This window comes from Amycolatopsis pittospori (assembly GCF_013870525.1).
GTDB lineage: Bacteria > Actinomycetota > Actinomycetes > Mycobacteriales > Pseudonocardiaceae > Amycolatopsis > Amycolatopsis pittospori.
The window spans coordinates 113,003-169,331 of sequence record NZ_JACBXD010000005.1 but is presented as its reverse complement, the minus strand read 5'-3'; the positions used below and the strand labels follow the sequence as shown (position 1 = coordinate 169,331).

56 protein-coding genes (2 of these 56 cut by a window edge) are annotated in these 56,329 nt (G+C 69.2%); 20 read left to right on the top strand and 36 right to left on the bottom strand.

Features of this window, described 5'->3' with window-relative positions; translation table 11 throughout:
• Positions 1-1,422: the start of a fused isobutyryl-CoA mutase/GTPase IcmF gene (gene icmF / locus H5J31_RS04700; RefSeq protein ID WP_181771190.1), read on the bottom strand. The gene continues 1,812 nt to the left of window position 1, outside the view; 1,422 of the gene's 3,234 nt are visible here — the first part of the coding sequence; its start codon is at positions 1,420-1,422; its stop codon lies off the left edge, out of view.
• A 135-nt stretch (positions 1,423-1,557) separates the two neighbouring features.
• On the opposite strand from icmF, the gene H5J31_RS04695 reads away from it, so the two are divergent.
• The 3 genes from H5J31_RS04695 to H5J31_RS04685 all read left to right on the top strand — a co-directional run bounded on the left by H5J31_RS04695 (position 1,558) and on the right by H5J31_RS04685 (position 3,217).
• A complete protein-coding gene (locus H5J31_RS04695) occupies positions 1,558-1,896 on the top strand; it encodes an ArsR/SmtB family transcription factor (protein WP_181771189.1) in 339 nt (112 codons plus the stop codon).
• Entirely contained in the window at positions 1,889-2,545 is a 657-nt protein-coding gene (locus H5J31_RS04690) for a DUF899 domain-containing protein (protein ID WP_181771188.1), read from the top strand. The genes H5J31_RS04695 and H5J31_RS04690 overlap by 8 nt, the downstream gene beginning before the upstream one ends.
• 114 nt (positions 2,546-2,659) lie before the next feature.
• On the top strand, positions 2,660-3,217 hold the full coding sequence (locus H5J31_RS04685; RefSeq protein WP_181771187.1) for a dihydrofolate reductase family protein: 558 nt from the start codon (positions 2,660-2,662) through the stop codon (positions 3,215-3,217).
• Between the two features lie 37 nt (positions 3,218-3,254).
• On the opposite strand, the gene H5J31_RS04680 is transcribed toward H5J31_RS04685, so the two are convergent.
• Genes H5J31_RS04680 through H5J31_RS04665 form a run of 4 tightly spaced genes read right to left on the bottom strand, consistent with a single transcriptional unit; the run spans position 3,255 to position 8,556 of the window.
• Positions 3,255-3,818: a GTP-binding protein gene (locus H5J31_RS04680; RefSeq protein WP_007033694.1), complete on the bottom strand. Its 564-nt coding sequence runs from the start codon at positions 3,816-3,818 to the stop codon at positions 3,255-3,257.
• A gap of 28 nt (positions 3,819-3,846) precedes the next feature.
• The gene (locus tag H5J31_RS04675) at positions 3,847-4,593 is read right to left on the bottom strand and encodes a DUF742 domain-containing protein (protein ID WP_181771186.1); all 747 of its coding nucleotides are present in this window, start codon (positions 4,591-4,593) and stop codon (positions 3,847-3,849) included.
• A 7-nt stretch (positions 4,594-4,600) separates the two neighbouring features.
• Positions 4,601-5,056, bottom strand: coding sequence for a roadblock/LC7 domain-containing protein (locus H5J31_RS04670; RefSeq protein WP_181771185.1), 456 nt, complete (start codon positions 5,054-5,056; stop codon positions 4,601-4,603).
• Positions 5,053-8,556 (bottom strand): sensor histidine kinase, encoded by a 3,504-nt coding sequence (locus H5J31_RS04665; protein ID WP_181771184.1) that lies wholly within the window; start codon positions 8,554-8,556, stop codon positions 5,053-5,055. Before H5J31_RS04665 ends, H5J31_RS04670 begins: the two co-directional genes overlap by 4 nt.
• Before the next feature lie 971 nt (positions 8,557-9,527).
• On the opposite strand from H5J31_RS04665, the gene H5J31_RS04660 reads away from it, so the two are divergent.
• Positions 9,528-9,950, top strand: coding sequence for a DUF485 domain-containing protein (locus H5J31_RS04660; protein ID WP_181771183.1), 423 nt, complete (start codon positions 9,528-9,530; stop codon positions 9,948-9,950).
• On the top strand, positions 9,947-11,521 hold the full coding sequence (locus H5J31_RS04655; protein ID WP_181771182.1) for a solute symporter family protein: 1,575 nt from the start codon (positions 9,947-9,949) through the stop codon (positions 11,519-11,521). Before H5J31_RS04660 ends, H5J31_RS04655 begins: the two co-directional genes overlap by 4 nt.
• A 63-nt stretch (positions 11,522-11,584) precedes the next feature.
• Here H5J31_RS04655 and H5J31_RS04650 read toward each other — a convergent pair whose 3' ends face one another.
• Entirely contained in the window at positions 11,585-12,154 is a 570-nt protein-coding gene (locus tag H5J31_RS04650) for a TetR/AcrR family transcriptional regulator (RefSeq protein ID WP_181771181.1), read from the bottom strand.
• 137 nt (positions 12,155-12,291) lie between these two features.
• Here H5J31_RS04650 and H5J31_RS04645 point away from each other — a divergent pair, with 137 nt between their 5' ends.
• A complete protein-coding gene (locus tag H5J31_RS04645) occupies positions 12,292-13,713 on the top strand; it encodes an MFS transporter (protein ID WP_236004684.1) in 1,422 nt (473 codons plus the stop codon).
• Here the strand turns inward: H5J31_RS04645 and H5J31_RS04640 are convergent.
• From H5J31_RS04640 to H5J31_RS04620, 5 genes are all read right to left on the bottom strand, one after another.
• Positions 13,710-14,063 carry a DUF3817 domain-containing protein gene (locus H5J31_RS04640; protein WP_181771180.1) on the bottom strand — a complete coding sequence of 118 codons (354 nt, stop codon included), beginning with the start codon at positions 14,061-14,063 and terminating at the stop codon, positions 13,710-13,712. The genes H5J31_RS04645 and H5J31_RS04640 overlap by 4 nt on opposite strands.
• Before the next feature lie 25 nt (positions 14,064-14,088).
• Positions 14,089-14,463 (bottom strand): hypothetical protein, encoded by a 375-nt coding sequence (locus tag H5J31_RS04635; protein ID WP_181771179.1) that lies wholly within the window; start codon positions 14,461-14,463, stop codon positions 14,089-14,091.
• 529 nt (positions 14,464-14,992) lie between these two features.
• Positions 14,993-15,874: a lytic transglycosylase domain-containing protein gene (locus H5J31_RS04630; RefSeq protein ID WP_181771178.1), complete on the bottom strand. Its 882-nt coding sequence runs from the start codon at positions 15,872-15,874 to the stop codon at positions 14,993-14,995.
• Positions 15,875-16,005: 131 nt separating this feature from the next.
• On the bottom strand, positions 16,006-16,488 hold the full coding sequence (locus H5J31_RS04625) for a helix-turn-helix transcriptional regulator (RefSeq protein WP_181771177.1): 483 nt from the start codon (positions 16,486-16,488) through the stop codon (positions 16,006-16,008).
• A gap of 355 nt (positions 16,489-16,843) precedes the next feature.
• A complete protein-coding gene (locus tag H5J31_RS04620; RefSeq protein WP_207897453.1) occupies positions 16,844-16,984 on the bottom strand; it encodes a hypothetical protein in 141 nt (46 codons plus the stop codon).
• Positions 16,985-17,131: 147 nt separating this feature from the next.
• Here H5J31_RS04620 and H5J31_RS04615 point away from each other — a divergent pair, with 147 nt between their 5' ends.
• Both H5J31_RS04615 and H5J31_RS04610 read left to right on the top strand, forming a co-directional pair.
• Positions 17,132-17,917, top strand: a complete 786-nt coding sequence (locus H5J31_RS04615; RefSeq protein ID WP_181771176.1) for a crotonase/enoyl-CoA hydratase family protein — start codon at positions 17,132-17,134, stop codon at positions 17,915-17,917.
• A gap of 10 nt (positions 17,918-17,927) precedes the next feature.
• Positions 17,928-18,464, top strand: coding sequence for a GNAT family N-acetyltransferase (locus H5J31_RS04610; protein WP_181771175.1), 537 nt, complete (start codon positions 17,928-17,930; stop codon positions 18,462-18,464).
• Here H5J31_RS04610 and H5J31_RS04605 read toward each other — a convergent pair.
• A complete protein-coding gene (locus tag H5J31_RS04605; protein WP_181771200.1) occupies positions 18,461-19,603 on the bottom strand; it encodes a CaiB/BaiF CoA transferase family protein in 1,143 nt (380 codons plus the stop codon). The two genes, H5J31_RS04610 and H5J31_RS04605, sit on opposite strands and share 4 nt — an antisense overlap.
• 34 nt (positions 19,604-19,637) lie before the next feature.
• Positions 19,638-20,789 (bottom strand): acyl-CoA dehydrogenase family protein, encoded by a 1,152-nt coding sequence (locus H5J31_RS04600; RefSeq protein WP_181771174.1) that lies wholly within the window; start codon positions 20,787-20,789, stop codon positions 19,638-19,640.
• A 101-nt stretch (positions 20,790-20,890) separates the two neighbouring features.
• Here H5J31_RS04600 and H5J31_RS04595 point away from each other — a divergent pair, with 101 nt between their 5' ends.
• From H5J31_RS04595 to H5J31_RS04585, 3 genes are all read left to right on the top strand, one after another.
• Complete coding sequence (locus tag H5J31_RS04595; protein ID WP_181771173.1) at positions 20,891-21,505, top strand: TetR/AcrR family transcriptional regulator; 615 nt, start codon at positions 20,891-20,893, stop codon at positions 21,503-21,505.
• Positions 21,506-21,703: 198 nt separating this feature from the next.
• Entirely contained in the window at positions 21,704-22,528 is an 825-nt protein-coding gene (locus tag H5J31_RS04590; RefSeq protein WP_181771172.1) for a hypothetical protein, read from the top strand.
• Positions 22,529-22,644: 116 nt separating this feature from the next.
• Complete coding sequence (locus H5J31_RS04585) at positions 22,645-24,255, top strand: succinic semialdehyde dehydrogenase (RefSeq protein ID WP_181771171.1); 1,611 nt, start codon at positions 22,645-22,647, stop codon at positions 24,253-24,255.
• A gap of 73 nt (positions 24,256-24,328) precedes the next feature.
• Here H5J31_RS04585 and H5J31_RS04580 read toward each other — a convergent pair whose 3' ends face one another.
• The 8 genes from H5J31_RS04580 to H5J31_RS04545 all read right to left on the bottom strand — a co-directional run bounded on the left by H5J31_RS04580 (position 24,329) and on the right by H5J31_RS04545 (position 34,042).
• Positions 24,329-27,355, bottom strand: a complete 3,027-nt coding sequence (locus H5J31_RS04580) for a helix-turn-helix transcriptional regulator (RefSeq protein WP_181771170.1) — start codon at positions 27,353-27,355, stop codon at positions 24,329-24,331.
• Between the two features lie 63 nt (positions 27,356-27,418).
• Positions 27,419-27,631 (bottom strand): hypothetical protein, encoded by a 213-nt coding sequence (locus tag H5J31_RS04575; RefSeq protein ID WP_181771169.1) that lies wholly within the window; start codon positions 27,629-27,631, stop codon positions 27,419-27,421.
• Positions 27,632-27,795: 164 nt separating this feature from the next.
• Positions 27,796-28,005: a DUF397 domain-containing protein gene (locus tag H5J31_RS04570; protein WP_181771168.1), complete on the bottom strand. Its 210-nt coding sequence runs from the start codon at positions 28,003-28,005 to the stop codon at positions 27,796-27,798.
• A gap of 12 nt (positions 28,006-28,017) precedes the next feature.
• On the bottom strand, positions 28,018-28,944 hold the full coding sequence (locus H5J31_RS04565) for a helix-turn-helix domain-containing protein (protein WP_181771167.1): 927 nt from the start codon (positions 28,942-28,944) through the stop codon (positions 28,018-28,020).
• A gap of 460 nt (positions 28,945-29,404) precedes the next feature.
• On the bottom strand, positions 29,405-30,304 hold the full coding sequence (locus tag H5J31_RS04560) for an acyl-CoA thioesterase (RefSeq protein WP_181771166.1): 900 nt from the start codon (positions 30,302-30,304) through the stop codon (positions 29,405-29,407).
• Between the two features lie 210 nt (positions 30,305-30,514).
• Positions 30,515-31,939 carry a pyruvate kinase gene (gene pyk / locus H5J31_RS04555; protein WP_181771165.1) on the bottom strand — a complete coding sequence of 475 codons (1,425 nt, stop codon included), beginning with the start codon at positions 31,937-31,939 and terminating at the stop codon, positions 30,515-30,517.
• 110 nt (positions 31,940-32,049) lie between these two features.
• Entirely contained in the window at positions 32,050-32,715 is a 666-nt protein-coding gene (locus tag H5J31_RS04550) for a DUF2461 domain-containing protein (RefSeq protein WP_181771164.1), read from the bottom strand.
• Between the two features lie 106 nt (positions 32,716-32,821).
• A complete protein-coding gene (locus H5J31_RS04545; RefSeq protein ID WP_181771163.1) occupies positions 32,822-34,042 on the bottom strand; it encodes a glycoside hydrolase family 18 protein in 1,221 nt (406 codons plus the stop codon).
• Between the two features lie 164 nt (positions 34,043-34,206).
• Between H5J31_RS04545 and H5J31_RS04540 the strand changes: the two genes are divergently transcribed.
• On the top strand, positions 34,207-34,515 hold the full coding sequence (locus tag H5J31_RS04540; protein WP_181771162.1) for an ArsR/SmtB family transcription factor: 309 nt from the start codon (positions 34,207-34,209) through the stop codon (positions 34,513-34,515).
• On the opposite strand, the gene H5J31_RS04535 is transcribed toward H5J31_RS04540, so the two are convergent.
• Entirely contained in the window at positions 34,509-34,850 is a 342-nt protein-coding gene (locus H5J31_RS04535) for a winged helix-turn-helix transcriptional regulator (protein WP_181771161.1), read from the bottom strand. The two genes, H5J31_RS04540 and H5J31_RS04535, sit on opposite strands and share 7 nt — an antisense overlap.
• A 104-nt stretch (positions 34,851-34,954) precedes the next feature.
• Here H5J31_RS04535 and H5J31_RS04530 point away from each other — a divergent pair, with 104 nt between their 5' ends.
• Positions 34,955-35,425, top strand: a complete 471-nt coding sequence (locus tag H5J31_RS04530; protein ID WP_181771160.1) for a group II truncated hemoglobin — start codon at positions 34,955-34,957, stop codon at positions 35,423-35,425.
• Between the two features lie 38 nt (positions 35,426-35,463).
• Positions 35,464-36,906 (top strand): aromatic amino acid ammonia-lyase, encoded by a 1,443-nt coding sequence (locus tag H5J31_RS04525; protein ID WP_181771159.1) that lies wholly within the window; start codon positions 35,464-35,466, stop codon positions 36,904-36,906.
• Positions 36,907-36,981: 75 nt separating this feature from the next.
• Here H5J31_RS04525 and H5J31_RS04520 read toward each other — a convergent pair whose 3' ends face one another.
• Positions 36,982-38,505, bottom strand: coding sequence for an amidohydrolase family protein (locus tag H5J31_RS04520; RefSeq protein WP_181771158.1), 1,524 nt, complete (start codon positions 38,503-38,505; stop codon positions 36,982-36,984).
• A gap of 142 nt (positions 38,506-38,647) precedes the next feature.
• A complete protein-coding gene (locus H5J31_RS04515; protein ID WP_181771157.1) occupies positions 38,648-39,673 on the bottom strand; it encodes a 6-phosphofructokinase in 1,026 nt (341 codons plus the stop codon).
• Between the two features lie 283 nt (positions 39,674-39,956).
• Here H5J31_RS04515 and H5J31_RS04510 point away from each other — a divergent pair, with 283 nt between their 5' ends.
• Positions 39,957-41,033 carry a 3-deoxy-7-phosphoheptulonate synthase gene (locus H5J31_RS04510; protein WP_181771156.1) on the top strand — a complete coding sequence of 359 codons (1,077 nt, stop codon included), beginning with the start codon at positions 39,957-39,959 and terminating at the stop codon, positions 41,031-41,033.
• Positions 41,034-41,123: 90 nt separating this feature from the next.
• On the opposite strand, the gene H5J31_RS04505 is transcribed toward H5J31_RS04510, so the two are convergent.
• Positions 41,124-41,609: a polyadenylate-specific 3'-exoribonuclease AS gene (locus H5J31_RS04505; protein WP_034322519.1), complete on the bottom strand. Its 486-nt coding sequence runs from the start codon at positions 41,607-41,609 to the stop codon at positions 41,124-41,126.
• 20 nt (positions 41,610-41,629) lie between these two features.
• The gene (locus tag H5J31_RS04500) at positions 41,630-42,391 is read right to left on the bottom strand and encodes a lysophospholipid acyltransferase family protein (protein ID WP_181771155.1); all 762 of its coding nucleotides are present in this window, start codon (positions 42,389-42,391) and stop codon (positions 41,630-41,632) included.
• A gap of 214 nt (positions 42,392-42,605) precedes the next feature.
• Here H5J31_RS04500 and H5J31_RS04495 point away from each other — a divergent pair, with 214 nt between their 5' ends.
• Genes H5J31_RS04495 through H5J31_RS04485 form a run of 3 tightly spaced genes read left to right on the top strand, consistent with a single transcriptional unit; the run spans position 42,606 to position 45,039 of the window.
• Positions 42,606-43,376, top strand: coding sequence for an alpha/beta hydrolase (locus H5J31_RS04495; RefSeq protein WP_181771154.1), 771 nt, complete (start codon positions 42,606-42,608; stop codon positions 43,374-43,376).
• Positions 43,373-43,876 carry a hypothetical protein gene (locus tag H5J31_RS04490; protein ID WP_181771153.1) on the top strand — a complete coding sequence of 168 codons (504 nt, stop codon included), beginning with the start codon at positions 43,373-43,375 and terminating at the stop codon, positions 43,874-43,876. The genes H5J31_RS04495 and H5J31_RS04490 overlap by 4 nt, the downstream gene beginning before the upstream one ends.
• 20 nt (positions 43,877-43,896) lie before the next feature.
• Positions 43,897-45,039, top strand: coding sequence for a glutamate--cysteine ligase (locus tag H5J31_RS04485; protein WP_181771152.1), 1,143 nt, complete (start codon positions 43,897-43,899; stop codon positions 45,037-45,039).
• A 58-nt stretch (positions 45,040-45,097) separates the two neighbouring features.
• Here the strand turns inward: H5J31_RS04485 and H5J31_RS04480 are convergent, their stop codons facing one another.
• The 7 genes from H5J31_RS04480 to H5J31_RS04450 form a co-directional block, all read right to left on the bottom strand.
• A complete protein-coding gene (locus tag H5J31_RS04480) occupies positions 45,098-45,970 on the bottom strand; it encodes an NUDIX domain-containing protein (RefSeq protein WP_181771151.1) in 873 nt (290 codons plus the stop codon).
• Between the two features lie 4 nt (positions 45,971-45,974).
• Positions 45,975-46,934: an ROK family protein gene (locus H5J31_RS04475; protein WP_181771199.1), complete on the bottom strand. Its 960-nt coding sequence runs from the start codon at positions 46,932-46,934 to the stop codon at positions 45,975-45,977.
• A gap of 15 nt (positions 46,935-46,949) precedes the next feature.
• Complete coding sequence (locus H5J31_RS04470; protein ID WP_181771150.1) at positions 46,950-47,396, bottom strand: hypothetical protein; 447 nt, start codon at positions 47,394-47,396, stop codon at positions 46,950-46,952.
• A complete protein-coding gene (locus tag H5J31_RS04465) occupies positions 47,393-48,535 on the bottom strand; it encodes an ArsA family ATPase (protein ID WP_181771149.1) in 1,143 nt (380 codons plus the stop codon). The genes H5J31_RS04470 and H5J31_RS04465 overlap by 4 nt, the downstream gene beginning before the upstream one ends.
• A 19-nt stretch (positions 48,536-48,554) precedes the next feature.
• Positions 48,555-48,998 (bottom strand): SRPBCC family protein, encoded by a 444-nt coding sequence (locus tag H5J31_RS04460; RefSeq protein WP_181771148.1) that lies wholly within the window; start codon positions 48,996-48,998, stop codon positions 48,555-48,557.
• 124 nt (positions 48,999-49,122) lie between these two features.
• On the bottom strand, positions 49,123-49,911 hold the full coding sequence (locus tag H5J31_RS04455; RefSeq protein WP_181771147.1) for a metallophosphoesterase family protein: 789 nt from the start codon (positions 49,909-49,911) through the stop codon (positions 49,123-49,125).
• An 8-nt stretch (positions 49,912-49,919) separates the two neighbouring features.
• The gene (locus H5J31_RS04450; protein WP_181771146.1) at positions 49,920-50,330 is read right to left on the bottom strand and encodes a polyketide cyclase / dehydrase and lipid transport; all 411 of its coding nucleotides are present in this window, start codon (positions 50,328-50,330) and stop codon (positions 49,920-49,922) included.
• Positions 50,331-50,456: 126 nt separating this feature from the next.
• Here H5J31_RS04450 and H5J31_RS04445 point away from each other — a divergent pair, with 126 nt between their 5' ends.
• Positions 50,457-52,253, top strand: a complete 1,797-nt coding sequence (locus H5J31_RS04445) for an AMP-dependent synthetase/ligase (RefSeq protein ID WP_181771145.1) — start codon at positions 50,457-50,459, stop codon at positions 52,251-52,253.
• A gap of 92 nt (positions 52,254-52,345) precedes the next feature.
• Here H5J31_RS04445 and H5J31_RS04440 read toward each other — a convergent pair whose 3' ends face one another.
• From H5J31_RS04440 to H5J31_RS04430, 3 genes are all read right to left on the bottom strand, one after another.
• Positions 52,346-53,446, bottom strand: coding sequence for an FAD-dependent oxidoreductase (locus tag H5J31_RS04440; protein ID WP_181771144.1), 1,101 nt, complete (start codon positions 53,444-53,446; stop codon positions 52,346-52,348).
• 64 nt (positions 53,447-53,510) lie between these two features.
• Positions 53,511-54,467, bottom strand: coding sequence for a ferritin-like domain-containing protein (locus H5J31_RS04435; protein WP_181771143.1), 957 nt, complete (start codon positions 54,465-54,467; stop codon positions 53,511-53,513).
• Positions 54,468-54,554: 87 nt separating this feature from the next.
• Complete coding sequence (locus H5J31_RS04430) at positions 54,555-55,799, bottom strand: aminotransferase class I/II-fold pyridoxal phosphate-dependent enzyme (protein WP_181771142.1); 1,245 nt, start codon at positions 55,797-55,799, stop codon at positions 54,555-54,557.
• A 191-nt stretch (positions 55,800-55,990) separates the two neighbouring features.
• On the opposite strand from H5J31_RS04430, the gene H5J31_RS04425 reads away from it, so the two are divergent.
• Positions 55,991-56,329: the 5' portion of a hypothetical protein gene (locus tag H5J31_RS04425; RefSeq protein WP_181771141.1), read on the top strand. 177 nt of this gene lie beyond the right edge of the window; the window shows 339 of its 516 coding nt (coding positions 1-339); its start codon is at positions 55,991-55,993; its stop codon lies beyond the right edge, outside the window.

Sequence of the window (56,329 nt, the reverse complement as noted above, 5' to 3'; positions counted from 1 at the left end):
GCTCGCGTCGACGGCGGCCAGCGCCTCCTTGGCGGCGGCGAGGTGCTCGTGCTTGCGCAGTGCGGCGACCTGCTGCTCGGTCTTGGTGTGGTAGCCGCGGACGGTGTCGGAGATCTCCGCGAGATAGCGGGTCCGGTTGGCCGGGATGATCGTGCTGGCGTCGGTGGACACCTTGCCCTCGACCTTCGGGAGCACGCCCGGCGAAACGACCAGGCCGCGCTCGGCGAGGGTGTCGCGCAGGTGCTGATACAGCGCCGTGACGCCGTCGTCGTTGAACTTCGCGGCGCTGGTGCCGTAGACCGGCATGTCCTCGGGCGAGGAGCTGAACGCCTCGCGGTTGCGGACGAGCTGGCGCGCGACGTCGCGGCGAGCGTCCTCCGCGCCGCGGCGCTCGAACTTGTTGATCGCGACGGCGTCGGCGAAGTCGAGCATGTCGATCTTCTCCAGCTGCGACGCCGCGCCGAACTCCGGCGTCATGACGTACAGCGACTGGTCCACGTAGTCGACGATGCCGGCGTCACCCTGGCCGATCCCCGGGGTCTCGACGATCACCAGGTCGAAGCCCGCGGCCTTGCAGGCGAGGATCGACTCGGAAAGCCCGGTCGGGATCTCGCCGCTGGTGGTCCGGGTGGCGAGCGAGCGGAAGTAGACCGGGCTGCCGTCGAGGCAGTTCATCCGGATCCGGTCGCCGAGCAGCGCTCCCCCGCCCTTGCGGCGGGACGGGTCGACGGCCAGTACGGCGATGCGGAGCTTGTCCTCCTGGTCCAGGCGGAATCGGCGGATCAGCTCATCGGTGAGCGACGACTTGCCGGAGCCACCCGTACCGGTGATGCCGAGGACCGGCGTCGTCCGCGCCTTGGCGGCTTCGGTGATCTTGTCGAGCCAGTCCTGCGGCAGGGACTCGCGCTGAAGCTGGGTGATGACCCGCGACAGCGCGGGGATGTCACCCGAAAGCAGTTTGTCGAGCGAGCCCGGCGACTGTGCGGACAGGTCCGTGTCGCAGGCCTTGATCATCAGGTTGATCATGCCCGGGAGGCCCATCTCGTAGCCGTCCTCGGGCGAGAAGATCCGCGCGACGCCGCGCGAGTGCAGCAGGTCGATCTCCTCGCGGACGATGACGCCGCCCCCGCCGCCGAACACCTTGATATGCCCGGCGCCGCGTTCGTTCAGCAGCTCGACCAGGTAACTGAAGTACTCGACATGACCGCCCTGGTAGGCACTGATGGCCACACCCTGGACGTCCTCGGCGATGGCCGCGGTGGCGACCTCGTCGACCGACCTGTTGTGCCCGAGGTGCACCACCTCCGCGCCCTGCGACTGCAGGATGCGCCGCATGATGTTGATGGACGCGTCGTGTCCGTCGAAAAGGCTCGACGCCGTCACGAAGCGAACGGGGTTCACGGGCCGGTGCAGATCGCTCATCCCTCCAAAATACTTGGACTTCCGACTATTTTAAACCCGCCCACTTGCGTGACGGCGCTCTCACTCGTCCTTGACAGATCAACTCGCACCAGTATATTCAACCTTAGGGTTAAACAACCGAATGATTGAGCAGCGATGACCACTGATCAGCTCAGCGCCACGTTCGCCGCACTGGCGGACCCCACCCGCCGGGCCATCCTCGCCCGGCTGGCCACCGGTGAGGCCAGCGTCAACGAGCTGGCCGAACCGTTCCCGGTCAGCCTCCAGGCGGTTTCGAAGCACCTGAAAGTCCTCGAACGCGCGGGGCTGATCAGCCGGAGCCGGACCGCTCAATGGCGGCCCTGCCGGCTGGAGGCCGCACCGCTCGGCGACGTCGCCGACTGGGTCGAGCGGTACCGGCTCTTCTGGGAAGGCGGCTTCGACCGCATGGAACGACACCTGGCCGAACTTCAGAAAGGTGATCAGGATGAGTAAGACCATCGCACTGCCGGAAATCGTCCCGCAGGACCAGTGGCAGGTCGCCCGGGACGCCTTGCTGGCCAAGGAAAAGGAACTCACCCGGGCAGCCGACGCGGTCGCCGCCGAACGGCGACGGCTGCCGATGGTCCGCTTCGACGGCAAGTACGAGTTCGAGGGGCCGCAAGGACGGCTGACGCTGCTGGACCTGTTCGAAGGACGGCGTCAGCTGATCGTCTACCACTTCATGCTCAACCCCGGGCAGAAGGCGGGCTGCCCCGGCTGCTCGCTGGTCGTGGACAACATCGGTCACCTCGCACACCTGCACGCCCGCGACACCACGCTGTACGTCGTCGCGCCTGCGACGCTGCCCGAGATCGAGCGGTACAAGGAGCGGATGGGCTGGACCGTCCCCTGGGTCTCGACCGACGGCAACGACTTCAACCCCGACTCCGGCATCGACGGCGGATTCGGCATCAGCGTCTTCCTGCGCGACGGCGACGACGTGTACCGGACGTACTTCACCACCGACCGCGGCGGCGACCAGCTGGTGTCGACCCTGCGGTACCTGGATCTGACGCCGTTCGGGCGGCAGGAGGCGTGGGAGGAATCCGGCCGCGGGACCGACGCGCCGGGAAGCTGGTGGAAGCGGCACGACGAGTACTGAGCTTCCCGCATTTAGTCCTCTGAATGCGGGATTCGCGTGTCGAGAACCGCCAAGCGGCTCCGACTCCCAGGTGACGGCGCCCGGAACCGGGCGCCCCACCGGAGGGATCCAGAAATGCGCAAGCTCCTGTACTTCGTCCACACCTCGCTCGACGGCCGCATCGAGGGCCCGAACGGCGAGTTCGACTGGCCGGGCATGGGGCCCGAGCTGTCGGATCACTCCCAGGAACTGCTCGAACGAGCCGACACCTTCGTCTACGGACGGCGGGTGTGGGACATGATGTCGTCGTTCTGGCCGCAGGCCGAGACGCTGTCGGACGACCCGCATGACGTGCGGTTCGCCCCGATCTGGCGGAAGACGCCGAAGGTCGTCTTTTCGAAGACGCTCACCTCAGCGGACTGGAACACCGAAGTGGTCGCCGGCGACCTCTCTGAGCGGGTCGCCGAACTCAAGGCCAGGCCCGGCAAGGATCTGCTGCTGATGGGCGGGACCGAACTGGCCACCGCGCTCGCCGACCTCGGCCTGATCGACGAGTTCCACGTCGTCGTGCATCCGGCGGTGCTCGGCGGCGGCAAGCAGATTTTCGCCGGCGGCGTCCGGTCGGACCTGCGGTTGACCGGCACGCGCACGTTCGACGGACGTGCGGTGCTGTCGACCTACGAAGTGAGGTGAAACCAGGGCGGCAGCCCCTACGCTGCCGCCGTCAGCCTCACCTGGCGTTGCTCGCCCGCAACGCGATCCACTGCCGCATCGCGTATTCGACCAGCGTGATCAGCGTCTGCTTCGTCGACTCCCGTTCCCGGGCGTCACAGCGGACGATCGGGATGTTGGGGTCGATCGACAGCGCTTCGCGCACGTCGTTGATGTCGTGTTCGAGGATGCCGTCGAAGGTGTTGACCCCGACGATGTAGGGCAGGCCCCGGTCCTCGAAGAAGTCGATCGGCGCGAACGAGTCGGCCAGCCGTCGCGTGTCGGCCAGCACCACGGCGCCGATCGCGCCGCGGACCAGGTCGTCCCACATGAACCAGAACCGCTGCTGTCCGGGTGTACCGAACAGGTAGAGGATCAGGTCCGCGTCGAGGGACACACGGCCGAAGTCCATCGCGACCGTGGTGGTCGACTTGTTGGGCGTCTGGTCGAGGTTGTCGATCCCCCGACTGGCGTCCGTCATCATCGCCTCGGTGGTGAGCGGGACGATCTCCGACACCGAACCGACGAAGGTCGTCTTGCCCGCACCGAAGCCACCCGCCACGACGATCTTCGCGGATGTCATGGTCGGGGGCGCGGTTTCCCGCGGTGCCTTAAAGCCGACGGAGTCCACTCAAAACCCTTTCCATCAACACCAGATGTGCCTCGGCGCCGTCATTGCCCGAAATCGTCTTGTGCACGCTGACCAGTCCCGCGTCCGCCGCGTCGCTGATCAGCACGCGTGCCACACCCAGCGGTACACGCAGGGTCGCCGCGATCTCGGCGACCGAACGCGGGGTCCGGCACTCCTCGATGATCGAAATGCACTCGATCTGCTCCGTGGCCACCGCGGGGAGGCTACCCGTGGCGACGTGGTCCTTGGTGGAGATGAGCGTTTCCAGCTCAAGAGCGTAGTTCGCCTTGGTCCGGCCGCCGGTGAGGGCATAGGGACGGACGATCGCCGTCTCTTCGAGCGGCGACGGCGCCTGCTCGAAGACGGCGGGCATGATGAACTCGCCGCTGGGCGGGCCCGGGTCGAACAGACCACCTGGTCTCGGCCCGACGGCACCGGCGCCGCTGTCGGGTGGAGAAGCAAGTGAGGTCACGCGGTCTCCTTGATCGGTCGGCTGCGGGACTGACGATTCCCCGGCGGCGTGTGCTCCGCCCGCCTGGGCATCTTCGGACTGCTTGCTCTTCTTGCGCTTCCGACGACCACGGCCCGAATCCAGGGTGAAGCCGTTCAGGACGTCGGCGAAGGTACCGTCGTCTCTGGAACCGGCAGCATGGGCAGCCCCCGCGCGCGGAGGCTGGTATTCACCCGTCCCCGGCGGTTCGCCGAAGGATCCGGACCCGGTGCTCATCGAGACATCATCCCACCGGTTCGCCGATCAGCGACCCACCGGCGCCCTGCAATTGCGCGCGAAGTTCCGGCGTGAGGATCTGGCCGACGCGGTCGACGAGCATCGTCATCTCGTACGCGACCTGCCCGATGTCGCAGTTCGGGGCGGCGAGGATGGCCAGGCAGGAGCCGTCGCTGATGGACATCAGCACCATGATCCCGAGTTCCATCTCGACGACGGTCTCGTTGACGGCGCCCGCCTCGAAGCACCGCGCGGCGCCCTGGGTCAGGCTGACCAGGCCGGACGCGACCGCGGCCAGCTGGTCGGCGCGGTCCAGCGGAAGCCTGCTGGACGCGGTGAGGAGGAGGCCGTCCGCCGACACGACCACGGCGTGCGCCACTCCGGGCACTCGCTCGGCGAAGTCATTGACCAGCCACCCGAACTGGTTCTTCTGGGGCTGCTGGGCCGGGTTCGGCGAGGTCATTCACCCTCCAGGGTTTCGTGGTTGGCTTCGGTCGCCTGGGCCGTGCGGTGCCGTCCGCGCTGGATGCCCTGCTGGAAACTGCTCAGGCGGCCTCGCACGTCGTGCGCGTCTCGCTGTGGTCGGGGGGTGACCGTCCCTGCGGGCGGTCCCGCGCTGCCCGGGAGCAGTTGCTCCCCGCGACGGCGCCTGGGTAATCCTGCCGAAGTCATCTTCGAGGGCACGGACTGGGACACCGCTTGGGCGGCCTTCCAGCCGTCGTCGGAGCCGAAGTTCCAGGCGTCGGTCTCCTCGACGGCGGAGACGGGCTCCGGTTCCGGCGGCGCTGCCTGCGGTTTCTTCTCCGGCCGGCGGCTCGGCAGGGCGGCGGGCGATGCCGCCGGACGCGCGGCCGTCTCGGGCGCCTTCGGGGCCGCAGGAACTTCGGGGGCCTCGGCTGTCTTCGCGACCTCCGGCGGCGTCACGACCGTCGCGGCGGGCTCGGTGGGCTCGATGGGCTCCGTCGCCGGAAGCTGCGTGGTGGCCGGAGCGGTCTTGTCCGCGGCCTCCTTGCGGCCCCGTTTGACGCCCTGCTGGAAACTGCTCAGCCTGCCGCGCACGTCCGCCGGATCGCGGACCGGCAGATCCGAACGGGCGGCGGGCGCGGCGGCCGGGGCCGACGTCGTCGCGCTGCCCGGCAGGAGCTGCTCGCCCTTGCGGCGGCGCGGCAGCCCGGCGTCGGTGAAGGTCGACGGCGCGGTCTGCGAAACCTCCTGGACCGTGCGGAAGGCCTTGTCGCTGGCGAAGTCCCAGTTGCGGGCCTCCTGCTCGGCCGTGACCTCGGCGTCGGCGACAGCGGGCTCGGCGGGCTTCTTCTCCTCGCCCGAGGTCGCCTTCTTCTTCTCCTGCTTGCCCTTCTTCTCCGCGGGCTTTTCCGGAGGGGGCGCGGGCGAACGGAACCACGCCGACAGCATCTCGTCGAAGATCGGCGTCGTCTCCGACGCGGTGGGCGCCGGGGCGGCCACCGGCGGCGGCGTGGTCGCCTGGTTCCACCATTCGCTCAGTGTGGTGCTGTTCTTGGCCTCGAACAGTTCCTTGCCGCTGGGCAACTCGCCTTCGGCCGACGAAGACGTCGCCGGCTCCGCTGGCGCCGCCTGCTCTGGCTCGGCGGGCTTCTCCGCCACCTTCGCGACGGGTTCGGGTTCAGGAGCGGGCTCGGGCTCCGGCAGGCGGGGTTGCGGCGCGGCCGAAGGCGGCTGGGCGGGCGGAGGTGTCGTCTGATCCTTGGGGATCGGGCTGAACAGCGCCGTCCCCGAGATCTCCATATCCGACGGCGGCCGCGGTTCCTGGGTGTGCGTATGCCCGTTCAACCCGGGTTTGGTGTGCCCGGCGAGGTCGTTCGCGGACGGCCACCGCTCGCCACCCTGCGGGGGCACGCTCGGCATCCCCGCCCGGTTGCCGTTGGCCGGACGCTGACGCCGGGGCAGGCCGCCCGGCTGCTGCGGCGGCAGCGGCGCGAGGCGCTGGGTGATCGGACCGGTGGCGGGACCGGGATCACCGGGCGCGGCCATCACGAGATCCGCCGGGACCGAGACGGTGGCGCGCACGCCGACGATGTCCTTGCCGCCGTGCAGCGAGACGCCGATGCGATGCCGGTTGGCCAGGCGCCCGACCACGAACAGGCCCATCCGCCGCGAGGTGGTCAGGTCGACGTTGGGGGCCTCGGTGAGCCGGGCGTTGGCCTCGGCGACCTCGGCCTCGTTCATCCCGATGCCCTTGTCGAGGATGTCGATGCCGAACGAACCGTCTTCGACGAGCCTGGTCGCGACCGTCACCAGGGTCTCCGGCGCGGAGAACGCGGTCGCGTTGTCCAGCAGCTCGGCGATCAGGCGCATCAGGTCGTTGGCCGCGTACCCGACCAGCCGGACCGGCGGCGGGTTCTGCACGGTGACCCGTTGGTACTGCTCGATCTCCGACACCGCCGCGCGCACCACGTCGGTGGCCGAGACCGGCTGGCCGGACCGCCTGCCCGGCTCGGCGCCGGAGAGGACCATCAGGTTCTCGTTGTTGCGGCGCATGCGGGTGGCGAGGTGGTCCAGCTGGAACAGCGTGGCGAGCTGGTCGGCGTCCTCTTCGTCGCGTTCCAGCCGCTCGATCAGCTGCAGCTGGCGCTGCACGAGACTCTGGCTGCGGCGGGAGAGGTTGACGAACACGTTGCTGTAGCCGGTGCGCATCGAGGCCTGCTCGGTGGCCAGGCGCAGCGCCTGGTGGTGCACCTTGTCGAAGGCCCTGGCGACCTCGCCGATCTCGTCGTCGCCGCCGACCGGGACCGGCTGGACGTCGGTGCCCTGCGAGCGGCCCTCCTGGATGTTGCGGACCGCGTCGGGCAACTGCTTCTCGGCGACGTCGAGGGCGCTGGCGCGCAGCATCTTCAGCGAGCGCAGCAACTGGCGGGTGATGAGGAAGACGACGGCGACGGCGAGCACCATCGCGCCGAACAGCAGGACCGCGAGCAGGCCCGCGCCGCTGCTGGCGTCGTCGACCAGTTCGGCCGACACCGAGCTCGCCTGGCCGCCGAACTTGTTCGCGACCTCGCCGACCTTGGTGATCACCAAGGTGGAGGCGTCGGTCCAGCCCTGTGCGGACAGGGTGCGGAGAGCCTGATCGGCGGGGGTGCCCTGGTCGCCGAGAGCGGTCTTCGCGAGCCTGTCGCGGGTTTCCATCGCGTCGTCGGTGACCGCGGCGCCGAACTCCTGGCGCTGCTGTGCGGAAGCGGCGGCGCGGAAGTCGGTGAAACGATCGGCCAGCCGCAGTTCTGCGGTGCGCAGCTGGTTCAGTTCGCTCGGGGCGAGACCGGAGCGGGCGATGCCGAAGGAGACCAGCGCCTGGCTCAGCGACAGCTGTTCCTTCATCACGGCGAGGTCGTGCAGCGCGGCGGGGGTACCGCCGAGGACGTCCTCACTGGCGCCGGCGGCCAGCGCGGTGTCGAGGGCGAGCAGCGCGGTGGTGACTTCGGTGTATTCGCCGATCGCCTGGACGGGGTCGAGCTGTCCGGCGGAGGCGCGCTGCCGGATGTCGGCCAGCTTGTCCAGCTCGGCCGCCGCGGCGTCCTTCGCTTGGGCGAGCGACGGTTCGGCCTCGACGGCCCTGACCGCCGCGGCCCGGTAAAGAGGAACGGCGGTGTCGACGTCGGCGCGTGCGGAGCCGAGTTCCAGGGTGCCGCCGACGGTGCCGGCGGTCAGCCCGGCGGCGGACTGGGTGCGTTCGCGTCCGAGCCCGTCGGCGAGCGTGCGGATCTGCCCGCTCAGCGCGACGAGGCGGTCGAGGCGCTGGTAGCCGTCGGAACGGCCGACCTGGCCGGCGATGGTGGCGATGCCCAGCGCGAGCGCGATGAGGATCGGCACCAGCGTCACGGCCGACAGCTTCACCGGCAGGCTCCAGTCCCGCCAGCGCACGAGCGCGCGCCAGCCGGTGGCCCACCGCGATGGCCGGGGAGTGCGTCCCAGCAGCTCCCCGACAGGCACTTGGCCTTCTCCTGCAACGGTCACGTAGGTGACTCCCTGTCCGGCGTCCTGGCACGGTCTGAGGCGTCCGTTCCCGCGAGGAACCTTCCCGCGGGGAACTCGGCCCCGGCCTGACCACGTGATCGACCGCGACGTGAGGGCCGCCGACCGGCGGGCGCGGTGTCCCCAGGAACACCGTTCCGCTCAAGCGGTTCTTGCACCTGCACGTGCAGGTCGCAACCTGCGAAGTGCATGGTCGTCGAGATCAACTTTTCTTTGCCAATCGATCACAGCGGGTCAGCCGGGCCAAAGAATCGTACACCAATCCGGGTACCGTCAATTCCGTTCAGTGAACGGGGGCTGACCAGGGAAAAGTGTAAGGCTGAACGATGTACAACGCCCGAAAACCGTCTTCGCGTGACAAACGAGGTAATTCCGGTTACCGGTTGCGCCGATGCACAGGGTGTCCTGGTCACCCGTTCAGCCTACGTACGGTAGTCGCGTCGCCCGGTCGAACTACTGTCCGTGCCCCCAATGGGTGGGTCAAGCCCAAATATGTGCCCGATGTTGTGGCCTTGCCGGTCAAGTCGGGCGGATGTCGCTCGACATGGTGATTCCTTTCAGGACGACCGCCGAGCCAGGGGATCTTCCCCGGCTCACGATGGCGGGCACGGTATCGAAGGCCGTCGCGGCGGGGAAGGGAAACTACGATCTGTCACCAAATCGGGGGACGCAGAGTGGGGATCTCCTCCGTTTGCCGCAGTGGGCCGTTCGGGCGACGACCGCGCGTGACAATCGGGCTCACTATTACGAGTGATAAAGCCGGATCATTCCGACCGAAACGAATTCTCGGAAACCTATTGCGACCGGAAAACGAATACCCGCTCTCGCGTTCCGGGAAGCGGGGTCGCCTATTCAGAGGAGGTGAAGCCGTAGTTAGTATGTGCGCTCCCGTACCGCGCCACGGATGCAAGCAAGCCCCGGAGGACCCCATGCCCGACGTCGCGCGCCCGTTCGTGGCGAGCAACGCCCTCGAGGACACCGGGCAGATGCCCGCGCTGTTCGTCCGCGAGCGCCAGCCCGCTCCCCCGCCGCCGCGCAGCACCGGCCCGGACTTCGACCGGATCCAGCACGGCAAGGAGTTCGTCGCGCTGCGCAAGACCTTCCGCCGCTTCGTGTTCCCGATGAGCCTGCTGTTCTTCACCTGGTACATGACGTTCGTGCTGCTGGCGGCCTACGCGCACGACTTCATGAGCCAGAAGGTGTTCGGCGAGGTCAACGTCGGCATCCTGCTCGGCCTCGGCCAGTTCGCCAGCACCGTGGTCATCACGATCGCCTACGTGAAGTTCGCCAACAAGCGGCTCGACCCCAAGGTCGAGCGGTTGCGGGCCTCGGTCGAGGCGGGTGAGCGATGAGCATCCCCGACAACGACCCGGTCCTGAACATCGCGGTGTTCGCGCTGTTCGTCGCGATCACCCTGTATGTCGTCTATCGCGCCAGCACGCGGAACCAGTCCACGTCGGATTATTACGCGGCGGGCAGCGCCTTCACCGGACGCCAGAACGGCATCGCGCTTTCGGGTGACTTCCTGTCGGCCGCGTCCTTCCTCGGTATCGCCGGGGCGATCGCGATCCACGGCTACGACGGCTTCCTGTACTCGATCGGGTTCCTCGTCGCCTGGCTGGTCGACCTGCTGCTGATCGCGGAGCTGCTGCGCAACACCGGACGCTTCACCATGGGCGACGTGCTGAGCTTCCGGATGAAGCAGCGTCCGGTCCGCGCCGCGGCCGCGACGTCGACGCTGGTGATCTCGTTCTTCTACATGCTCGCGCAGATGGCGGGCGCCGGGGGCCTGGTGGCACTGCTGCTGGACATCCACGGCGGCTTCGGCCAGGCGCTGGTGATCGGTGTCGTCGGCGTCGTCATGGTGCTGTACGTGCTGGTCGGCGGCATGAAGGGCACCACGTGGGTGCAGATCATCAAGGCGACCATCCTGCTGCTGACCGGTGCGCTGATCACCGTGTTCCTGTTCGGCAAGTTCGGCTTCAGCTTCTCGAACCTGCTCTCGGCGGCCGCCGACAAGAGCCCGCTCGGCGGTGAACTGCTGGAGCCCGGCGGCTCGTACGGCAAGAGCGAAACCACGAAACTCGACTTCGTCTCGCTGGCCTTGGCACTGGTGCTGGGCGCCGCCGCGCTGCCGCACGTGCTGATGCGCTTCTACACGGTGCCGAACTCGCGCGAGGCCCGGCGTTCGGTGGTGTGGGCGACCGCGTGCATGTTCGTGTTCTACCTCTGCACACTGGTCATCGGCTTCGGCGCGGCCGCGCTCGTCGGCCCGGAGGCGATCAAGAACGCGCCGGGCGGCGAGAACTCGGCGGCGCCGCTGCTCGCGCTGAACATCGGCGGCACCGTGCTGCTGGGCATCGTGTCGGCGGTGGCGTTCGCGACCATCCTCGCCGTCGTCGCCGGGCTGACGATCACCGCTTCGGCCTCCTTCGCGCACGACGTCTACGCGAACATCTTCAAACGCGGCAAGGCGGAACCGGCCTCGGAGGTCCGGGTCGCCCGGATGACCGCGGTCGTCGTCGGGGCGCTCGCGATCCTCGGCGGCATCCTCGCGAACGGGCAGAACATCGCGTTCCTCGTCGCGCTGGCGTTCGCGGTCGCGGCGTCGGCGAACCTCTCGACGCTGCTGTACTCGCTGTTCTGGAAGCGGTTCAACACCACCGGCACACTGTGGGGCATCTACGGCGGGCTGATCGCGAGCCTGCTGCTCGTGTTCTTCTCGCCGGTGATGTCCGGGGCCGCCGACTCGATCATCAAGGGCGTCGACTTCCACTGGTTCCCGCTGAAGAACCCGGGCCTGGTGTCGATCCCGTTCTCGTTCCTGTGCGGCTTCGTCGGCACGCTGATCGGGCGCTCGAAGGCCGACCCGGTCAAGCACGCCGAGATGGAGGTGCGGTCCCTCACCGGGATCGGCTCCTGACCCTCCGCCCCCGGCGCGCTATGAACGGCCCGTTACTTGCAAATTTTGCAAGTAACGGGCCGTTCATTGCACGCGGAGGCCGTCGAGAACGACGGCGAGAAGGCGCTTCGTGTCCTCTTCGGACGCCTTGCTCGCCGCGGATCCCACCCCGTGGCCGAGCCGCAGGATGTCGACGCCGGTGACGTCCGCCCGGAGCACGCCGTCGGCCTGAGCCGCCTTCACGATCGTGTCCGACGCGGACCGCAACCGCGACTGGCACCAGGCGAAGACCTCGGATCCGGCGTCGACGGAGGCCTTCAGGGTCATCGCGAGCCCGTGCTTCTCGACGACGTAGACGACGTGCGTGGCCAGCCATGTCTCGAGCGCCTCGCCCGGCGGCAGCTCTTCGAGCAGGTCGTAGGCCTGCTGCGCCAGTCCGTCGATCTCGTCGCGATAGACGGCCTCGATCAGCTTGTCGCGTGTCGGGAAGTGCCGGTACAACGTGCCCGCGCCGACACCGGCGCGTTTGGCGATGTCATCGGCGGGCACATCGACGCCGTCCGCGGCGAAGGCCGCCTTCGCGACAGCCACGATGCGCTCGTAGTTGCGCCGCGCGTCCGCGCGCATGGGGCGGGCCGGATCGGCCGTGACCATCTGCACCTCCTCGTGCGACGAAAACGGAGACATTCTCCGAATCCGCTTGCGTAAGCGGAGACCGTCTCCATATCATCGCTCACGACCTCAAACGGAGAGTCTCTCCGCTTCATCTCGTTACGTCTTCGGAGTATTCCTTGACCGAACGAACCCTGCGTACCGAGCCTAGGCCCGAAACGACCGAGGCCCCACCACCTCCGCATCGGCTGGTCCTTCCGATCATCCTGACCTGCCAGCTCATGCTCATCCTGGACGCGACGGTGATGAACGTCGCGCTCCCCCGCATCCAGTCCGACCTGGGCTTCACCGAAAGCGGGCTGTCCTGGGTGATGACCGCGTACAGCCTCGTCTTCGGCGGCCTGCTGCTGCTCGGCGGGCGCGCCGGCGACCTGTTCGGCCGCCGCCGGATGTTCGTCGTGGGCACGGCCGTGTTCACCGCCGCGTCCCTGCTCGGCGGCCTCGCCGGTTCGGCGGAACTGCTGATCGCCGCGCGGATCGTGCAAGGCGTCGGCGCCGCGCTCGCCGGGCCGAGCACCCTGGCACTGATCACCAGCACGTTCACCGAGGCCAAGGCCAGGGTGCGCGCGCTGGCGCTGTTCTCGGCGATGTCCAGCAGCGGTTTCGCGATCGGCCTGCTGCTCGGCGGGCTGCTGACCGAATGGATCTCGTGGCGCGCGGCGCTGTACATCAACGTCCCGTTCGGGCTCGCGATCGTGCTGCTCACCTCGCGCTACGTCGCCGATCCTCCGCGACGCCGCGCGAGGCTGGACCTGCCCGGCGCGTTCACCGGCACCTTCGGCGTCGGCTCGCTCGTGTTCGCGTTCACCCACGCCGCGTCACACGGCTGGGGCGACACGATCACCCTCGGCACCCTGGCCGCCGGACTCGTCCTGCTCGCCGCGTTCCTCGCGATCGAAACGAGGGTCGGCCAACCGTTGATCCCGTTGCGGCTGTTCGCCGAACGCGACCGGGCCGCGGCCTACGTCAACTTCTTCCTCGGGCCGATGGCCATGATGTCGATGTTCTTCTTCCTGACCCAGTTCCTGCAGGACATCGCGGGATTCGCCGCGCTGGAGACCGGTTTCGCGTTCCTGCCGATGGCGCTGTGCATGTTCGGGCTCAGCAGGCTCATCCCGCGGCTGCTCCCCCGGTTCGGCCCGAAACCGCTCGCGCTGACCGGGACCGCGCTGATGACCGGCGGCGTCGTCTGGCTGACCACGCTCACCACCGAAAGCGGGTACTTCTCGCATCTGCTCGGCCCGATGCTGCTGATGGGCATCGGCGCGGGGCTGGCGTTCTCCCCGCTCAGCGTGATCATCATGGCGACCGTGCCGACCGACGACGCGGGTGCCGCGGGCGGCGTCCTGCAGACGCTGCAGCAGGTCGGGGCGACACTGGGGCTCGCGATCCTGATCACGGTGTTCGGCGCGGCGACGCGGACCCCGTCCGGGAGCCCGGCGGAAACCACCGTCGACGGGATGACCGCCGCGTTCAGCACCGCCGCCGTGGTGACGGCGACATCGTTCCTGGTGGCGCTGAGTTTCCGGCGCCGGGCTTAGAGCTTCACGCCGGCGTGGACCTTGTGCGTGACCTTGCGCTCCATCACGAACGAGAAGAACGGGATGCAGCCCGCGATGAGCACGAGCAAGGTGCCCTTCATCGACCAGCGGGCCTTGATCGCGAGGTCGACGGCGAGCAGCAGGTAGATCAGGTAGAGCCCGCCGTGGACCATCGGGATCATCTTCACGAACTGGGGAAGTTCCACGCGGAAGACGTACTGCAGCAGCATCTCCACGACCAGCCCGAGCAGGGCGACACCGGTGGCGTACGCCGCGACGCGGAACCGGATCAGCGGCCCGCCCAACGAGACCGAGCGGGCCGGGGCGGCATCGTCAGTTCGGGTGGTCATAGGGATCTCGAACCTCTCTGGGGAACTACTTGTCGCGGGCGTTGAGTTCGCGCAGGTACCGGTTGTAGGCGGCGAGCTCGTCGTCCTCGGGGGCGGGCTCGGGCGCCGGGGCGGTACGGCGCCGGGGCGCGGGCACCTCGGGGACGGCGGTCTCGACCACCTGCTCCTGGGCGTCGGCCTCGGCGGCGCGCCTGCGGAGCGTGCGGATCCGCCAGAACATGAACGCGGGGAACAACCCGAACAGCGGCCACTGGAGTACGTAGCCGAGGTTCTGGAAGGTCCCGCTGGCCGAGGAGAACCGCTCCCACTGCCACCAGGCGAGCCCGCAGCACAGCGCCAGGCTCACCAGGCAGACGCCGGCGATGCCGAGGCGGCGCAGGGCGACGGACGATGCGGGCACGCATCGACGCTAGCACTGGCCGCGCGGGGAAAGTTCGGCGACCGGGCCGCTCGGGACCTTGGTCCCGGCTCCGCTCCGCCCTCGTTTCCGCCCTCTTCCGGCCCCCGCGGCGTGCAATGAACGGCCCGTTACTTGCAAATTTTGCAAGTAACGGGCCGTTCATTGCACGGGAGGACGGGTGAGCGTGCGGCGAGGTGGCCGTGAGTGTCGATTTGGGTTAGAGCCGAGTGTGTACTGGATTCTGGCTTCAGCTGATCGCTCTCCTGTCCGTGAAGGCCTCCTTCCCTACCGTCAGGGTAGGGAAGGAGGCCTTCACGGACCCCTGATCGCCACATCCGCCCCAGACGCACCAGCAAGCACAGCGCCAGCGAGTGAGGGCCCCATCCCTCGGTTCAGCCGAGGAAAACTCGACCTTCACCCCCGCGGGAGCAGGTCACCACCGACGCAGCAGCCACCAGAGCCCCACCGGTCACTGGCGCCACACGAAGCACCCGCTGACCCTCGCACCGGGGGGATACTCACGCGAACGTCACTTCGCGGTCTGAACGGCCTTCGCGTAGTCGTCGGCCAGCCCGAAGACCTTCTGGGCGTACTCAGTCGAGTTGTTGTACGACAGGATCCCGGCCCACCAGCCCGAGGCCGCGGACATGTCGCGGTTGTTCACGCACAGGTAACGCGCTGCCGCCAGGGTCGCGTCGTCGATCTGCTGCGGGTCGCCGACGCCGTCGCGGTTGCCGTCGGCGGCGTACCGGCGCCAGGTGCTGGGGATGAACTGCATCGGGCCGACGGCGCGGTCGACGGCCGCGTCTCCGTCGAACTGGCCGCCGTCGGTGTCGCCGATGGCCTTGACCCCGGGCGAACCGTCGAGCGGGACGCCGATGATCGGCTTCGACGGGCGACCGTCCTGGCCGAGGACGGCGCCGCCGTACTGGCCGTGGTTCGACTCGATGCGGCCGATGCCGGCGAGGGTGGCCCACGAGATCTTGCAGTTCGGCTGCATCTGGCGCATCGCGAGTTCGGCGTTGCCGTAGGCGAGCAGCGCCCTGGCCGGGATGCCGGTGGCCTGCGCGGCCCGCTCGGTCCAGGCGGCCAGCGGGTCCTTGCCCGGTTTCGGCTGCGCCTGCTGCGGGGCGGTCTGCTGGGCCGCGCCGCCGGCGGGGGTGGCGTTGACCGGGACGACCGTTCCGGGTTTGACGTCCGCCGCCTTGACCTGCAGGGCGGGGATCTCCATCGTCGTCGGGCTCGCGACCGGGGCGGACGCCTTGGTCACCAGCCAGATCCCTCCCCCGGCCAAGCCGAGTACGGCCAGCACGATCAGCAGCCTGCCGAGTACGGCGGCGCCCACCCCGCGGGGCGGGGTGGGCGTGGCCGGGTCGGCGACGAGCTCGTCGTTTTCCGGGGTGGTGCGCACGAAGCGGGTCCTCCAGCGTGGGCGGCGATCACGACCGATGCTCGAACAACGAGCCCGCGCAGGTTAGCGTTACGCGTTCTCCGAGATCGCCCTTGCCACGCCGGTTCACCCGCGCGTGCGCGAAGTTCTCATCAGGCGGACTTCTGTTGCCTCGCCAGCCGCGCGACGCACCAGGCCGGGGCACTGCCGCGGCGAAGGTGCTGCAAGACGGTCATGGGTCCGAGACGACGGCTCAGATCGGACGGGGCGAGCCCGGCCGCACGGTAGTCGAGCGCGCGCTGGTCGAGCGGGCTGATGCCGGCGTCCCACCAGGCTTCGGCCTCGGCGACCCCGCCGACCATCTGCCACCAGCCGGCGGCCGCGACGAGGAGGTCCTGCGGGACGTCCGGGAGACGGCTGCGCATGGCGTCGAGGTAGCCGGGATCGGCCGCTTCGACCGGCGCCCAGCGCGCCTGGCCGGACTGCTGGCGCTGCCCGGGGATCCCGGGCGCCTGGCGGGGTACATCGGCGAGCCAAGCGGAGGCGATGCGGTCGACCTCCTGCTCCTCGGGGGTCTGCTCGCGCTCGGCGGCCCACTGCCGGATCAACGCATCGACTCCGGGATCTCCGGTCATCCCTGCCTCCTCATGATTCCCCGACTGACAAGTCCTGACTTACTTGCCCGGCTGGAAGTTCCCGCTTCAGCCCTGGGGCTTGCACCTGCGGAAACTCCTCGCCCAGGAGGCCTGCTCCGGCGCCTGGAGGACCAACCGATCACGCAATGTGAGCACCGTAGGGGCGCGGAGGTCTTTTCCGCCAGAGCTTCCAGGGCACGAATTCGTCGACCTGCAGGTTTTCGGGGTCAATCCACCCGGATGGTCGAGTCGCCCGACCGAAATCTGAGACGGGTGACGCTGAGTGATATCCGCAGGTCGCTGCGCACGGTGATCACCGGCGCCACGAGGGACACCGGTAGCGGCGCGGGCAAGGTCAGGAGAAGACGCTCCGCACGAAGGTGACGATGGCTTCGGCACCGGACCGGAGCCAGCCGAGCGCGGTGTGGACGGCGTCGGCGGACTGCGTCGGCTTGCTGATCAGAAAGAAGAGCACGAGCGCGACGACAGCGATCACAACGAATTTCTTCAAGCCGGGCGACATGGCTCCATCCCATCACACCGTAGTGTCCAGACGATGACTCCGCGCGCACTGCGGACTTCGTCCCACTTTAGGGAGATTCGGGGCCCTGTGCCCACCCGGACTCGCAGGAGGGAGCGATCGATGAGGGAAAACGTCCTCGTCCACCGGGACGGCCCGGTGACCACGATCACGCTGAACCGGCCGGAGTCCCGCAACGCGGTGGACGGACCGACGGCCGCCGCGCTGGCGGACGCCTTCCGCGCCTTCGACGCCGATGCGGACGCCGCTGTCGCCGTCCTCACCGGTTCGGGTGACACCTTCTGTGCCGGAGCCGATCTGAAGGCCGTCGGCACCGACCGCACGAACTCGCTCAGCCCGGCGGGCGACGCACCGATGGGGCCGAGCCGGATGGCGCTGTCGAAGCCGGTGATCGCCGCCGTCCGCGGGCACGCCGTCGCGGGCGGGCTGGAACTGGCGCTGTGGTGCGATCTGCGGGTCGCCGACAGCACGGCCGTCTTCGGCGTGTTCTGCCGCCGCTGGGGCGTTCCCCTGATCGACGGTGGCACCGTGCGGCTCCCCCGGCTGATCGGGCACTCACGGGCGATGGACCTGATCCTCACCGGCCGCGCGGTCGAAGCCGACGAGGCGCTCGCGATCGGGCTGGCGAACCGGGTCGTGCCCGACGGCGAGGCGCTGGCCGCCGCGCAGGCCCTGGCGCGTGAACTGGCCGCCTTCCCGCAGGCGTGCCTGCGTGCGGACCGCCGATCCGCGTACGGCCAGTACGGGCTCACCGAAGAGGAGGCCCTGCGCGCCGAGTTCTCGAACGCGCTGATCGGCGGAGGACTCGCCGAAGAAGCCGTCGAAGGCGCCAGCCGGTTCAGTGACGGCGCGGGGCGTCACGGCACCTTCGAGGACCACTCGTCCTAGGGTCTGTCGGATGACAGAAACCGGAGTCGCACTCAGACCGGTATACGAAGACGACCTGGCGACACTCGAAGCGCTGACGAACGATCCCGAGACCGCCGGCAGGTTCGAGTGGCACGGCTGGCACGACCCGCATTTCCTGCGCCGCCGCTGGTCCGAGACCGGCATGCTCGCCGCGGACAACGGGATGCTGATGATCGTGCTCGACGGCAGGCGCCTCGGGTTCGTCTCCTGGCACAAGACCAGGAGCGGATCGACGTCGTACTGCTGGAACGCCGGTCTGGTGCTGATCCCCGAGGCCCGCGGCCACGGCTACGGGACCGAGGCGCAGCGGCTGCTGGTCCGGTATCTCTTCGCGCATACGCAGATGAACCGCGTCGAGGCGTCGACGGAAGCGGGCAACGTCGCCGAGCAGCGCTCCCTGACGAAGGCGGGCTTCACCAGGGAGGGCGTGCTGCGCGGCTACGGGTTCCGGGACGGGGCCTGGCGTGACCACATCCTCTATTCGATGGTGCGATCCGATCTGGACCCCGACCCGGAACGCCTCTAGACGATCGTGCCGCCGGCCTTGAGCCGCTCGATCCCGTCGGCGTCCACACCGAGTTCCGCGAGGACGTCGGCGGTGTCGGCGCCCTTGGGCCGCGGCGGTTCCGGCGTCTCCGCCGGGGTCCGGTCGAACCTCGGCGCCGGTGCGGGTTGCACCACGCCGCCGATGTCGACGAACGTCCCGCGCGCGACGTTGTGCGGATGCGACGGCGCCTCTCGCGGCGCGAGGACCGGCGTCAGGCACGCGTCGGTGCCCTCGGCCTTCGCGACGAGCTCGTCGCGAGTGTGCTTCGCGACGGCTTCGGCGACGATCTTGCGCAGCTTCGGCCACTCGTTCTTGTCGACGTGCACCGGCGTCTCTTCCGGGTCGAGCCCGAGCACCTTCACCAGGTCGCCCCAGAACCGCATCTCGATCGCGCCGATGGCGACGTATTTACCGTCGGCGGTCTCGTAGGTGTCGTAGAACGGGGCGCCGCCGTCGAGCATGTTCTCGCCGCGTCCACCCGGCCAGAGCCCGGAGTCCAGCAGGCCGTGCAGGCTGGTGGTCAGCAGCGCGGCGCCGTCCACCATGGACGCGTCGACCACCTGCCCCTTCCCGGACGACTGGCGTTCGAACAGCGCCGCCAGCACGCCCATCGCGAGCAAGAGGCCACCGCCGCCGAAGTCGCCGACCAGGTTGAGCGGCACCACCGGCCGCTGCCCGGCGTGCCCGATCGGTTCGAGCGCGCCGGAGATGCCGATGTAGTTGATGTCGTGCCCGGCGACGGGCGCCAGCGGGCCGTCCTGGCCGTATCCGGTCATCCGCCCGTAGACCAACCGCGGATTACGGGCGTGGACCTGCTCCGGCCCGATGCCCATCCGCTCGGCCACCCCGGGACGGAAGCCCTCGATGAGCACATCGGCGTCGTCGGCGAGTTTCAGCACCAGTTCGACCCCCTCGGGGGTCTTGGTGTTGATCCCGATCGACCGCCTGCCGCGGGCGAGGGGGTCGTTCGGGAAGCCGATGACGTCGTTGCCGGGTGTCGCCCGGTCGACCCGGACGACCTCCGCGCCGAGATCGGCGAGGATCGTGCAGGCGAACGGCGCCGGGGCGAGCCCGGCCAGTTCGACGACCTTGAGCCCGCTCAGCGGCCCAGCCTTCATCGCCACGTCCTTTCCTTGTACGGCAACGGTTCCCTCAGAGTGTGCGGGAGATGATTTCCTTCATGATCTCGCTGGTGCCGCCGAAGATCCGGGAGATCCGGATGTCGGCCCACGCCCGCGCGATCGGGTACTCGCTCATGTAGCCGTAGCCGCCGAAGAGCTGCAGGCAGTCGTCGACGACCTTGTTGACCCGCTCGGTGGTCCACAGCTTCGCCATCGCCGCGCCCTGCACGTCGAGTTCCTTGCGCAGATGCCGTTCGATGCACTGGTCGAGGAACGCGCGGGAAACCGCGGCCTCGGTGGCGGCCTCGGCGAGTTTGAACTTCGTGTTCTGGAAGTTGTAGACCGGACGACCGAAAGCCTGACGGTCCTTGGTGTAGGCGATGGTCTGGTCGATCGCGGCCTCCATCCCGGCGACCGCGGTGACGGCGATGATCAGCCGTTCCTGCGGAAGCTGCTGCATCAGCTGGATGAAGCCGAGGCCTTCCTTGTCACCGAGGAGGTTGGCGACGGGCACGCGGACGTCGTCGAAGTTCAGCTCGGCGGTGTCCTGGCCCTTGAGCCCGATCTTGTCGAGGACGCGGCCGCGGCTGAAGCCGGGGGTGTCGGTCTCGACGGCGATCAGCGAGACGCCCTGCGCGCCCGCGTCCGGGTCGGTCTTCACCGCGACGACGACGAGGTCGGCGTGGAAACCGTTGGTGATGAACGTCTTCGCGCCGTTGATCACGTAGTGGTCGCCGTCGCGCACCGCGCGGGTCTTGATGCTCTGCAGGTCCGAACCCGTGCCGGGTTCGGTCATCGCGACGGCGCCGACCATCGCACCGGACGCGAACTTCGGCAGCCACTCCCGCTTCTTCTCCTCGGTGGCGTACTCCAGCAGATAATGCGCGACAATTCCATTGTGGACGGTGACGCCCCACGCACTGTCGCCGGACCGGGCCTGCTCCTCGTAGAGCACGGCCTCGTGGGCGAACGTGCCGCCGCCACCGCCGTACTCCTCCGGGATGGACAGTGCCAGCAGGCCGACCTCGCCCGCCTTCGTCCACAGCTCGCGGTCGACCTTCTTCTCCTGCGCCCAGCGTTCCTGATGGGGAACGAGTTCCTTCTGGCAGAAGGTCCGGGCGAGGTCCCGGAGGTCTTCGAGCTCCGTCGTGCTCCACGAGCTCTTCTGGATCTGCAAGGGCACGGCCAACGCCTCCTGATCACACCTGGAAAACATGACGCTTAGGATGTAAGTTCCAAGCGGAATGTACATCCGTACCGAGCTGCACGTAAAGGGGAGGCCGGATGAGTGTGATCGGCAGGACCCACCGGACGCAGGCCGAGCGACGTGAACAGACCCGCACCGCGCTGCTCGACGCGACCATCGACTGCCTGGTCGACCTCGGGTACGCGCGCACCTCGGTGCAGGAGATCTGCGCCCGCGCCGGAGTCTCGAAGGGCGCCGTGCAGCACCACTTCTCCGCGAAAGCCGAGTTGATGGCGGCCGCCGTCGAACATCTGACGGAGAAGCTGCGCGGACAGCTGGCCGCGTCGATCTCCACGCTCCCCGGCGGCGCTTCGGGGGTGGCGGCGGCGATCGACCTGCTGTGGGAGGGCTACTCCGGCACGCTGTCCACGGCCGCCACCGAACTGTGGGTCGCGGCACGGACCGATCCCGAACTGCGCGAGGCCATCCGCCCCGTCGACAAGGCACTGGGCCGCTCGACACTGGAGCTCGTCACGACGATCGCCGGGGACCTGCCGAAGGAACGGGCGGAGATCCTGTTCTGGCTGACGGTGAACCTCACCCGCGGCCTCGCACTGGACGCGGAACTGGGCGGCGGCCCGAAGCGGCGACGGCATTTGCTGGACGAATGGAAGCGTGTCGCGGTGATGCTTTACGAGGACGCCTCGCCGTAGCGGTCCTGTCCGGCGCAGGGTCGCGGGCAGGGCTTGCGCAGGGCTTGCCGAAAGACCGGGGCACCGAGGTCCGCCCAGGACCACCTGCCGCGTAGCACGCGCGAAAGCCGTTGACCAGAGCACAGGTGACACTTATTTAAGTGGCCGATCCGTGGTGGAATTCCTTGCTGGACAACAGAACCGGCGGAGGAGCCGACCATGAGCGCGCCGCAGCAGCAGCCGTACCAACCGACTGGCCCGTTCAGCGCAATCCACCCTCCTCAAGCCCCCGCCGCGGCGCCGCGGCCACCGTCGGACGCCCGGCTCCCCCGGCTGTTCGCCGCGATGATGGGCGTCTTCGCCGCGCTTCTCGTGATCGTCGCGACCTTTCTGCCGCAGTCGACCTACGAACAGCTCTCCGACGGTAAATCGGTGTCGAAGTTCGCCGAGACCGGCTGGACCCGCACGTTCGACATCGAGCCGTCCGCGGAGGAGAAGGAGTTCTACGACAAGACCCACGTCGCCCGGTACGGCATCCCGCTGTCCGCCGCGGCGCTGGTCCTGATCGCGGGTGCCGGGGTCGGTTTCGGTTCCTACCGGCGGAGCTCGGGTTCGCTGGCGGCGACCACGTCGAGGACACTGCTGGTCGCGGGTGGGGCGGGGACCGCGTTCGGCGTCTGGATGCTCGGCATGGACATCTCGGCGAGCCTGAGCTTCGGACAGGACACCGGTCGTTTCACTTCGCGCTACGGCACCGGGAGCGGGTTCTGGATCCTGCTGGCCGGCGCCTTGGTGGCGTTGCTCACCATCGCGCTGGCGATCGTGGCGAACCGGCGCGAGCCCGCGCAGCCGCGTCAGGCCCCTTACCCGGCCGGCTACCCCCTTTACGCGCCCGGCGTCCCCCAGCAGCAGTATCCGCAGCAACCGCAGCCTCAGGCCTACGAACCGCCGTCGCCTCCGACACCGCCCTCGGGGTCGGCGTTGCAGCAGCAGGACATCCTGCGACCGTCCCCCGACAACCCGCCTCGCCCCGGCAATATGTGAAACTTATTCACGTCGACACTGGACAGTCTCCATACCGGCGGTATGCTGTACTCGTCGGTAACACCTGGGCTCTGCGTGGCGCCTCCCGGCTCCGCGCGGCATGGAACGGAGACGGCATGACGAGCACGACACCGGCGAGCGCGGGCCACACCGAAGATCCGGCCACCATCGGTGGCATCCCCGGCGCGCCGGGCGCGGCCAGGGCGGAACGGCTCGTACGCCGGGTTGTGGGCGGCAAGGATTCGGCGCCGGTCCAGATGCGCGCGCCGTTCACCGGGCTGCCGATCGCGACGCTCCCCCAGGCCACCGACGCCGACGTCCGCATCGTGTTCGACCAGGCGCGCGAAGCCCAGCGCTCGTGGGCCGAACGCCCGGTCGAGGACCGGCAGCGCATCCTGATCCGCCTCCATGACCTGGTCCTGAAGCGCCAAGAAGAGGCTCTCGACCTCGTGCAGGTCGAAGCGGGCAAGGCGCGCATGGACGCCTTCGACGAGGTCAGCGCCACGGCGCTGGTGGCCGCCTACTACGGCAAGCACACCGCGAAGATCCTTTCGCCGCGCCGTGCCGCCGGTTTGATCCCGGTGCTGACGAAGGTCGGCGAGATCCGGCATCCCAAGGGCGTCGTCGGGATCATCTCGCCGTGGAACTACCCGCTCGCGCTCACCGCGATGGACGTCCTCCCGGCACTCGCCGCGGGCAACGCCGTCGTGCAGAAGCCGGACAACCAGACCGCGCTCTCGGCGCTGTGGCTGCAGGAGATCGCCGAGGAGGCCGGGCTGCCCGCCGGCGTCTGGCAGATCGTGCTCGGCCGCGGCTCGCAGATCGGCGACGCGCTGGTCGAGGAGTCGGACTACCTGTGCTTCACCGGCTCGACGCCGACAGGGAAGGGGCTCGCCGCGAAGGTCGCGGAGCGGCTGACGAGCTACTCGCTGGAACTCGGCGGCAAGAACCCGATGATCGTGCTGCCCGACGCCGACATCGCCAAGACCGCCGCGGGCGCCGTGACCGCTTGCTTCTCCTCCGCGGGCCAGCTGTGCGTTTCGGTCGAGCGGATCTACGTCCACGAATCCATCCGCGAGGAGTTCACGCAGGCGTTCGTCGCGAAGACCGCCGCAGTCCGGCTCGGCGGCGCGCTCGACTACCAGGCGCAGATGGGCTCGCTGACCTCGGAAGACCAGCTGGCGTCGGTGTCGGCGCACGTCGAGGACGCCCGTTCCCGAGGCGCGACCGTGCTCACCGGCGGTAAGGCCCGGCCCGACCTCGGCCCGCTGTTCTACGAGCCGACCGTGCTCACCGACGTCACCGAAGACGTGAAGCTGTTCGCCGAGGAGACCTTCGGGCCCGTCGTGTCGATCTACGGCTACACCGACGTCACCGAAGCGATCGAGCGCGCCAACGACACGCAGTTCGGCCTGAACGCGAGCGTGTGGTCCCGCAACGGCCGTGCGGGCTGGGAGGTCGCGGCGCGGCTGAAGGCCGGGACGGTCAACGTCAACGAGGGCTTCGCGGCGACGTTCGGGACCGTGGGACTGCCGATGGGCGGTATGAAGGAATCCGGCGTCGGACGTCGCAACGGTGCCGAAGGACTGCTGAAGTACACCGAGGCGCAGGCCATCGCGCTGCAGCGCGGTATGCCGCTGCGCCCCGGTCGCGGAATCCCGCCGAAGCTGTGGGCGCGAGTCCTCAGCACGAGCCTCAAGGCCCTTCGCCGCCTCCCGCGCCGGTAACGCTCCCCACGCGTTTAGTCCTCTGGATGCGGTACTTGCACACGCAAGGAACGCATCCAGAGGACTAAACGCGTCAGGAGGAGGTGGTGGGGGCGGCCAGCAGGCCTCGGTCGTAGGCGATGGCGACGGCTTCCGCCCGGCGGCTCGCGCCGAGTTTCGCCATCACACGCGAAAGGTGGACGCTCACCGTCTTCTCGCTGATGTACAGCTCCTCGCCGACCTGCCGGTTGGTCCGGCCGAGCGCGACGCGTTCCAGCACGTCCCGTTCCCGGTCGGTCAGCGGATCGACGACGTCGCGACGCGGAGCCGCGGGCTCCCCGGGAAGTTCGACCCGCGCCCGGTGGCTCAGCTCCCGGACGGCTTCCCGTAGCGGGCACGCGCCCAGCTTGTCGGCCACGGCGTACGCGGCCAGCAGTTCCGACGCGGCGAGCGCGGTGTCGCCGTCGGATGCCAGCAGGGACTTCGCGTGCTGCAGACGGCACATCGCCTGCTCGTACACCGCGCCGTACTCGAACGCCTCGACCGCCTTCGCCCACAGCGCCGGATCGCCCGCCCCGCGCAGGCAACCGCCCAGCGCCTCCAGCCGGGCGAGCCACGCCAGCGCTTCCGGACCCAGCGACACCGAACGCGGGATGCCGTGTTCGGCGCAACGGCGTCCGTGGGCGAGCATCTTCTCGCCCGACTCCACCGCGGCGTCCACGGTCGCCTGGTCCCCGCGGACCCGGGCTTCGGCGGCCTGCGCGACGGCGGCCGCGAGGCCGAGCACGCTGATCCGGATCCCGCCGAGCACCGCGGGTTCGACCTCTTCGAGCCAGTCGATCAGCTCTTGCGCCTCTCGCACCGCCCCCGCATGGTCCCGGCGCCACGACGCGAGCTGGATGGCGGCGTCGCCCGCAGCGAGCGCGATCGAGTAGTCCGCGCTCCAGTGCTGACGCAGGCTGGGAAGGATCTTGTCCGCGTCCTCGAACCGGCCCCGGCCGACGACGAACTGCGCCCAGATCCCCAGGAACCGTCCGGCGACGACGCTCGACACACCGCGGCCCGCGCGGCCGGCGTCGTCGTCGTTCGGCCAGTCCCCGCTGACGTACCGCAGCGTGAGGTGTTTGGTCCGCAGCTCGATCCCGAACGAGCTCCAGGTCAGCCCGCTCTCCTCGGCCCGTTTGATGCCCTTGGCGTAGTACTTCAGCGCGGAATGGATCTCGCCCCGGTCGTCGTAGCTGAGCCCGAGGAAGTGCAGCGCCCGGAGTTCGCCGTTGAGCGCCCCCGAATCGCGCGCTTTCCGTTCCGCCTGGCTCAGGCGTTCCCGAGCCTCTTCGACGTCGCCCGCGGAGTCGGCCAGCGTGCCGAGCGAGACCAGCGCCGCCGCTTCCGCCCCGCCCGCGCCGACGGCCCTGGCATCGGCGACGGCGGCGAGTGCGCACTTCAGCGCCTCTTCGTGCCTGTCGATCAGGCGGAGGATGCCCGCCCTGGTGGCGAGTACCCAGGCCCGCGCGGAGCTCGCCTCGGTGTGCTCGACCAGCCCCCAGGCCCGGTCGATCGCCTCGACGACCTCGTCCAGCGTGCCGTCCACCGACAGCAGTGCCTCCGCGTGCCGCCGCCAGACCTTGGCGGAACGCTCGTTCCCGGTGTCCGGGCCGAGCGCTTCGGTCGCGGACCTCGAATAAGCGACCGCCCGCTCGGGTTCTCCCGACGTACTCGCGAAATACGACGCCTCGTGCAGCAGCCGGAGTTCGTCGATGTCCGCCGGGCGGTCCTGTTCCGGTACGGCGTCCCAAATGGACAGTGCCTGCTCGACGTGACGCAGCGCGGAACCGGGCGCGCCCAGTTTCTCGGCCTCGTCCATCGCGCGCAGCAACGCCGCCAGCGCGGTGACGAAGTCCTTGCTCTCCAGGCTGTGATGCGCGAGCCGCGCGTCCTGCCCCCGCCCCTGCGCCCGGTTCCGGATCCGCGCCGCGTAGGCCGCGTGCATGCGCACCCGCTCCCCCGGCAGCAGATCCCCGTAGACCGCTTCCTGCAGCAGCGCGTGGCGGAAGGTGTAGAAACCGTTCTCGATCACCAGGACGTGATGCTGCACGGCCTCGCGCAGGGCCTCGTCGAGTTCGAGTTCGGCCAGCCCGGAGATCTCGGTGAGCGCGGCGTGCGCCACCGCGTCGTTCGCGACCGAGACCACGCGCAGCACCCGGCGCGCGGTCGGGGACAGCTGCTCCAGCCGGGCGAGGAGCACCTCGGCGAGCCCGGAAGGCAGGTCGCGACAGTCCTTCGCGGACGCGAGCAGCTCCTCGACGAAGAACGGATTGCCCTCGGATCGGGAGACGATGTCGGCGATCAGGTCCTGGCCGATCGGCTCGTCGGCCAGCGCCTCGACGAACGTGCGCGCGTCCTCGGCGCCGAACGGTCTGACCTCGACGCGTTCGACCGCGCCCAGCCGCACCACCTCGGACAGCAGGGCCCGCAGCGGATGCCGCCGGTGGACGTCCTCCTCGCGATAGCTCGCCACCACCAGCAGGCGCTGGGTGCGCAGCCTCGTCAGCAGGAAGGACAGCAGGTTCCGGGTCGATCCGTCGGCCCAGTGCAGATCCTCCAGCAGGATCACTACCGGCCGCCGCTGCGCGATGGCGGTCAGCACCCCCAGTACCGCGTCGAAGAGCTGGAGCTGACCCAGGTCCTGTTCGGGCCCGAGGCGTTGCGCCGACACTCGTTCGCTCGCGGTGAGCTGACCGTCTTCGATGGCGGGGAAGTCCTCCGCCTGCTGCATCTGCGGCAAGAGCCTGCCCAGCGCCGGCCGGGCACGGACCGCGGCGGTGACCGCGGAATCCGACGTCGTCGCCAGCGGCGCCAGGGCCTCGGCGAACGGAAGATAAGGAAGGCCGCCCTCACGGACGTCGATACAGCGCCCCGTGAGCACGAGGGCGCCCGCACCCGCGGCGTATTCGCCGAGCGCGGTCAGGAGTCGGGTCTTGCCGACGCCGGCATCACCGGAGAGCAGCACCGCGCCGGCCTCGGCCCGTTCTGCACGGGCGAAGGCGGCGCGGAGCTGCCGCATCTCCTGAGTGCGGGCGACGATCGGGATACCGGAGCCAAGACGGGGCACGAGGTGCATTCTTGCCTACCGGACCGACAACTTCGCCTGGGTTTTCGCCGAGAGCTTCATCGCACTCGACCTCTACCGGGTGATCTCGCCGCTGCGGGCGGGCACCTGCCCGGTCTCGCGGCGCTGCTGGGCGGGCACCCGGACCTCGGCGCGGTGGGCGCGGATCCGCTTGCCGGCCCGGCGGGCCCTGTCGACCCATACGCTGCGGCCCGCTCGCTGCAGCTCTTCCCGCCGGTAATCGACCTCGGCCAGTACCGCGGTGAGCAGAGCGTCGTTCGTGTTCATCACTGTTTCCCCTTAGGAACTCACTACCTGGTTTGGTAGTGACCAGATTCGTCCTGAGGGGTGCCCTGCGGCATCGGGTGATCACCTACACCCGGACGTGGTTCGACCCCTTACTCCCACCCATCCCCTGCTCGGGGGGCGTAAGGGGTCGAGTTCCAGCGTCTCTAGACGTGTGCCGGGCCACTCGGGCGCACGGCGCCGAGCAGCCCCCGCCAAGCGTGCGGCGACAGGCGGAAGGCACCTCCCTCAGGGTCTTTCGAGTCCCTCAAGGCGGCACCGGAAGCGATGAAGGCGACCTCGACGCAGTCGTTGCCGCCCCCGCTGTGGCTGCTCTTGCGCCACCGGGCCTGGGAAAGATCATCGTTGGGCGTCATGCTCCCCACTCCTTACTCGTTTCCGGGGACTTCGAGCGGGCCGAAGCCGCCCGAGTCCCGATACTGCGGTTTGTCCGGCAGGGCCGCCAGCTCGGCGAACCTTCCGGCGGCCTCGGCGATCACCTCGACCGAGTCGTCCGGCTTCAACGCGGCGGCGCGCAGATGGTCGAACATCAACGCGTATCGCCGGACGTCCGGGGGTTCCTCCAGATAGAGCCCGCTGGAGGTGCTGTCGACGTAGACCACGTCGGTGTCGGCCAGTTCGGGGAAGCCCATGACGAGGAACGGACCCTCCATCCCGGGGTGGGCCCCCGCGCCGAACGGCACGACCTGGACGGTCACGTTCGCCCTCGCGGCCATCGTGACCATCCGGTACAGCTGTTCCGCCATCACCTCGGCGCTGTCGACGGTGCGGTGCAGGACCGCCTCGTCGATCACGGCCCAGTACTCCGGCGGAGAAGGATCCGTCAGCAGCTCCTGCCGCGCCATCCTCGCCGCCACCCTGCGCCTGATCTCGGCTTCTTCGGCGTCGGGCCGCATCGCCCTGATCACGGCCCTGGCGTAGCGCTCGGTCTGCAGCAGTCCGGGTACCAGCAGGGCCTGGAACGCCCGGAGCGAACTCGCGTCCGCCTCCAGGCCGACGAAAGTGCCGGTGAACACCTCGTTGTACGCGTGCCACCAGCCGCGTTTGCGGGCTTCCCTGGCGAGCTGGACGAGCGCTTCCTGCTCGTCGCCGGCGATGCCGTAGAGCTCGAGCATGTCGCGCGCGTCGCGCGGCGTGACCCCGACGTGCCCGGTCTCGATCCGGCTCACCTTCGACGCCGAGCATTCGAGCTTCTCGCTCACCTCGTCGATGGTGAGGTCGGCCGCTTCGCGCAGCCGCCTCAGTTCGCTCGCCAGTCTCCGGCGGCGCACGGTGGGTCCCTGACCCCTCGTCATCACGGCACCTCCACAAAGCTGTCCGAGCAACACCGATCGCACCGCGAGGAGAACAGTGTTCTAGAACCCCGCACGAAGCACATCTAACCAGCCCGAGACACATTCGGTGAGATGGTCACACCACCATTTTCCGACACGTCCGGATTTTCATCCTGCAATTTGCAGATTGCCGTTGTAGGTTGAGCATTGTGCAACGCGGTACGCCCCGCCCTCTCCGCGGGCGCGGATCCGCTCGCGGCACGGGCGCGGGGCCGCGAGCTGCACCGATGGGCTTCCGTAAGGATACCCGTCGCAGCCGGATTCACCCCCGGTGCAGGGCCGGAGCCGTCCCCCGATCGGTTCCGGCCCTCCCTTTATGTCCAGGGCGCGCGCACAATGCTCTGGCTCCAGAGGTTAATGCGTTTCGCCATTCCCTCTAAAGGGTGGACGAACCCGGTCTTCGATGGCGGAACGTCACCGTTCACACGACGCGAAGAAGGCCTTCCTGCACAACGGTGGCAATGTGTGTTCCGTCCGCCGCGAAGAACCGGCCGGTCGCCAGACCGCGGGCACCCGAGGCCGTCGGCGAGGCGCTGTCGTAGAGGAACCATTCGTCGGCCCGGAACGGGCGGTGGAACCAGAGCGCGTGGTCGAGGCTCGCGCCGATCACCTTGTCGAGGTCCCAGTAGACGCCGTGACGCGCCAGGACCGAGTCCAGGAGCGTCATGTCGGAGGCATAGGTCAGCACGCAGACGTGCAGCAGCTGCTGATCCGGGAGCTTGCCGTCGGCCCGCATCCAGACCTGGTTGCGGGCGGGGAGCTCGCCGGACTTCCGCGTCACCCACGGCGGGTCGTTGACGTACCGCAGGTCGATCGGGCGCGGCCGGTCGTGATGCCCGATGAAGTAGCCCTCGGCGCGCTCCTGCAGCGTGGGGAGCGACTCGGGATCCGGGACGTCCGGCATGCCTTCGGAGTGCTCGATGCCGCCTTCGTCCTTCTGGAACGACGCGGACAGCGAGAAGATCGCCTTGCCGTGCTGGATGCCCACGACCCGGCGCGTGGTGAACGACCGGCCGTCGCGGATACGGTCGACCTCGTAGACGATCGGGACACTGGGGTCGCCGCCGCGGATGAAGTACGCGTGCAGCGAGTGGACCTTCCGCTCCTCGGGCACGGTGCGGCCGGCGGCGACCAGCGCCTGCCCCGCCACCTGCCCGCCGAACACCCGCACCGGCGAATGGGCCGGTGAGACGCCGCGGAAGATGTTCTCCTCGATCTTCTCCAAGTCCAGCAGCGCGACCAGCCGGTCGAGCACCGGCTGCCCGCCGACGCCCCCGGTCTCGTCGAATCCGGCCGCGGCCTCCCTGGCCATCTCAGTCATGTACAGAACCTTAGGCCGTAAGGGTGCTTCGGGCGTCCGCGAGGCGGGACGTTTGTCGCGAAGGCCACCTTCGGGACGTTCTCCGGCGCCGCTTGGCCGGCCGGCACGCCGTGAAGGCCTCCTTCCCTACTTTGAAGGTAGGGAAGGAGGCCTTCACGGACTTCGGGGACGGTGGCGGGGTCCGCGCGAGGGACCGACGTCAGGTGCGGGTCAGGCGTGGTCGTCTTCGCCGAGGCGGTGCACCCGGATGAGGTTGGTCGAGCCGACCGTTCCCGGCGGGGAGCCGGCGACGATGACCACGAGGTCGCCCTTGGCGTACTTGCCCATTTCGAGCATCGCGTGGTCGACCTGCTGGATCATCTGGTCGGTGGAGTCCACCTTCGGCACGATCCGCGTCGTGGTGCCCCAGGTCATCGCGAGCTGGCTGCGGACGCTCTCCTCCGGCGTGAAGGCCAGCAGCGGCAGCCGTGTGTGCAGCCGCGCGAGCCGCCGGACGGTGTCGCCGGACTGCGTGAAGGCGACGAGCGCCTTCGCGTTCAGGCGCTCACCGATGTCGCGGGCCGCGTAGGAGATGACGCCGCGCTTCGTGCGCGGGACGTGCGACAGCGGCGGCACGACCGGGGAGTCGGTCTCGACGGCCTCGATGATCCGGCCCATGGTCTTGACCACGTCGATGGCGTAGCGGCCGACGCTGGTTTCACCCGAGAGCATGAGGGCGTCGGCGCCGTCGAGCACCGCGTTGGCGACGTCCGAGGCCTCCGCGCGGGTCGGGCGGGAGCTGTTGATCATCGACTCGAGCATCTGCGTCGCGACGATGACCGGCTTCGCGTTCTCGCGGGCGATCTGGATGGTGCGCTTCTGCACCAGCGGGACCTGCTCCAGCGGGAGTTCGACGCCGAGGTCGCCGCGGGCGATCATCACCGCGTCGAAGGCGAGCACGATCGCTTCGAGGTTGTAGACCGCTTCGGGCTTCTCGATCTTCGCGACCACCGGCAGGCGTCCCTTGCCGACGCGGTCCATCACCTGGTGGACCAGGTCGATGTCGGCGGGCGAGCGGACGAACGACAGCGCGATGAAGTCCACGCCGAGTTCGAGCGCGAACTCGAGGTCTTCGATGTCCTTTTCGGACAGCGCGGGCACGGAGACGTCCATGCCCGGCAGGGAGACGCCCTTGTTGTTGCTGACGGGGCCGCCTTCGGTGACCTCGCAGACGACGTCCGGACCCTCGACGTCCTTGACCACGAGGCCGACCTTGCCGTCGTCCACCAGGAGACGGTCGCCGGGCTTCGCGTCGTCGGCGAGTCCCTTGTAGGTGGTCGAGACGCGGTCGTGGGTGCCCGCGACGTCCTCGACGGTGATCCGCACGATGTCGCCGTTGTGCCACTCGACCGGGCCACCGGCGAAGGTGCCGAGACGGATCTTCGGCCCCTGCAGGTCGGCGAGGATGCCCACCGCACGGCCGGATTCAGCGGCGGCGGACCGGATCAGGTCGTACACCTGCTTGTGGTCGCTGTGCGTCCCGTGGCTGAAGTTCATCCTCGCGACGTCCATCCCGGCGTCGACGAGTTGCCGCATCTTCTCCGGCGTAGCGGTCGCGGGGCCAAGGGTACAAACGATCTTCGCGCGTCGGCTCACGTTCGCACAGCGTAGTCCCTCATCGCGCGTACGTCTTTACCGATACCGAAAGTTCAAGAAAAGTGTCAGTTCACCTGGCCGATGGACAACCACCGAACAAGGTTCGAGGGTTATCGGCGAGGTTTCTCGCTCGCCCCGACCCGGTCCCGTGCCCACTCGTTGAACGTCCTGACCTGCCGCCATGCCTTCCGGACCCGGTCGAGCGCGCCGGGCTCGTGCAGGACGTCGTCGGGCTCCCAGCCGCGGACGGCGTACACCGACCGGTACTTCAGCAGGTCGATGCGAGGGTGGTCCTCGGCGAACCCGCGCGGCTTCGACTTGAGCCTGTCCCCCTTGATCTCCCAGCCTGCCTTCTCCAGCTTCGCGAGGACCTTGGCCAGTTCGGTGCCGTGCACCTCGGTGTCGACGGCCCGGCGGAAGCGGGCGAGCTGATCGGACTCGAAGTGGAAGCAACCGCCGCCGACGCGCATCCCTGCCGGGCCGACCTCGACGTAGTACGCGCCGCCGCCACGGCCCTGTTCGATCACCGCGCCGCAGTGGGTCTTGTACGGCGTCTTGTCCTTGGCGAACCGGACGTCGCGGTACGGGCGGAAGACCTTCCCCTCGCCGAAACCGTCGCCGAACTCCGGGACCAGCTCCGCCAGCAGCGCCTCCATCGGCGCTCGGACGTCGGCCTTGTAGGTGGCGAGGTTCGCGTCCCAATAGGACTTGGAGTTGTCGGCCTCGAGGCCGTCGTAGAAGTCGATGGCGTACTCACCGAAACCCTCGAAACCCATGCGGTGACGTTAATCCCCGGGTCCGGCAAGTACGTGAAGGCCCCCTTCCTGCACCTAGGCGCAAGGAAGGGGACCTTTATGTACTTCGGATATGTACTTCGGAGTCTTACTTGGCCAGAGCGGTGATCAGCTCGCCGTCGGCGGTGTCACCGGACAGCTCCCAGAAGAAGGCGCCGCCGAGACCCTGGCTCTTGGCGTAGGTGACCTTGCCGCCGATGGTCGCCGGGGTGTCGTAGCTCCACCAGTCACTGCCGCATTTGGCGTAGGCCGTACCCGCGACGGTGCCGGTGGGCGGGCAGGTGGTCTTCAGGACCTTGTAGTCCTGGATGCCCGGCTCGGTGCCCGCCGCCGGACCGGTCGCGGTGCCACCCGGGGCGTCCTGGGTGACGCCGGTCCAGCCACGGCCGTAGAAACCGATGCCCAGCAGCAGCTTGTTCGCCGGGACACCCTTGCTCTTCAGCTTCTGGATCGCCGCGTCGGAGTGGAAGCCGGCGGTCGGGATGCCCGCGTAGTCGTTCAGCGGCGAGTGCGGGGCGGTCGGACCCTGCGCGGCCCACGCGCCGAAGTAGTCGTAGGTCATGACGTTGTACCAGTCGAAGTACTGGGACGCGCCGCCGTAGTCCGCGGCGTCGATCTTGCCGCCGTCGGTGCCGTCCGCGGTGATCGCGGCGGTGACCAGCTTGGAGCCGAACTTGGCCCGCAGGGCCTGCGCCAGATCCTTGATCGCGGCCGGGCCGCTGGTGTCACAGGAGAGACCGCAGGCGTTCGGGTACTCCCAGTCGATGTCGATGCCGTCGAAGACACCGGCCCAGCGCGGGTCGTTGACCAGGTTGTAGCAGGACTCCGCGAACTTGGCGGGGTTCTTCGCCGCCTCGCCGAAGCCGCCGGACCAGGTCCAGCCGCCGAAGGACCACAGCACCTTGAGGTTCGGGTACTTGGCCTTGAGCTTCTTCAGCTGGTTGAAGTTCCCGCGCAGCGCGCCGTCGTCCCAGGTGTCGGAGACACCGTCCACACTGGAGGCCGCGTCGTAGAACTTGCTCGTCGCCGCTTCGGCGTCACCGAGGGCGCAACCGCCACCGGTCACGTTGCCGAACGAGTAGTTGATATGGGTCAGCTTGCTCGCCGAACCCGAGGTGTCGATGTTCTTGACATGGTAGTTCCGCTGGTAGACGCCCCATTCGGCGAAGTACCCGAGGACCTTGCCGACCGAAGCGTCCTGCGCTTCGGGGGCGGCGGTCGCCTGCTGCGCCGGTGCGGCGACGGCCAGCGCGCCCAGCGCGACGGCCGCGGCACCCACGATCGCGGTGAGCCTGCTCAAACGGGACATGCGTTCTCCCTTCAAGGTCACCACCGGTGACGAGAGGACTGCGGCGGGACACGCACAAGTTAAGTGGACTAGACCACTCCGTCAATGGTTCAGACCAAGACTTTCGGATGGACATTTTCGAACATTCCTTGACGGAAATATGCCCCACAGGGCACATTTCCTGGATGATGCAGACTTTCGAGATCCTCGCCGAGCCGCGACGACGCACCATCCTCGATCTCCTGCGGGACGGCGAAAGGTCGGTCAACGAGCTCGTCGAGGTCCTCGAACTGAGCCAGCCGGCGGTATCGAAGCATCTACGTGTACTACGCGAAGCGGGTCTGGTCACCGTTCGCGTCGCCGCGCAGCGGAGGTGTTACCGGCTTCGCCCGGAGCCGCTCGCGGAGGTCGACGCCTGGCTCGCGCCGTACCGCCGGTTCTGGGAGGGCCGGATCGACGCGCTCGAACAGCACCTCGACGCGGACAGTCAGTGAATAGGTAACGGCTCGAACGTGATCCCGGTGTCGGCCGCCCGCCGCGTCCCCCAGTCGTAGAGCGCCTGGAGTGCGGGGCGTAACCGCTCCCCTTCCTCGGTGAGGCGGTACTCGACGTGCGGGACCCGGCCACCGAGGCTCTCCCGCCGGACGAGTCCGTCGGCCTCCAGTTCGCGCAGGTGCTGGGTCAGCATCTTCTCGCTGACGCCGGGCATGCGGCGCCGGAGTTCGCCGTAGCGGTGCACGCCCTCCTTCAGATGCGCGAGGATCACCGGCTTCCACTTGCCCCCGATGACGTCGACGGCCAGTTCGACAGCGCAGTGATACCGCTTCATCGCCACTCCCGTTGGTACGCACCGAAAAGTAAGCGGTTGCCCCCGGCGGTTCGCAGTGGTTGCCTTGCCGGACCGGAAGATCATCGCCGCTGGGAGGACCTTACGTGACCGAGACGCCGACGTTGTACGAATGGGCGGGCGGGCTGGACGCCCTGCGGCGGCTGACCCAGGTCTTCTACGGCCACGTCCTGAAGGACCCGTTGCTGGAGCCGGTCTTCCGCGACATGGACCCCGGCCACCCCGAACACGTCGCGGTCTGGCTCGCCGAGGTCTTCGGCGGCCCGGAGACCTACAGCGGCGAGCACGGCGGCCATCGGCACATGGTCGGGCGGCACCTCGGCCGGGCCATCACCGAGCAGCAGCGGCGCCGCTGGGTGAACCTGCTCTTCGACGCCGCCGACGAGGCCGGGCTCCCGGCCGACCCGGAGTTCCGCTCCGCGTTCGCCGCGTACGTCGAATGGGGCAGCCGGCTCGCGGTGATGTTCTCCCAGCCCGGCCGCGAGGTCACCGTCCCCGAGCCCATGCCGAAGTGGGACTGGGGCAACCGCCCGCCCTGGCAGCCGCCCTCGGACTGAAGGCGTTCATAGTGGGGCGGTCGTGAAAGGAGGCCGCCGTGATCCGGGTCGACGGCCGGACCCTGCGCTGCGCGGACGTCGTGACCGCCGCGGGTACCGAGGGACCGCTGAACATCGATGTGTCGATCGCCGCGCTGCGCGGCGCCGAGAGCGCGTGGAAGCTCGCCGAAGAGCTGAGCACACGCCGGATCGTCTACGGCCGCACCACCGGCGTCGGCGCCAATAAGGAGGACCCGGTCGGCGAAGGCGAGTCGCCCGATCACGGTCTGCGGCTGCTGCGGAGTCACGCCGGCGGCAGCGGCGACGTCATGTCCCCCGCCCAGACCAGGGCGATGATGCTGATCCGGCTCAACCAGCTGCTGGCCGGACGCGCCGGGCTCAGCCCCGAACTGATCGGCGCGCTGGCGGCCGCGGTGCGGACCGGCTCCCTGCCGCTGGTGCACCGGCTCGGCGCGATCGGCACCGGCGATCTCGCCCCGCTCGCCGAAACCGCGCTCGCCCTCACCGGGGAACGGCCATGGCTCGCGGGCGGTGTGCCGCCGGTGCCGGTGCAGGCGGGTGACGCGCTCGCGTTCATGAGCAGCAACGCCGCGACGCTGGCCGAAGCGACCCTCGCGGCCATGCGGCTCGACACGCTGACGCGGGCGAGTCACGTCGTCGCGGCACTGACCTACATCGCGCTCGACGGGAACCCGGAGGCGTACGCGACGCCGGTGCACGAGGCGCGGCCACACGCCGGGCAGGTCGCGTGCGCGGCGGAGATGCGGCGGCTGCTCGGGATGGAGGGCACGCCCAAACCCGGGCGCCGCATCCAGGACCCGTTCGGGCTCCGCGCGTTCCCGCAGGTGCAAGGGCCCGCGCTGGACGCGATCCACTATCTGCGCGACGTGCTCGCGGTGGAGATCAACGCCAGCACCGAGAACCCGATGATCTCGACGGTGCACCAGGACGCCTATCACCACGCGCATTTCCACACCGCGTACGTCTCGACGGCGCTCGACCAGGTCCGGGCGACGGTGCACCAGGTCGCCGAACTGTCGGTGGCCCGGCTCGGTGACCTGGTGGAACCCGAGTTCACCGGGCTGCGGCCGTTCCTCGCGGCCGGGCCGTCGGGCAGTTCGGGCGTGATGATCCTGGAGTACGTCGCGCACGACGCGCTCACGGAGCTGCGGCAGGCGGCGCTCCCGGCGACGCTGGGCACCGCCGTCGTCTCGCGCGGGATCGAGGACCACGCGAGCTTCTCCACCCAGGCGGCGCGAGCGGCGACCGCGGCCGGGGCGGCGTACCAGCAGGTGCTGGCGTGCGAACTCGTCGCGGCCGTCCGGGCACTGCGGATGCGGAAGGCCGAGCTCGTCGCGCTCCCCGCTCGGGACGCTTACGAGACCGCCGCCGCCGCGCTCGACCCGAGTGTCGAGGACCGGCCGCTCACCGAGGACATCGCGCGCGCCGTGTCCCTCCTGGACACCCTCGCGCTCATCTGACCCCCGCGTTCAGTCCTCTGAATGCGGTCCTTGCGCGTGCAACTACCGCATTCAGAGGACTAAACGCGGGGGGTGTCAGCAGCAACAGCCCCGGCGAGCGAGGGACTGGATCCGCGTGTTCGTGGCCGCGGCGGGCGGGCGGTTCGCGGCGGTCTCGACGTCGTCGAGCATCCGCCGTCGCGCCGGCTTGTCCAGGACACGGCCGCGCGTGACCACGAGATCGATCTTCGCGATGTTCCGGATGTCGGCGGCCGGGTTCGCGTCCAGCAGCACGAGGTCCGCCTCCTTCCCCGCCGCGATCGTGCCCGAAGTCCGCTCGCGGCCGAGGAACTTCGCCGCGTCACCCGTGACGGTCTTCAACGCCTGCACCGGCGAGAGCCCGGCTTCGACCAGGAAGGCCAGTTCCTCGTGCAGACCGCTGCCGGGGAAGGTGTACGGGTTGAGGCAGTCGGTGCCGCCGATGAGCCCGACACCCGCGTCGTGCGCGGCCCCGACCAGACGCAACGTCTCCTGGTAGTACCGCTCGTGCAGGGCGATCTCCGCGGAGGTCTTCGGCGCGAACCGTTCGATGCCCATCGCCCAGCTCTCGCGGATGTCGGCGGGCACGTACTTCAGCCGCGGGTCCTGTTTGTGGGTCTCGGCGGGCTGCGTGACGATCCGGTTGATCGTCAGCGTCGGCGAATGCCAGGTGCCGTTGCGCCGCATCCGGTTGAAGTAGGTCCACGCGGCGTTGGGACTGTAGGTGGAGACCGACTCGAACTCCAGACGGCGGGCCAGGTTGAAGAAGTCCCGTGGCGCGGCGGGATCGAAGGGCGTCGACTTGAGCTTGGCGATGATCTCGTCGCGCCGGGACGAGCAGTGGACGGACACCCCGAAGAAGTGTTCGAAGCTGTGCTGGCCGAGATCGCTCGCCTCGAAGTGCGACAGCTTGTACGGCCAGTGCCCGGAGAACCGCAGCCCCTGCTCGTGGACCTCGTCCGCGACCGCGCGCGCCGCCTCGGGACCGAGGTAGGAGTAGACCTTGACGAACTCGGCGCCCGCGGCTTTCTCCGCGCGGACCACGGCCCGTGCCTCGGCTTCGGTCGACACCTGGAGCACCGGCGGGCCCAGCAGCGTGACCGGCCCGTCGACGATCCCGCTCCCCATCACGAGGCGCGGGCCGAGCAGTTCCCCGCGTTCGATCTTGTCGCGGGTCGCGCGGTTCTCGGCGTACCCCCACATCTCGCGGGCGCCCGTGACGCCGTAGGCCAGATGCGACGGCAGGACGATCTCCTCCAGGTCCGCACCGTGGGTGTGCATGTCCCACAACCCGGGGATGAGGAACTTCCCGCGGCCGTCGATCTCCCGCGCGCCACCGGTTTCCGGGACCTGGGCGGAGTTGCCGACCCAGGCGATCCGGTCGCCGACGAGTACGACGGAGACGTCGCGGCGCGGCGCCGACCCCGTGCCGTCGATCAGCGTGACATGGGTGATGACGAGGATCTCCTCGGCTGCGCTCGCCGCGGCCGAACCGGGCAGCAGCCCGGCGAGCGCCACCCCGGCCCCGCTCGCGGCGAGCCATCTCAGGAATTCGCGCCTGTTGGATCCCGCTCCGGCCATGAGAACCCCGCCCTTCCACCCAGATCCCCCGAGTGGCCGATTCAACTCGTCGCGAGGGCGGAGCCGCAAGGAAAGCGAAGGCCCCTTACCCGAGCTCAGCACAAAGTAAGGGGCCTTCTTCTGAAACTTTTCGAAACGTCGCTCAGCCGAAGAAGACCTCGGCCTCTTCGTAGCGTTCCGCCGGGACGGTCTTCAGTTCGGCGGTCGCTTCGGCGAGCTTGACGCGGACGATGTCCGTTCCGCGCAGCGCGACCATCACGCCGAAGTCGCCGTCGGCCACCGCGTCGACGGCGTTGAGACCGAACCGGGTGGCGAGCACGCGGTCGTACGCCGTCGGGGTGCCACCGCGCTGGACGTGCCCGAGCACGACGGCGCGGGACTCCTTGCCGGTGCGGGCGGCGATCTCGTCGGCCAGCCAGGTGCCGATCCCGCCGAGCCGGACGTGCCCGAAGGCGTCCTTCTCACCGGTGAGCAGCTTCTCCTCGCCACCCTCGGGCAGCGCGCCCTCGGCGACCACGATGATCGGCGCGAACTCCTTCTCGAAGCGGCGCTCGACCCACGAAACGACCTGGTCGACGTTGAAGTGCCGCTCCGGCACCAGGATCACGCTCGCGCCGCCGGCCAGGCCGGAGTGCAGCGCGATCCAGCCCGCGTGACGCCCCATGACCTCGACGACCAGCGCGCGGTGGTGCGACTCGGCGGTGGTGTGCAGCCGGTCGATGGCCTCGGTGGCGATCGACACCGCGGTGTCGAAGCCGAACGTGTAGTCCGTGGCGCCGAGGTCGTTGTCGATCGTCTTGGGCACGCCGACGACGCCGACGCCGTCGTCCGTGAGCCGCTTCGCGACGCCGAGGGTGTCCTCGCCGCCGATCGCGATCAGCGCGTCGACCTGCTGCTCGGCGAGCACGGCCTTGATCTTGTCGACGCCGCCGTCGACCTTGTACGGGTTCGTCCGCGACGAGCGCAGGATCGTGCCACCGCGGGTGAGGATGTCCTCGACGTCGTTCAGGCCGAGCGGGCGGCTGTCCCCGGTGAGGGGACCGTTCCAGCCGTTGCGGAACCCGACGATGTCCCAGCCGTGCACCTCGATGCCCTTGCGCACCACACCGCGGATCACCGCGTTGAGCCCCGGGCAGTCGCCACCGCCGGTCAGCACACCGACACGCATCAGAAGCCTCCGTCTTGTGTTCCGTAGAGATGACAGTCACATGTCCCGACGCCAGCGTAGCGGGAGTTCTCTGGATCGGTGCAGGGCGGACCACCTCGGAAATCGGTCCACGTCCGGGATGTGCTAGCTTGGCGCCGTGCAGCGCTATTTCTGGTTTACGAAGCCGGCCCCGGGTGGGCACGGCGGCGTGAACCTGCGCTGACCTCCACCCCGAGCCGGAATCACACCGGCTCGGCGAGTTCCCGCGGGTCGGTATCCCTTTCGAAAGGAAACCAGACCCGAGATGTCTCCCTCCGCTGACACCCTGATCGCCCTCGACGGGCACCGCACGGCGGCCATCAACCCGCTGCTGTCGCCCGCGATGCTGCGGCACGAACATCCGATGACGGCGGAAATCGCCGATACCGTCCTAGCCGGGCGGGCCTCGGCCGTCGACATCCTCGACGGCCGGGACGACCGGCTCCTCGTCGTCGTCGGGCCCTGCTCGGTGCACGACGCGGACGCCGCGCTCGACTACGCCCGCCGCCTCGCCGCCAAGGCCGAAGAGCACCGCCGCGACCTGCACATCGTCATGCGCGTCTACTTCGAGAAGCCGCGCACCACGCTCGGCTGGAAGGGCCTGATCAACGACCCGGGCCTCGACGGCACCTACGAGGTCAACCAGGGTCTGCGGATGGCGCGCAAACTGCTGCTCGACGTCTCCGCGCTCGGCCTGCCGGTCGGCTGCGAATTCCTCGACCCGATCACCCCGCAGTTCATCGCCGACACCGTGACCTGGGGATCGATCGGCGCGCGGACCGCCGCGAGCCAGGTGCACCGGCAGCTGTGCAGCGCGCTTTCGATGCCGGTCGGGATCAAGAACTCGACCGAGGGCGACGTCCAGGTGGCCGTCGACGCCACCCGCGCGGCCGGCGCGAGCCACGTGTTCGCCGGCATCAACCCCGACGGCCTCGCCGCGCTGATCACCACCGGCGGCAACGAGGACTGCCACGTGATCCTGCGCGGCAGCGCGTCCGGCCCGAACTACGACGCCGCGACCGTGTCCGACACGCTGGCGCGGCTCGCGAAGTCGGGCCTGCCGGAGCGCGTGATCATCGACGCGAGCCACGGCAACAGCGCGAAGGACCACGTGCGACAGGCCACGGTCGTGCGCGAACTCGCCGACCGCATCGGCGCCGGGGAGCGGGGCATCGCCGGGCTGATGCTGGAGAGCTTCCTGGTGGAAGGGCGGCAGGACCTGACGCTGGGCTCGGCGTCCTCGCTGACCTACGGGCAGTCGATCACGGACGCGTGCCTCGGCTGGGACACGACGGCAGAGCTGCTGGACACGCTGGCCGCGGCCGTCGACGCGCGGCGCTGAGTGCCCGTTTCGCCTCCGGCACGCGCTATGAACGGCCCGTTACTTGCAAATTTTGCAAGTAACGGGCCGTTCATAGCGCGCGGGAAGGCCTCAGCGGTGCCAGTAGGACTCGATGATCTGCCACCGCTGGTAGTTGTGCCGCGCGTCGGCCAGGGCGTCGTGCTGGTCGTCCGGGGCGGCCGGGAGCTTCGGCTTGCCCGCGTCCTCCCAGCGTTGCCGCAGGTCACGGGTGAATCGCGGCAGCTGACGCGGCAGCGCCGGCATCGGCCCCCAGAGCTGGGCCAGCGCGACGTGGTCGTAGGCGGCGAACCAGGCCCACAGTTCGATCCCGCCGGGCGGCTTGCCGAAGAACTCGAGCAGATCCGTGCGGATCTTCTCGCGGCTGCGCCACGCCGGGTCGGCGGGCGACGGGAGTTTCGGGAGTACGTGGTCGCGGACCCAGGGGCCCGCCTTGCCGGGATCGAAATCGGTCGAGACCGCGTAGAACTCGCGACCTCTTTCGTCCACGACACCGATCGACACCAGGTCGATCGTCACGCCGTCCTCAATGAATTCGGTGTCGTAGAAAAAGCGCACCGCAGAACCCTAGTGGGACCTCAGCCGACCTTGGTGTCCGGGATGCGGGCGACGTCGTGGGCGGACGGCTGCGCGGGCACCTTCGGGCGGATGCCCGCCTCTTCGGCGGCTAGCAGTTCCTTCGCCTTGGCCGCGTAGATGTCGACGTACTCCTGGCCGGAAAGCTCCATGAGCGCGTACATGATCTCGTCGGTGATGGACCGCTCGATGAAACGGTCGCCGGCGAGGCCCTCGTAGCGCGAGAAGTCGAGCGGCTTGCCGAAGCGGATCTCGAGGCGGCGCGGCCACCACATCTTGGAGCCGATGGGGTTGACCTTGTCGGTGCCGATCATCGCGACCGGGACCACCAGGCCGCCGGAGTCGAGCGCGATCCGCGCGACGCCGGTCTTGCCCTTGTACAGGCGTCCGTCCGGGGAGCGGGTGCCTTCGGGGTAGATGCCGAGGAGGTGTCCTTCGCGGACCAGGCGGGTCGCGGTGTCGAGCGCGGCCTGCGCCGCGTTGCCGCCGGAGCGGTCGATCGGGAACTGGCCGACACCGGTGAAGAACCACTTCTTCAGCAGGCCCTTGAGGCCCTTCTCGGTGAAGTACTCCGATTTGGCCGGGAAGGTCACCTTGCGCTTGACCCGCAGCGGCATGAAGAAGGAGTCGGCGACCGCCAGGTGGTTGCCCGCGAGGATCACGCCACCTTCGTCGGGGATGTTCTCCGCGCCGACGACCTTGGTGGGCCACAGCGCCTTGAGCAGTGGCCCGATAAACACGTGTTTCATGAGCCAGTACAGCACTGCGAAAACTCCTCCTAGCAGCTCAACCCCTGCGCCCGATGGTCAAGACTACGAACCGCGCACCCCCGGCACAACGAAGTCCACCCGGTTACCCGCACCCAGCGACGGATCTCACACCCGGTCCGGCCTCATTCCGGCGGCGGCCGGGGGCCCACAAGCCGCTCCGCTCGTGCGAACATAGGAGACCTACCCAGCTCTCACGGAAGGCGATCGCATGGCCGTCCTCGCCGGCGCGGAACCGTTCGCTCACACCGGTTCGACCGAAGCAGGTTTCCTGCTGTGCCACGGATTCACCGGCACCCCCGCGAGTATGCGGCCCTGGGGCGACCACCTCGCCGAAGCCGGTTACACGGTGCGCTGCCCGCTGCTCCCGGGCCACGGCACCCGGTGGCAGGACATGAACCGGACAGGCTGGGAGGACTGGTACGGCGCGGTCCGTGAAGAATTGCTGGCACTGCTCTCCGAATGCGACTCGGTGTTCGTCGCCGGGTTGTCGATGGGTGGGACGCTGACGCTGCGGTTGGCCGAGGAGTTCGGCGACCGGATCGCCGGCATCGTGCTGGTGAACCCGTCGATCATGCGCCGAGGGCTGGACACGAAGCTGCTGCCGCTGCTGGCGAACATGGTGCCGTCGGTGAAGGCGATCGCGAACGACATCGCGAAGCCGGGCGAGACCGAACTGGCCTACCCCCGCACCCCGGTGCGCGCGGCCGCGAGCCTGGCGAAGCTGTGGGCCGTCGTCCGGCCCGATCTGGCCAAGGTGACCCAGCCGGTGCTGCTGCTGCATTCGGCCGTCGACCACGTGGTGGAGCCGGAGAACTCGCGGATCATCCTCGACGGGATCGGGAGCGCGGACGTCACCGAGGTGGTGCTCGAAAACAGCTTCCACGTCGCCACTCAAGACCACGACGCCGACCTGATCTTCACGCGTACGGTGGACTTCGCCCGGTCCGTGCGCCGGGCGGGACAGGTGGACGCCGGATGAGCAGAGGCAAGGACGGGCCGGAGGACGTCGACGCGACGTTCGCCGAGATCGTGGCCGACCTCCGTGCGGAGGGCGTCGGCCTGTTCCCGGAGGACGACCTCGAGAAGCCCGCCGGCAAGACGGCGGAGAAGCCCGCGGAGAAGACACCGCGTCCCGACCCTTCGGAAGCCGAACCCGAGCCGGGCTGGCGCGGCGGCGGCACCAGCTGGGACAAGACCCTCTTCGAGGATGCCCCGGCCGGTTCGAGCGACGACGAAGGCCATTTCGTGCCGCCGGAGCCGCCTCCCCTGCCGCGTCCGCGCAAGGGCGCGTTCATCGTCCTGCTGTTCTTCCTGCTCGGCCTGCTGCTCCTGATCGCGCCCAACCTGATCGGCATGGGTACGCGCCTCGGCACGCCGCTCGGCATCCTCGCCCTCGCGACCGCGATCGCGCTGCTCCTGCTGCGGGTTCGCCAGGGGCCGCCGCCCGGCGCGGACCCGCACAACGGCGCCCAGGTCTGAACTGCCGGACAATTCCGACCATGAAGATCGACTTCACTCCCTCGCGCCGGTCGACGGTCGGCGCGGAATGGGAGCTCGCGCTCGTCGACCGGCGGACCGGTGAACTGTCCTCGGTCGCGGAGCAGGTGCTCGACGCGGTCCGTCCCGACGGCGAGGAGGAGCACCCCAAGATCAAGCAGGAACTGCTGCTCAACACCATCGAGGTGATCAGCGGGATCTGCGACACGATCGCCGAGGTCAAGGCCGATCTGAACGAGTCGCTGGACGTCGTGCACTCGGTGCTCGACCCGCTGGGCGTGGAGCTGTTCTCGGCCGGTTCGCATCCGTTCTCGACCTGGTACCAGCAGAAGGTCACCGACAAGGAGCGCTACGCGAAGCTCATCGACCGCACCCAGTGGTGGGGGCGGCAGATGCTGATCTACGGCGTCCACGTGCACGTCGGGCTGGACCACCGAGACAAGGCGCTGCCCGTGCTGGACGCGCTGCTCAACTACGCGCCGCACCTTCAGGCGCTTTCGGCGTCTTCGCCGTACTGGGGCGCGGAGGACACCGGGTACGCGTCGAACCGCGCGCTGATGTTCCAGCAGTTGCCGACGGCCGGGCTGCCGTTCCAGTTCCGGAAGTGGGAGGAACTGGAGAGCTACGTCGACGACATGTTCACCACCGGGGTGATCGACCACTTCTCCGAGATCCGCTGGGACATCCGGCCGGCCCCGCATTTCGGCACGATCGAGATGCGGGTGTGCGACGGGTTGCCGACGCTGGAGGAGGTCGGCGCGATCTCGGCGCTGACGCAATGCCTGGTCGACGACTTCAGCGCACGCCTCGACGACGGCGAGATCCTGCCGACCCTGCCGCCGTGGCACGTCCAGGAGAACAAGTGGCGCGCCGCGCGCTACGGCATCGACGCGATCATCATCCTCGACGCGGCCGGAAACGAACGCCCCGTCACCGAGGACACCCTCGACCTGCTGGACCGGCTCGAACCGGTGGCCCGGCGGCTGGACTGCGCCGAGGAACTGCGGGGCGTGGAGACGATCCTGCGGTACGGGCCCAGCTACCTGCGTCAGCGCGCTGTCGCGAAGCAGTACAACGGGAGCCTTCGCGCCGTCGTCGCTTCACTCATCGCCGAGATGCGGGACGGGACGATCGCGCGCCCCTAATGCCGCGTTCAGTCCTCTGAATGCGGTCCTTGCACGCGCAACTACCGCATTCAGAGGACTAAACGCGGGGGTCGAGGTGGGCCAGGAGGGTGCCGGGGCCGAAGGCGGAGGCGCCCAGGGCCTCGACGCGGGACCGGAGTTCGCGATCGGCGGTCACCACGACGACGTGGTCGTCCGGGCTCTCGGCCCGGGCGGCCCGGGCGACGGCGACGATCTGGGAGTCCCCGTCGGACTCGGCGTCGACGACCTCGACACCGGGCACCGGCTCGACACCCCGCGCCTTGCCCTCGACGACCAGCACGACCTTCGGCCACCACGACCATTCCCCGCCCCCGGGCAACGCCGGATCGGCGAACCCGGTCTCGGCGAGCACCGCGAGCTTGTCCCGCAACCGTTCCGCGGCCCCGCGCCGGTCGCGCCACCAGCCGTCGGGCCGCGATCCGACGACGTTCGCGCCGTCGACCACCAGTACCAGCCTGCGATCCAAGTGTTCCCTCAATCCCGGCCATGCCACCGCGAAGTCGCGGTGCAGCCGGAAATCCGCGACCTCGGCCGGGCTGACCCACCGCAGTTCCGCGCTCTCCGCGTTCTTCACCCTGGCCGAAAGCGTGCCGATCGGCGCGGCCAGGATCGTGGTGTAACGCCAATTCCCGTGATCCACACGCGACGCCGACAACGGCCGGACCCGGGCGGGCGGGACGTCGGCCTCTTCGTGCGCTTCGCGGGTGGCCGCGTCACGCGGGGTCTCCCCCGCCTCGACCGCTCCCCCGGGCAGTGCCCAGGTGCGTCCGTGGTGCACCCACCAGGCCCGGCGCTGCAAGAGGACACCGCGTCCGGGATCGGACAGCAGGAGCCCGGCGGCACCGTTCAGACCCCAGTGAAGATGCCCGAACTCGCATTTCACGAAGCCGTTGCCGTCTTGACGGGTCACGGCTTCAGCCTGTCACACCGACCTCGGCGCCGGGAGCCTTCGCCGCGTCGACGGCCAGCGCCGCCGCGCCGACGATGGCGGTGTCGTCCCCGTGGTGCGCGGTGCGGATGCGGGCCAGCGGCCGGTGCCCGGCGCCGGTGATCTTGCCCGCGTAGTGCTCGCGGGCCTCGTCGAGGAACAGCGGGGCGGATTCGGACACGCCACCGCCGATCACGATGATCTCGGGGTCGAAGACGTCGGCGACCAGCGCCAGCCCTTCGGCCAGCCATTTCGCGAGTTCGGTCATCGCGCGCTGGGCGATCGGGTCGCCGTCGCGGGCGGCTCCGGCGACGCGCCGCCCGGTCACCGAGCCGGGGTCTCCCCTGGTCTCACGGGCCAGGACGGTCGAGCGGCCGGGGTGCCGCGCGAGCAGTTCGACGGCCGTCGCGGCCAGCGCCGTCCCGCTGCAGTAGCGCTCCCAGCAGCCGTACTTCCCGCACGGGCAGGCCCGTCCGCCGGGGACGACGGTCAGATGCCCGAGTTCCGGTGCGACGCCGTGCGCGCCGCGGTAGATCTTGCCGTCGAGCAGCAGACCCGCGCCGATCCCGGTGCCGAGGGCGATCAGCGCGGCGACGTGCGCCCCTCGCGCGGCTCCGAAGCGGAACTCGCCGACCGCGGCGGCGTTCGCGTCGTGCTCCAGCGTCACCGGCAGGCCGACGCGTTTCTCGATGCGCTCGGCGACCGGCGCGTTCCGCCAGGACAGATGCGGCGCGAACATCACCGTGCGCCGGTCCTTGGCGACGAAGCCGGCGACAGCGAGCCCGACACCGGAGACGTCATGCCGGTTGCGAAGGTCTTCGACGACGCCGGCGATGGCGTCTTCGAGCGCGTTCTCCTCGCCGGGGGTTCCGACCCTGGCGGTGTCCATCAGCGAGCCGTGCTCGTCCACCACGCCGGCGCGCACACTCGTGCCCCCGACGTCCACCCCTACCGTCAGCACTCAGTTCTCCCGGTCCGGCTGCCAAGCGTCGCGCCGGGTCACCGTGATGTGCTGGACCCGCGAAGCTCCCACCGGCGAATCTTCCCGCGCGGGCTCCTTCCGCGCAGGTTGGAAGCCCGGCATATGCACCCCGCCCTCGGGTTCCCAGCGGTCCGCGAGCACCGCCCGCAGCAGCGCGACGAGCTGCGCGGCCTGGTCCATCAGACGGGCCACGAACTCGGGCCGCTCGCCTCGGAACACCTCGACGATGGCGCACAACGGGCACCAGCCGGTGTCCCCGCCGGACTCGTGTTCGGTGCAGCCGTGCCCGGCGGAGATGAGGCTCTCCAGCCACGGCGCGGCGTGTTCGACGACCAGTTCCACCAGCAGCCGGATCTCTTCGGCCAGGCTCAGGCCGTCGGCCTTCGCTTGTTCCCTGTCTTCGCTGTGTTCGCGGTGCTCGGTCACCCGGGTCCCCGGTTCCCGGCCAGGCTCACGACCAGGCCGTGCGCGTCGGATTCCGCACCGGTGATCCGGCACGGGCGCAACATCTCCGGCAGCGCGATCAGCCGCCGGAAACCGTCCACGGTGACGGCGAGATCATCGTCCACTCTGGCCAGGTCCACTTCGGAATCCCGGTGCAGCGGCACCGCGATCCGCAGGAGGTACCCGGTGTCCGATTCGGACACCTGCAGCAGCGGGGTGACACCCTTTTCGTTTCCGGCCAAGGGATCCAGGCCCTGATAGAGCTCGTACGCGATTTCCTGCAACGCCTCCAGCCCGACCGGCTCGATGGCGCGATGCTCGACGGGCTTAACCTGCCCGGGCCCGAAACCGGCGCCGGCGAGTTCGGCGAGGACGGCGTTCTGCTGGGTACGCCGGGTCCGCATCCAGGAGGCCGCGGCACCACGCCAGAAACCGGGCGCGGGCATCAGCCGGTTGACGATCAGGCCGTCGACCAGGATTCCGCGCAGGGCCAGGGAACTGAGTGTGCGGCGGGCCTCGGCGACGACGACGCGTTCCGGGGTCAGCACGAGCCGCACGGTCGTCGTCGACGGATCGGTGAGCAGGGTGCGCAGCGATTCCAGATGCGCGCCGAGCCGCCGCACCGCGGCCGCCGTCCGCCTCGCCCCCGGTTTGAACATCCGCGTCAGGTATCCCGAGACCGCTTCCGGCAGCGCCAGCAGGCGAAGGGTCTCCGCGGTCGGGCCGCAGTCGACGACGACCGTCTCCCAGGGACCGTGTTCGGCGAGGCGCTGGACCTCGGTGAGGGCGAGCAGTTCGTCGACGCCGGGCACCACGGTCAGCTCTTCGGCGTCGAGCGAGTCGAGACCCGCCCCGGCGAGCGCGGTCTGCAGCTCGGCCCGGAGTTCGCGCCAGGTGCTGTCGACGAGGCCGCGGGTGTCGATCTGGGCGGCGTGCAAGAGCTCGTCCACTTCGGACGGTTCGGCGCCGAGCGCGCGGCCGAAGGCGTCACCGAGGGAATGCGCGGGATCGGTCGAGACCACGAGCGTCTTCCTGCCCCGCCCGGCCAGCGCGGCGGCCGTCGCCGCGGCCAGCGTGGTCTTGCCGACACCCCCCTTGCCGGTGAACAGCAGGATCCGCATGCCTACCCTTCGACTGGCGTCAGGAGGACGCTTCGGCGCGCTTCTTGAGCTCCTTGAGCGCGGTGTCCATGACCATCTTCTCGGCCTTGCGGCGCAGCAGCCCGATCATCGGCAGCGCCAGCTCGACGGACAGCGTATACGTCACCTTGGTACGGCCACCGCCCAGATCTTCGAGCGCGTAACGACCGTTCTGGGCCTTCTGCATCTGCCCCTTGACCAGGTGCCAGCTGACGCCCTGGCCGTCGGCATCCCAGTCGTACTCGAGGGTGTAGACGTCCTTGATCGGTCCGGCGTCGAGGGTGAGCTTCACCTGCTTGGCTAGGCCCTTGTCGTCCTCGCCGAGCACCTCGGTCTCCCGGACGGCCTTGGCCCATTCCGGGTACGCGGGAAAGTCGGCGATGACGGCCATGACCCGCTCGGGCTCGGCGTCGACCTCGATGGATTGCGTGGACTGCTCGGCCATGAGTGAAGCCTAGAGCGTGTCGTGCGGTTCCTGGACGGGCGGGTGACCACACGCGCGCGTTTCTTTCGCCGAAGGCTCGGATTCGAGGAGGCAGGCCGCCGATCGGCGTAAGGCGAGCCGAGGGTCACCAGCGCAGTACGTACGGCTGCGCCGTCTCTTTGAAGTGACCGACGTTACGGCATTCGGTCCTGCCGAGCCTGGTCCGCGCGGTCAGCGGCTGGTGGACGTGCCCGAAGACCGACCACCGGGGCCGCTGCTCGCGGATGAGGTCCACCAGCGCCGTCGACCCGATCTCGGACCGGCGCGCGATCACGTCGTAGGTCAGTTCCGGGATCGCCGGCGGGATGTGCGTGCACAGGACGTCGACGTTCTCCAACGCGCTCACCGCGACGTCGTACTCCTCGCGGGTGCGCAGATACGGCCGCCAGAAGCCGTTGCGGCGCGGGACCACGTTCGGCGGCAGCAGCGCGCCACCGATGAACCCGAACCGCAGTCCGCCGAATTCGGCGACCTCGCCGTCGAGGACCCGGATGCCGTCGCCGGCGAACTCGGGCCACAGCGAAGGGTCGTCGACGTTGCCGGGCGTCGCGAACGTCGGCGCGGTGAGGGCGCCGAACAGGATCGAGTACTGGTCGAGGATCGCCTCGCCGACGGCGGCCGCCGGATCGGCCAAAGTGGCCCACAACGATCGCGAGAAGGCAACGGTCTCATCACGAGTGCCCTCCCGCCGCAGCCGCGCGAACTCGCCGACCTTCTCGGCGCCGAACAGCGCGCCCATGATGCCCTTGTCGTGCTCGCGATAGTCGACGAAGTCCAGCAGGTCGCCCAGCACGATCAGCGCGTCGGCGCCATCGCCCGCGCGTTTGAGCGCGTCGGCGTTTCCGTGCACGTCCGACACCACGTGAACCCGCATGCTCTCCCCTACTCGCTCCGGGGACCGACCCCGGGTTCGCGCCCGTCCTCCAGGACCTCTTTGAGCCCGAGCGCGATCGCCTTGGCGGCGCGGGCACGGCGGTCGAACTCGCGGCGCAGATCCCGCGGTGCCAGGCCGATCGGCTCCCCGTCGGGACCGGCGGGGGTGGCGCGCAGGAAGTAGTGCAGCAAGGTGCCGTCGAGCACCGGCTCGAGCCAGACCTCCATGGTACCGATCAAGGCTCCGCGCACGGTCCAGCGCAATCCTTGGTCGCCACGGTCGGTGTAGACCTCGAGAACGAGGTCCGGCCAGTAACGTGACCAAGATCGCGGATCGGCGAAGGCGGCGGCCACGGTGGACGGCGGGACCACGAGGAAGGTCTCGTCGACGATGTCGAGAGCTGGCGGCGCCTGGTTCACACGCGGCAGAATGTCATGCCCTCGGTATGGCCGATTCGTCAGCATGGTCTTAAGGTGCACGGCACGCTAAGTTGACTGGCGGGTAACACCGGTCACACCACTTGCACGCGAACACGGAGGTTCCTCGTGCGCGAATACAGCGCCCCCGCCGCCAATCCGGTGACCGACGACGAGAACCTCGCGGACGTCGTCTGGGCGAACGCCGAGCGGTTCTCCGATGTCGTGAGTTTCCGACGCCAGGTCGACGGTACCTGGTTGGACGTCACCGCGAAGGACTTCGCCGCTCAGGTTCTCGCCGTGGCCAAGGGAATGGCCCAGGCGGGCATCGCTCCGGGCGACCGGATCGGGCTCATGTCGAAGACCCGCTACGAATGGACCCTGATCGATTTCGCGATCTGGGCCGCCGGCGCGGTCACCGTCCCGATCTACGACACGTCCTCGGCCGAGCAGGTCCACTGGATCCTCTCGGACTCCGAGGCGAAGGCCGTGTTCGTCGAGACCGACGAGCACCTCGCGACGCTGGACAGCGTCAAGGGACGCCTCGACAGGCTCGAACACACCTGGCAGATCGAGGCCGCCAAGCCCGCCGTCGACGACCTCACCGCCCAGGGCGCCGAACTGAGCGACGACGACCTGCACGAGCGCCGCCGTTCGGTGAAGGCGGGCGATCTCGCCACGATCGTGTACACCTCGGGCACGACCGGCCGCCCCAAGGGCGTCGAGCTGACCCACCGGAACCTCCTGGCCGAGATCCGCGCCGACATCGCCGCGTTCCCGCAGCTGATGGAGCAGGGCAACTCGCTGCTGGTGTTCCTGCCGCTCGCGCACGTCCTCGCCCGCGCCATCGCGGTGACCGCGCTCAGCGCGCGCGTGACCCTCGGGCACACCTCCGACGTCAAGAACCTCGTCGCCGACCTCGGCACCTTCCGGCCGACGTTCGTCGTCGCCGTGCCGCGCGTGTTCGAGAAGGTCTACAACAGCGCGAAGCAGAAGGCCCACGGCGACGGCAAGGGCAAGATCTTCGACGCCGCCGAAGCCACCGCCGTCGCCTACAGCCAGGCCCAGGACACCGGCGGCGCCGGGCTGGGCCTGAAGGTCAAGCACGCGCTGTTCGACAAGCTCGTCTTCAGCAAGCTGCGCGCGGCACTCGGCGGCCGGTGTGTCGCGGCCGTGTCCGGCGGTGCCCCGCTGGGCGTGCGGCTGGCGCACTTCTTCCGCGGCATCGGCGTCCCGGTGTTCGAGGGCTACGGCCTCACCGAGACGTCCGCGGCGGCCTGCGTGGGCACCCAGACCGGATTCCGCGTCGGCACCGTCGGACGGCCCGTCGCCGGCACCTCGGTCCGGATCGCCGACGACGGCGAGATCCTGCTGAAGGGCGACGTCGTCTTCGGGGGCTACTTCAACAACCCCGAGGCGACCGCCGAAGCGCTGGAGGACGGCTGGTTCCACACCGGCGACCTCGGCGAGCTCGACAGCGACGGCTTCCTCAAGATCACCGGGCGCAAGAAGGAGATCATCGTGACCGCGGGCGGCAAGAACGTCGCCCCGTCCGGCCTCGAAGACACCATCAAGGCCAGCCCGCTGATCAGCCAGGCGATGGTCGTCGGCGACCAGCGGCCGTTCATCGGCGCGCTGATCACCATCGACGAGGAGTACTTCCCGTCCTGGAAGTCCCAGCACAACAAGCCCGCCGACGCCACCGTGTCGGACCTGGCCGCCGACGCGGAACTGCGCGCAGAGGTCCAGCAGGCCGTCGACCAGGCCAACAGCGCGGTGTCGCAGGCCGAGGCGATCAAGAAGTTCACGATCCTCTCGAAGGACTTCACCGAGGCCGGCGGCGAAATCACGCCGAGCCTCAAGCTGAAGCGCAACATCGTGAACAAGAACTACGCGACCGACATCGAAGCCCTGTACAAGAAGTAGCTTGCTGCTGGTCTTGAAAGTCCGTGAAGGCCTCCTTCACTACCCTCAGGGTAGGTAAGGAGGCCTTCACGGACCGTTGGTCGCGGGCGGCATCAACTCGCGCTGATCTTCGCGTCCCATTCGATGTGGTGCCGATAGAGCCAGTTCCGGTCCCTGTCGGACGTCGTTCCCGAGGACACCGCGGCGCTGCTCGCCACCAGCTTCTCCACCCGCGCCCGCCGAAGCCGCTCGTAGGCCGCGAAAGCGGTTGGGGCATCAGGAAGATCCCGCAGGCACTGTGCCAGTACGACACTGTCTTCAAGCGCCATCGACGCTCCCTGCCCGGCGGCGGGCGAGGCCGCGTGCGCCGCGTCTCCGACGAGCACCATCGTGGAGTCGGACCACACCGGCGTCGAGGGGACGTCGTAGGAGTGACCGCCGAAGACCTCGTCGCCGGTCGAGTGGATGATCTCCGCGGCAGGCAACGGTTCCCCGTCGAAAGCCGCGAAAGCCGTCGAGCGCCACTCTTCGGCCGAAAGACCACTTCGAACGCCTTCGGCCGTGGGGAGACGCGCGAACCAGTAGGTCGTGCCGTCGGGCGTGCTCGTGTAGCCGAAGAAGGCGTGCAGGCTCTGGACCATCCGATAGAGGGACGGCGCCTGCGGGACGCTCGTGTCGGTCGTGTAGCCGTAGACGACGTCCAGGCCCGTCGAGCGCGGCGGCGGGCATGAGGGGTCGATGAGGTTCCGGACGATCGAGTGCAGACCGTCGGCACCGATCAGGATGTCGCCCTCCGCGGAGGTCCCGTCTTCGAACAGCGCGGTCCCGGAGGTGGCCGAAACCAGCCGCTTCCCGCGCTCGAAGGTGATCCCGCGCGAGATCGCTTCCTCTTGCAGCGCAAGATAAAGCGACGCGCGGGTCAGGGTCCTCGGGCCGGCGAGACCGTCCAGATCGAACGAACGCCGCTCGACGGTCCGCCCGTCCGGCGTGACGAGTTCCAGGCCGTCGGCGGCGAAGGAGTTCTCGACCACCGGCCCGTCGGCGCCGATCGCGCGCAGGGCGTCCATGCCGTTGTGCATGATCGTCAGGAAGGCGCCCGCGTCCTCGCCGCCCGTCGGATGGGCCTCGTGGACGCTCGCTTCGATCCCCGCCCGTTTCAACGCCATCGCGGTCACCGTGCCCGAGATGCCGCCGCCGATGATCACAGCCTTCACCGCAACCCCCTGTCGTGTCGCCGTCACCCGACGGTACCGGGGAAACGGCGACACGACAGCAGGGTCACGCGCCGCCGCTGGCGACGATGTCGCCGTTCACACCCTTGGGGAAGAACCCGCCCTCCTTCACCGGGCCCGGGTTCAGGTAGACGACGTTCAGCACCCGGTCGGCGCTGCGGCCGAAGCAGATGCCGTTGTTGTCGGTGGGCACGATGTTGGCCTGGTTGCCGAGCACGATGCCCTGGTCGTCGTCACCGGGACCGTCGAGGGCGTCGCGGGCGTTGGAGATCTTCGCCGCGGCGTCGCCGAGGTCCCGTTCGAACAGCGACGTCCGGATGTTGGCGGCGTGGTACGCCTCGGCGGCCAGGATCCCGGCGGCCGCGTCGAGGAACGTCTTGTTGGTGATCAGCGGGGCGGCGCCCTTGTAGGCCGTCACGCCGACGTCCTCGAACAGGAACGCCGCGAGCAGGAAGTTCTTCTCGCTGCCGAACGGGTCGAACTGCTGGTATTCGCTGATCAGCCCGGCCGCGCGGGCGGCGGCGGTGAAGCTGTCCTTGAGGTCGATCTCGGGCCGCGACACGGTGGCCTCGCCCAGGGCCCCGCGCAGGAACTTGACGTGCGCGATCTCGTCGCCCGCGATCTCTTTCGCGAACTGGTGCAGCGCCTTGTCGTGGAACATCACCTTCTTGCCGCCGAGCACCCCGCCCTGGGTGCCGACGCCGCCGGTGATGTCGTCCGGCAGCCCATGCCCGTGGACGGCGAACGAATAGAACTCGGCCTCGAGGTATTCGAGGTTGAGCGCGAAGTTGAGCACGGCCGCGTCACTGGGGGCACCCGCTTCGGCGGCTTCGGCGGCCGCGTCACCGGTGGCCGAGGCGGACGAAGTGGCCTGGACCCCGAGGTAGGTCGCGCCGACGACACCGAGCCCCGCCGCGCCGGCGGCCTTCAAGAACCGGCGACGATCCGTGCGGTTCTCGGCACTGCGCGAAATCAGGGTACGAACGAACGGCTTTCCGAACACGAGTGGTTCCTCTCGTCTTTGCGGTGCACACCCACCCACTCGGACGTTCGGAACCACCCGTGACCCGGATTGGAAAAGATCTCGAACTTATTTCTTCGTCGCCGCCGCAAGGCGAACGCAGACCGCGAGACCGCGGATCGCTTCTTCGACCTCGGCCGGCTCAGGGTACGTCGGGGCGATGCGGATGACGGCGTCCTCGGGGTCGTCGCCGTACGGGTGCGTCGCGCCGGCGGGCGTCAGGGCGATGCCCGCCTCCTTGGCCAGCCGCACGACCTCCTTGGCGGTCCCGGACGGCACGGTCAGCGAGATGAAGTACCCGCCGGTCGGCTTCGTCCAGGACGCGAGGCCGGAGTCGCCCAGTTCCTTGGTGAGGATCTCGTCGACGGCCGCGAACTTCGGGCCGATGAGCTCGGCGTGCTTGCGCATGTGGTCCCGGACGCCGTCCTCGTCGCGGAGGAACTGCGCGTGGCGGAGCTGGTTGACCTTGTCCGGGCCGATGGTCCGCTTGCCGATCAGGCCGGTCCACCAGGCCAGGTTGGCCTCGGACGCGCCGAAGAAGCCGACGCCGCCACCGGCGTAGGTCACCTTCGAGGTCGAGCCGAAGACGAACACGCGGTCGGCGTTGCCCGCCTCGCCCGCCAGCGCGAACAGGTCGGCCAGCGGCGCTTCGACGTCGGTGAGGTGGTGCACGGCGTAGGCGTTGTCCCAGAAGATCCGGAAGTCCGGGGCGGCCGTGGTCATCGTGGCCAGGCGGCGCACGGTGTCGTCGCTGTAGGTGACACCGGTCGGGTTGCTGTACTTCGGCACGCACCAGATGCCCTTGACCGAGGCGTCCTCGGCGACGAGACGCTCGACGACGTCCATGTCGGGGCCGGTCTCGGTGAGCGGCACCTGGATCAGCTCGATGCCGAAGCGCTCGGCCAGCGCGAAGTGGCGGTCGTAGCCCGGCACCGGGCACAGGAACTTGACGGTCGCCTCGTCGGCCCAGCGGCGCTCGGCGCCCGGGAGCTTGCTGAGGAAGGCCTGCACGATCGAGTCGTGCATGAGCTCCAGGCTGGAGTTGCCCGCGGCCAGCAGCTGCTCGGCCGGGACCTGCAGAGGCCCGGCGAAGATGCGGCGGAGCTCGGGCAGGCCCTTCAGGCCGCCGTAGTTGCGGACGTCCGTGCCGTCCTCGGCCTTGCGCACGTCTCCGGGGAGGGCGAGCAGCCCGTCGGCGAGGTCCAGCTGCCGGGGGGACGGCTTGCCGCGGGTGATGTCCAGGGAGAGGCCACGGTCGACGAGGGCCGCGTAGTCGCGGCGGGCGCTCTCGACATCGACAGGTGCAGTGGTCATGCCTAACGCTAAACCCGGCGGGGATTCGGCGTGAGACGAGGGTGCCCAACGCCCGCCGCGCACAAGATCCCATAACGGTTGCGGTGCGTTTTACAGAATTCGTAACGAGGCCTAATCCTCTAGTGGCCGACACCCCGTTTCCCGCATTCTCGGTAATACGAACGAAAAGGTGAGAAACGAGGGGCTTGGCAATGAGAGCGAAGAACTGGGCGGCGATGACGCTAATGGCCGCGGGCACACTGGCGGCGTGCGCGACCCCGAATCAGGGTACGGCGACGCCCGTGGTCGCGGTGGCCGCTCCTCCGACCACGATCGTGGTACAGCCACCGGTGGTCGCGGTCCCGCCGCAAACGATTTACGCCGCACCTCCGACCACGCAGACGATCTATCCCGCCCCCGCGCCGGTGCCCTCGGTTTCGGCGGCCCAGACGGTGATCGCCTACTACGAGGCGATCAACCGGGGTGATTTCTCCACCGCGTGGAACCTCGGTGGACAAAAGCTCGCCAAAGGCGGCACTCTCGCCTCCTAC

Bases quoted from the DNA above. Each gene is read 5' to 3' on its own strand.
- H5J31_RS04695 (WP_181771189.1), top strand. From the start codon at position 1,558: ATGACCACTGATCAGCTCAGCGCCACGTTCGCCGCACTGGCGGACCCC.
- H5J31_RS04690 (WP_181771188.1), top strand. From the start codon at position 1,889: ATGAGTAAGACCATCGCACTGCCGGAAATCGTCCCGCAGGACCAGTGG.
- H5J31_RS04685 (WP_181771187.1), top strand. From the start codon at position 2,660: ATGCGCAAGCTCCTGTACTTCGTCCACACCTCGCTCGACGGCCGCATC.
- H5J31_RS04680 (WP_007033694.1), bottom strand. From the start codon at position 3,818: ATGACATCCGCGAAGATCGTCGTGGCGGGTGGCTTCGGTGCGGGCAAG.
- H5J31_RS04675 (WP_181771186.1), bottom strand. From the start codon at position 4,593: ATGAGCACCGGGTCCGGATCCTTCGGCGAACCGCCGGGGACGGGTGAA.
- H5J31_RS04670 (WP_181771185.1), bottom strand. From the start codon at position 5,056: ATGACCTCGCCGAACCCGGCCCAGCAGCCCCAGAAGAACCAGTTCGGG.
- H5J31_RS04660 (WP_181771183.1), top strand. From the start codon at position 9,528: ATGCCCGACGTCGCGCGCCCGTTCGTGGCGAGCAACGCCCTCGAGGAC.
- H5J31_RS04655 (WP_181771182.1), top strand. From the start codon at position 9,947: ATGAGCATCCCCGACAACGACCCGGTCCTGAACATCGCGGTGTTCGCG.
- H5J31_RS04650 (WP_181771181.1), bottom strand. From the start codon at position 12,154: ATGGTCACGGCCGATCCGGCCCGCCCCATGCGCGCGGACGCGCGGCGC.
- H5J31_RS04640 (WP_181771180.1), bottom strand. From the start codon at position 14,063: ATGACCACCCGAACTGACGATGCCGCCCCGGCCCGCTCGGTCTCGTTG.
- H5J31_RS04625 (WP_181771177.1), bottom strand. From the start codon at position 16,488: ATGACCGGAGATCCCGGAGTCGATGCGTTGATCCGGCAGTGGGCCGCC.
- H5J31_RS04615 (WP_181771176.1), top strand. From the start codon at position 17,132: ATGAGGGAAAACGTCCTCGTCCACCGGGACGGCCCGGTGACCACGATC.
- H5J31_RS04610 (WP_181771175.1), top strand. From the start codon at position 17,928: ATGACAGAAACCGGAGTCGCACTCAGACCGGTATACGAAGACGACCTG.
- H5J31_RS04605 (WP_181771200.1), bottom strand. From the start codon at position 19,603: ATGAAGGCTGGGCCGCTGAGCGGGCTCAAGGTCGTCGAACTGGCCGGG.
- H5J31_RS04595 (WP_181771173.1), top strand. From the start codon at position 20,891: ATGAGTGTGATCGGCAGGACCCACCGGACGCAGGCCGAGCGACGTGAA.
- H5J31_RS04590 (WP_181771172.1), top strand. From the start codon at position 21,704: ATGAGCGCGCCGCAGCAGCAGCCGTACCAACCGACTGGCCCGTTCAGC.
- H5J31_RS04585 (WP_181771171.1), top strand. From the start codon at position 22,645: ATGACGAGCACGACACCGGCGAGCGCGGGCCACACCGAAGATCCGGCC.
- H5J31_RS04580 (WP_181771170.1), bottom strand. From the start codon at position 27,355: ATGCACCTCGTGCCCCGTCTTGGCTCCGGTATCCCGATCGTCGCCCGC.
- H5J31_RS04575 (WP_181771169.1), bottom strand. From the start codon at position 27,631: ATGAACACGAACGACGCTCTGCTCACCGCGGTACTGGCCGAGGTCGAT.
- H5J31_RS04570 (WP_181771168.1), bottom strand. From the start codon at position 28,005: ATGACGCCCAACGATGATCTTTCCCAGGCCCGGTGGCGCAAGAGCAGC.
- H5J31_RS04565 (WP_181771167.1), bottom strand. From the start codon at position 28,944: ATGACGAGGGGTCAGGGACCCACCGTGCGCCGCCGGAGACTGGCGAGC.
- H5J31_RS04560 (WP_181771166.1), bottom strand. From the start codon at position 30,304: ATGACTGAGATGGCCAGGGAGGCCGCGGCCGGATTCGACGAGACCGGG.
- H5J31_RS04550 (WP_181771164.1), bottom strand. From the start codon at position 32,715: ATGGGTTTCGAGGGTTTCGGTGAGTACGCCATCGACTTCTACGACGGC.
- H5J31_RS04545 (WP_181771163.1), bottom strand. From the start codon at position 34,042: ATGTCCCGTTTGAGCAGGCTCACCGCGATCGTGGGTGCCGCGGCCGTC.
- H5J31_RS04540 (WP_181771162.1), top strand. From the start codon at position 34,207: ATGATGCAGACTTTCGAGATCCTCGCCGAGCCGCGACGACGCACCATC.
- H5J31_RS04535 (WP_181771161.1), bottom strand. From the start codon at position 34,850: ATGAAGCGGTATCACTGCGCTGTCGAACTGGCCGTCGACGTCATCGGG.
- H5J31_RS04520 (WP_181771158.1), bottom strand. From the start codon at position 38,505: ATGGCCGGAGCGGGATCCAACAGGCGCGAATTCCTGAGATGGCTCGCC.
- H5J31_RS04515 (WP_181771157.1), bottom strand. From the start codon at position 39,673: ATGCGTGTCGGTGTGCTGACCGGCGGTGGCGACTGCCCGGGGCTCAAC.
- H5J31_RS04510 (WP_181771156.1), top strand. From the start codon at position 39,957: ATGTCTCCCTCCGCTGACACCCTGATCGCCCTCGACGGGCACCGCACG.
- H5J31_RS04495 (WP_181771154.1), top strand. From the start codon at position 42,606: ATGGCCGTCCTCGCCGGCGCGGAACCGTTCGCTCACACCGGTTCGACC.
- H5J31_RS04490 (WP_181771153.1), top strand. From the start codon at position 43,373: ATGAGCAGAGGCAAGGACGGGCCGGAGGACGTCGACGCGACGTTCGCC.
- H5J31_RS04485 (WP_181771152.1), top strand. From the start codon at position 43,897: ATGAAGATCGACTTCACTCCCTCGCGCCGGTCGACGGTCGGCGCGGAA.
- H5J31_RS04465 (WP_181771149.1), bottom strand. From the start codon at position 48,535: ATGCGGATCCTGCTGTTCACCGGCAAGGGGGGTGTCGGCAAGACCACG.
- H5J31_RS04460 (WP_181771148.1), bottom strand. From the start codon at position 48,998: ATGGCCGAGCAGTCCACGCAATCCATCGAGGTCGACGCCGAGCCCGAG.
- H5J31_RS04455 (WP_181771147.1), bottom strand. From the start codon at position 49,911: ATGCGGGTTCACGTGGTGTCGGACGTGCACGGAAACGCCGACGCGCTC.
- H5J31_RS04430 (WP_181771142.1), bottom strand. From the start codon at position 55,799: ATGACCACTGCACCTGTCGATGTCGAGAGCGCCCGCCGCGACTACGCG.